We start from the raw sequence: 55,732 nt of genomic DNA, 5'->3' as shown, positions 1-55,732 counted from the left end.
GTGGCGCAGGCTCGCCAAGGAACATCATCCGGATCTGAAGCCCGGCGATAGCGCAGCCTATGTCAAATTCCAGACGATACAGGCTGCATTTGAAGTGATGAAACGCTGGGAAGAACGTCGCCTTGCGCTTGGGAAGAGCAGCCCCGGCGGAAAGGCCGGTAAAAAGCGGCAGAGCGTATGATGCGCGGGCTGTTTGCCAAAAAAATCAAGTCCGATTGGGACTATAGCCTGATGGTGTGCCGCAAATGCACCAAGCGGCAAAAGGGCGGCTTTGGCAAGAAGGGCAAAAGCTCGCTCGCCAAAATGTTGCGCAAGGCTTTGGGCGCGAAAAAGGGGCGTAAATCCAACATCGGCGTGGTCGAAGTCGGCTGCCTTGGCGTCTGTCCGCGCCATGCAGTAGTAATGATCGACAGCCGCGCGCCACAAGAATGGATGCTCGTCACGCCGGGTGCAGATGTTGACGCTTTGGCGCGCGAGATTAGCGGCGGGGCCTGACCGCCAAAGGGGCATTGAGGCGCGGTGCTAAGGCGCGCTATTTCCCGTCAAATATGCGGCCAGTTTCTGGCTTTCTTCGACCGAACCGACACCGATCTGAATTTTGCGGCCATAAATCATCTCCCGCAAATAGGGGCGAATGATCGGCTTTGTGTCGACGCTGATTTCGATCATGCGGCCGACCCGGCCCCACTGCGCGCAGAGAAAGCGCATTTGCCCTTGATCGGTAAAGACCACATCGACGGTTGGCCGATTGGCCGTATCGACACCGGTGCGTGCAGACTGAATATCGGCGCGTGTGAACGGTGCGCCGCCAATCCATAAACCTTGGCCCGCAGGTTCAATGGGCGTGTCGAGCGGCGCATTAAAGCCCGGATCATCCGCAACATTGCTTGCTTGCGTGCCGGTGCCAATATCTCTTGCAAGCGGAGACTGGCGCGTATCGGGCGGGCATTGCCGCACATCGAACGCCGCTTGCGTTTGGGGCTTAGCGCCTTGCTCATGCCGGGTTTGGCAACCGCTTGCGGCCAGTGCAAACGCCACCACAATCCCTGCTTTCCAAACATTAGCGCGCATAGCGATCCGCCGTCTGTTTGATGAGTGCGATCATGTTCGGGATTCCTTGGGTGCGGTTCGAGGAAAGCTGGTTTTTCAAATCAAAGCGCGCAAGTGCGCCCGCTATATCCATGTCCGCCACTGCTTGCGCGGGCTGGTCCTGCACCGCTGACAGGACAAGCGCGATAATGCCTTTGGTAATCGCCGCATTGCTGTCCGCGAGGAAATGGAGCGTGCCATCCTGTTCGGTCGGATAGACCCATACACTTGCCGAACAGCCGCGCACCAAAGTCGCGTCGGTCTTGAGCGCATCGGGCATATCTTCAAGCGCGCGGCCAAGATCGATAAGCAACCGGTAACGGTCATCGCTATCGAGAAAATCATATTCTTCGAAAATATCGTCGAGCGAACGGGGCGGGTGCGCGGTGTCTGTCATGGCCCATGCCTATAAGCGAGCCGCGCATTGTAATCAAACCATCGCCTGTGCATAAGCTTGGGAAAGCGGGGATGCCATGCAGGAGATTGAAATGATTGACCATATGGGGATTGGCGTTAGCGATCTGGACGCGGGCGCGCGTTTCTATTCCGCCTGTCTTACGCCGCTCGGCTATGGGCAAATAACCGAAGTGACGCCCGAACAGACCGGCCATTACCATGGCATCGGCTATGGGCGGGACGGTAAGCCGGACTTCTGGATCGGCAATTCAACGCCGGTAACGCGCGCCATCCATATCGCCTTTACCGCGCCCGACCGCGCGAGCGTGGATGCTTTTTATGAAGCAGCACTGGCGCAAGGCGGCCGCGATAATGGCCCGCCGGCTATCCGCGCCCATTATCATCACGATTATTATGGGGCTTTCATTATCGACCCTGACGGCAATAATGTCGAAGCGGTGTGCCACGCGCCTGAATGAGCAGGCGGGGCGGTTGCATGGCGGTCGCGGGGGCTATTGCTAGGGTAAGCTGGTTTAGCTTGCATACCTGCCGGTCGGATTAAAGATCCACCCCGGCGGCAATCGCTTCCAGCTTGCGCACCCGTTCCTTAAGGTCCGCCACTTCAATCCGCGCAAAGGCGGTGGGAGCGGCGGGTTCTGTTGTCGCAGCGGCGCTTTGGCCATAATGCTGCAATTCTTCGCGTTTGAGTGCGATCCACTCGCGCCAGCCTTTAAGGCCAACCACGCTCAAAATGACGATTGCGGCGAGCGCGGCGGCGCTCATACTGGTGTAGAAAACAGGGTCGGTCATTGTTGCACTCCCGATAATGTCCCTTGGGTTTGTCTTTTGCGGTTCAGACCTTGCGGGAATCGCGCAATTGGGCGATTTCGCGGTCCAGTTCGATGCTGCGCTGGTCATCGGTCGCCAGCCGTTCCAGCACCGCAATACGGTCCTTCAACGTCTTGACCTCGTCCTGAAGCCGCGCATTTTCGGCGTCATTGCCCTTATGCACGAACACATCATTGCCATGCTTGTCTTCGACCACGCCATAGCGCGCCTTCAAAACACTCGCGATGGCGCACACGACGACGATCACCACTACCATTTCAAACGGGTTCATTTGCTTTCACTCCCTTTCGCCAATCGTCAGCCAAGCTGCTTGGCGATATCTGTTTTGGAAGGTTCGACGGTCTGGATGTCGCGCAATGCTTCGATTTGCGCGGCGGTATCGAACCCTTTATCTGTTATAATACGTTCAAGTACGCGGACCCGTTGTTCCAGCCTTTCGGTGTGTGCGGCATATTGCGCACTTTTTTCGGCGGTCATCTCGGTCTGGATTGCAAGCTGCTTTTCTTTGAACTTCAACCAGTTACGGAACATGGCGGACGCAATAGCGATAATCGGGATCATCAATGCGATGATGGGAATGAGCATACGCATGGGCTAAGCTCCTCAATTCTTGCTCGAAATGCGCAAGGCTTCGATGTCCTGCACCAAGCGGTGACTGTCATCGGTGACGATGCGTTCGACATTGGCCAGCCGATCCTTGATCGAACCAAGTTCGGCCTGAAGCTGTGCATTTTCCTGACTGAGCAGTTTGATGCGCTCCATTTCCTGGGTGGAGGTTTTGGGGTGGAGCGATTGGCCCCACATGCCTTCCAGCGGATAGCCGTTCTTGACCTTCATCCAGGTCGTCACGACCCAGCCCAGCACCCCTGCGACCGAAATCATCGTCACCGGCACCGCAATGGTGGTCAAAATCTGGATAGCGTTTTGCGCGTTGCTCATTGTCTCTAAAATCCTTCCGGGCGCCTATTTAAGCTTCGGGTATTTAAGCTTCGGCTTTCTTTGTTATTTTATCCTGTCAGCGCAGGGCTTCAATCGAGTCCGCCAGCCTTTTGGGACTATCGGTCGCGATGCGCTCCAGCACCTGTTTCGTTCTTCCAGCCGCCCGATCTGGCCTTGCTGGCGTTCATTTTCCGAAGCGAGCAGCGCAACGCGCCGTTCTTCCGCTTCCGCTTGGGGGACGGCGGGCATTGCACTTCCCAACGCCTTCTTCACCTTGCGACGGCCATAGGCCTGGATGAGCAAGGTCATCACTACGCCCAGAAACATGCCCGTGAACAACATCAAGGTAAATTCTTCGTCCATAAAAATCGCTCCTCCCCGTAATCCTGTCTCTTAACGTAGCGCGTCAATCTCGTCGGATAGGCGACGGTTGGAGCTGACATAATGGGCTTCGATATCGGCGATGCGGCGGTCAATATCGCGCAGTTTCGAGCGCACATCCTTGGCCGTGCGCGAACTGTTCGAGCGCACCCCTTGCCAGAATTTGGCGTCGGCCGCGTCGCTGTAAAGCCCGACCGGGCGCACCGGTGCGAGGAGGGCGATGAGCGGATAGAGCAGCAGGGTGAAGCCGCTGGTGACGAACACCGATGCGATCATCCCCAAGCGGATCCACAGCACATCAATGCCGGTATAATCCGCAATGCCTGCGCACACGCCCCACAGCTTGCCCTTAATCTTATCGCGATAAAAGCGGGTGCGGCTGGGCGGCTGGGTGCTGTTATAGCTTGATTGCGTATCGGTCAGCGTCACGCTGCGTTCATAGGCCTGCTCCAACCGGTCCTCGCGCTGCAAGCGGGCTTCAAGTTCGGCAATGGCTTGGGCATGGTCGTCAATCTGGTCTTTGATGCTGGTCATGGCTTCGAAGTCCTCTGGCTTTGGTCGGTAAGGCGGTCAGCCGCCACAATGCGTTCAATCGTGTTGAGTCGTTCATCAAGGCGGCGCGCGGTATCGTGCAGATCGTCGAGCAGGCTTTCATCCTCGCTGGTCAGCGTTTTCGCCTGCCGCCATTTGGTGACATAATGGAGGATGAGCCAGCTCATCAGCACGAATACGATGCAGATGACGGGAACCACCACCATCGGCACAGCCGCAGCGGTAATTTCGGCGGCCTGACGCATCGCCTCCAAATCTTCGGGCGACACATTGCCCGCCTGAATGGCAATATCGGGTGCGGGAGGGACGGGCATGGCTTAGCTCCCTTTCTTCGCAAGCGCCGCTTTCATCGCGGCCAATTCTTCATCAATCTCGTCGGTCGGACGCAGTGCGGAAATTTCATCCTCAAGGCTCAACGGGCCGTTCATGCCCAACGCTTCGGCATGGCCTTCGGCATAATCGACTTGACGTTCAAGGTCGTCAAAGCGCGAGAAAGCATCCTTGGTGCGCTCGCCACCATACATGGTGCGCAGCTTGATGCGGTTTTCCGCGCCTTCAAGGCGGGCCGCGATGCTGTTCTGGCGGGTGCGGGCTTCGCGCAGCTTGGCCTGCAGCTTGGCGATGTCATCTTCGCTGGCGCGCAAGGCATCGTCCAAGACCTGCACTTCGGCCTTGAGTTCGCCGCTCATATCGCCTGCTTTCTTGCGCTCCATCAGCGCGGCCTTGGCCAGATCCTCGCGGTCTTTGGACAGTGCCAGCTCGGCCTTTTCGGTCCAGCTTTCCTGAAGCGCTTCCAGCTTCATGATGTGGCGGCGCATTTCCTTCTGGTCGGCAATATTGCGCGCAGCCGATGCCCGCACTTCCACCAGCGTTTCTTCCATTTCAAGGATGATGACGCGGATCATACGGGCCGGGTCGTCCGACCGGTCCAATATGTCGGTGAAGTTAGCGGCAATGATGTCGCGGGTTCGAGAAAAAATTCCCATCAACATAGTCTCCAGAGTGCGGGCGAGTTCAGCGAGATCAAGGCTGCTCGTCCGGTAAAAATTCGAGGACGCCGAAGCGCGGTCCCGGGACGGATTAGGACCGGTGCGCTCCGGCGTCACGGGGCCGACAAGAACCAGTTCAGCGGACATATCGGACCTCGTTAGCGTGGATAAGAAACATGAAACTGCTCTTTCATTATGGTTCACTGTCAATATTGCACAAGCCGTGCCAAAATTTGCGCAGCCTGAAAAAAGGCCGGAATCCGTCGCTTTTAGAAGGAGGTGGGGAGGCTTCGGTATTTTTCACTTGCCATAAATTGGTAAATATGACCAATGATTGGCGTGCAGCGCGAAACCCAATTTGTCGGCCAATCGCTGGCCTTTCTCGACAGTGTCGAGCGCGCCAGCCGCGCCGCGCCGTTGAACCGTCCGGTGCTGGTGATAGGCGAGCGCGGCACGGGTAAAGAGCTTATCGCCGAGCGCCTCCACCACTTGTCGAACCGCTGGTCGGGGCCGCTGGTTACGATGAACTGCGCGGCGCTCCCCGAAACCTTGATCGAGGCCGAATTATTCGGTCATGAAGCGGGCGCGTTCACCGGCGCGACCAAGGCGCGGGCAGGGCGGTTTGAAGAGGCTGATGGCGGCACCTTATTCCTCGACGAACTCGGCACCTTGTCGATGGGCGCGCAAGAACGATTGTTGCGCGCGGTCGAATATGGCGAAGTCGCGCGCATCGGATCGTCGCGGCCCCTGCGCGTCGATTGCCGTATTGTCGCGGCGACAAACGAAGATTTGCCCGCACGCGCGGAGGCCGGAACGTTCCGTGCGGACTTGCTCGACCGGCTTTCCTTCGAAGTGATTACGCTGCCGCCGCTCCGCGAGCGCGACGGGGATATTCCGGTCCTCGCCGAATATTTCGGGCGGCGCATGGCGACCGAGCTGGAATGGGACGAATGGCCGGGCTTTACCCCACGCGCGATGGCCGCCTTGGAAGGCTATGCCTGGCCCGGCAATGTGCGCGAGCTGCGCAATGTCATCGAACGCGCGGTCTATCGCGCCGACGATTTCCGCGACGCGATTGAAACCATTGTGTTCGATCCCTTTGCCAGCCCGTGGAAGCCGCGGCTCACGACCTCCGCCGCAAGCCTTGCGGCCCCGGCTTCACCGTCCGCGCCGCCCAGTGCCGCGCCCGCGCTCGATCAACCGCAAACCCGGCCCCAAACCCAGCCGCAGCATGTCACCGATTTGCGCGCGGCGGTCGACGGCTATGAAAAAGCCATCCTTGAAAGCGCAATGGCGCGCTGCCGCTTTAACCAGAAGCAAACGGCAGAAACGCTGGGCCTCACCTATGACCAGTTGCGCCATAGTTTGAAGAAACACGGGCTATTGTGAGGGGAGGGGCGCGGACTTTTCCATATAAATTTCGTCATTCCCGCGAAAGCGGGAATCCATCTCCTGACCGCGACATTAACGCACCCAAAGAGGATTTTCGTAATTTCCGGTTTAGGAGATGGATCCCCGGTCAAGCCGGGGATGACGAAATGTGTGTGGGGTGGGGGCCTGTGCGGAATGACACGGCTTGTGCGTATGAGGAGGGTAGTGCGGAACGACGAAGCTAGTGAAAAGATGTTTACACCCCCCATCCCCCCTTCATTCACCCGCTCACTCACACCTTTGCAAAAATTTCATGCGTGTGAGGCCTTTTCTTGGCTTGCGCGTTGGGGCTATGAACCTGCTCGCTTGGGTACTCCCCTCATCAAAGACAAAAAACGGAGGATAACATGGCTTTCACACTTCCCGATCTCCCCTATGCCAAGGACGCATTTGGCGATCTTATCTCGGCAGAAACATTCGATTATCACCATGGCAAGCATCATCTTGCTTATGTGAACAAAGCGAATGAACTGGTCGCCGCCGATGAATCGCTTCAGGGCAAATCGCTTGTCGAGCTCATCAAATCGTCGAAGGGCGGGCTGTTCAATCAGGTCGGCCAGATCTGGAACCACAGCTTTTACTGGCAATGCCTGTCGCCCGAAAAGCAGGAGCCGAGCGGCAAACTTAAGGAATTGATCGATGCGCAATATGGCTCAACCGATGCGCTGGTTGATAAATTGAAAGCTGAAGCCGTCGGCCATTTCGCCAGCGGCTGGGCTGCGCTCAACCTTGATGGCGATAAGTTGGTCGTGACCTCCTATCATGACGCCGATTGCCCGGTCGCGCATGACGCCAAGCCGTTGCTCATTTTCGATGTGTGGGAACATGCCTATTATATCGACTATCGCAACGCGCGCCCCAACTATGCGGAAGAAGTGTTGCGCAACGCGATCAATTGGGATTTCGTGGCCCAGAACCTCGACGGCGAAGGCGCAAGCCGCGCCGATCAGGCTGGCTAACCAACCTTGAAATCTGAAGAAAAGAGGCGGTGCCGGACCATCCGGCGCCGCCTTTTTTATCGTTAAATTGCTATTCGGTTTCAAAATGCTATAAAGAGCAACGCTAACGTCGCACTTGACGCGAAACTCGACGCTCCTTCTTCGGCAAGAAGCTGCCTTTTTCTCTTCTACGCTACCTGGCTTGATTGTGGGCACGCGGTCCGCAATTTTATTATTGCCACTTATAAGGAGCTTCAATCATGGCTACCGGCACCGTTAAATTCTTCAATGCAGACAAAGGCTATGGCTTCATCACCAATGATGATGGCGGCCCCGATGCTTTCGTCCACATCACCGCGGTAGAAGCCGCTGGCCTGCGCGGTTTGGACAAGGACCAGAAGGTCACATATGAATTGCAGCAGGATCAGCGCGGCAAAACTTCGGCGTGCAATCTGCAAGTCGACTGAGCTTCATGCTACAAGATGAAAAAAGGGGCTTTGGGGTCCTTTTTTTGTGGCCGGATGGGCCGGAAACCTTCTCCCTTGGTGGGGGAAGGAGCGAGAATTTGCCTTAAGCTTTTTCTTCCGGCTCCGCGCCTAGCCCGTGGCGCATGAGCATCGGCACGTTGACCAGCACGAACAGGAAGGACACAGCGGTTACGCCCCATACTTTGACGGTGAGCCAAGTGTCGAAGGTCAGCACCGCGCGCATCACTTCGTTGGCGAGCGCGAGGGCCAAGAAGAAAAGGCCCCAATTGCGCGAAATTTTTAGCCAGCCGGCTTCGTCCAGCCCGTCAAAGGCGGCTTCGAACACATATTTGAGCAACGCCTTGCCCTTCATCCACCCGCCAATCAGCAGCGCGGCAAAGAAGGCGTAGATGATGGTTGGCTTTAACTGGATGAATTTGGCGTCATGAAAATAGACGGTAAGCGCGCCGAAACCGATCACCAGCACCGCCGACAGCCATTGCATCGGTGACACTTTGCCAAGTTTCCACTTGGAAATGACGATGGCGATGACAATCGCGACCATGAACGCAATCGTCCCCTGGATCATCGCGGCAGTCTGGCCGAACCCGTCACCGCTGCCTTTGGGCGCGGCATATTTATAGGTCAAGAAAAACACCAGAAGCGGTCCGAAATCGAGCAAGAAGGGCAAGAACCCGCCTTGCTTATGCACAGGCTTTTCCTGATGCGCGGCCTCTTCGGCAAAGACGCTGGGGTCAGGTATTTCTTCGGACATATTAACCTCATACTGCTCCCCTCCCGTTTACGGGAGGGGCAATGAAGCCTTATTGCTGCAAGCAATTAGGCGAGTGGGGTGGGCATAGGTTTGCGCTTAGGCCGACAGACCCACCCCCAACCCCTCCCGCAAGCGGGCGGGGCTTTAGATTCTAAAAATTCCCCGCAATCGCATTGGCGACCAGTTGCGGATGGAAGGGGCGCAGATCATCCAGACCTTCGCCAATCCCGATAGCATGAATCGGAAGGCCGTATTTCTCTGCCGCCGATACCAGTACGCCGCCGCGCGCTGTGCCGTCCAGCTTGGTCATTACCAATCCCGTCACGCCCGCCATTTCCTTGAATACATCAATTTGGGAGAGCGCATTTTGCCCGTTGGTCGCGTCCAGCACCAGCACAATATCGTGCGGGCTTTCGGGGTTGATCTTGCCGAGGACACGCTTGACCTTGGCCAGTTCCTCCATCAGCTCGCGTCGGTTCTGTAAGCGTCCGGCGGTGTCGACAATGAGGACATCACTGCCCGCGCTTTGCGCTTGCTTATAGGCGTCGAATACGACGCTTGCCGCATCGCCGCCTTCGGGACCGGAGACGATGGGAACGCCCAAGCGTTCGGCCCAGATTTTAAGCTGGCCGATGGCCGCCGCGCGGAAGGTATCGCCCCCCGCGAGCATCACAGAATAGTCCATTTCCTGAAACAGATGCGCAAGCTTGGCGATGGTAGTAGTCTTGCCCGACCCGTTGACGCCGATCACAAGGATGACGTGCGGACGCGGGAAGGCTTCGATTTCGAGCGGCACAGCCACGGGGGCGAGCACCTTGGCTACCTCGTCGGCAACCACCGCGCGAATATCTTTTTCTTCGAGGTCACGGTCGAGGCGCTGGCTTGCCAGCCGGTCGCGGATGCGCGCGGCCATGCTAGGCCCCAAATCCGACATGATAAGCGCATCTTCAATTTCGTCGAGCATCGCATCATCGACGCCGCGCCCGAACAGGCCGGAGATATTCTCGCCCAGCCGCTCCGAGGTGCGCTTCAAGCCGCCAAAAACCCGGTCCTGCCAGGAAAGTCCAGTCATGCGATCAAAAAGCCTTTTTCAACCCGTTTGATAGTTACCGGCGCGATATGGCCGGGGGGGAGGGGATTTTCCAGTCTTATGCCGGCAAAATTTTCTGCGTGGCCCGTCAGGCCGTCGCGCTCGACCAGCAGATTTTGTTCTGTGCCGACAAGGCTTTCAAGGAAGGCGGCCTTGTTGGCAGCGCAGGCATCGCGCAACCTGCCTGCGCGCTCCTTGATGAGCGGAACGGCAAGCTGCGGCATCCGCGCGGCGGGTGTGCCTTCGCGCGGCGAATAAGGGAAAATATGGCCGTAAACGATGGAACAGTCCGTAATTAACTTCAGACTATTTGCGAACATCGCCTCGCTTTCCGTTGGAAAACCGGCAATAATATCCGCGCCAATGGCGATATCGCTGCGCGCGGTCAACAGGCGCTCCACCACCGCAATGGCCTGCTCGCGGCTATGGCGGCGCTTCATCCGCTTGAGGATCATATTGTCGCCCGCCTGCAGGCTCAGATGAAGGTGCGGCATCACCCGGCGTTCCCCGGTCACCAGCGTAAACATGCGCTCGTCAATCTCGATACTGTCGAGCGAGGATAAACGCAGCCGCTCCAGCCCACGCACATGCACCAAGAGCCGCTCGATCAAATGGCCGAGCGTCGGCTGACCCGGTAGGTCATGGCCATAGCTGGTCACATCAACACCGGTGAGGACAATCTCCTTATGGCCTTCATCGACCAGTTGCTGCACCTGATCGACCACCACGCCTGCGGGCACCGACCGGCTATTGCCGCGCCCGTAAGGGATGATGCAGAAAGTGCAGCGATGGTCACAGCCATTTTGCACCTCCACGAACGCGCGGGCATGGTCGGCAAAAGCGGCGGCGAGTTGCGGCGCGGTATCGGTTACCGCCATAATATCCGTCACATGAATTTTGGGCGCGGGTGCGACGCGCAGGGGTGACAGATATTGCGAGGGGTCGGCTTTTTCGCGATTGCCAAGGACAAGATCGACTTCCGCCATCCCGCCGAAACTGGCCGGATCGATTTGCGCGGCGCAGCCTGTCACCACCAGCCGCGCGTCGGGATTGTCGCGCTTGGCCCTGCGGATCGCGCGGCGGGTCGAACGCACCGCTTCCTGCGTCACCGCGCAGCTATTGACGACGATCAGCGGTTCATCATGGCCTGCCTGCGCGAGTTGCAAGCGAATGGCTTCGCTTTCAGCGATATTGAGGCGGCAGCCGAGCGTGATGGTGGTGACGTCAGACGGCGGCGATGCGGGGGGCTTCACAGGCACGTTCACGGGAAATGCGCCCAATCAATCTCGCCTTCAAATACGAAGGTTGCGGGGCCTTGCATCAGGATAGGCTCGCCCGGAGCCCAGCTTATGACCAGATCGCCGCCGGGGAGGCTCACCGTGACCGGCGATTGCACCTTGCCTTGGCGGATCGCGGCAACAGCGGTCGCGCACGCACCCGTGCCGCACGCCTGGGTCAAGCCCGCCCCGCGCTCCCAAACCGCAAGATTGAGCGTATTAGGTCCGGTTACTTGCGCGACATTCACATTGACCCGCTCGGGAAAGAGCGGGTCATGTTCGATGAGCGGCCCCACCGCGCCCAAGGCAATTGCGTCCAGATCTTTCACAAAGAAAACCACATGGGGGTTACCGACATTGACCGCCATCGGGGCGCTAAGACCATCCCACGCAACCGGCATGGCGGCGGTGTCCATAGCATAGCCGAGCGGAATATCCTCCCATGCAAAGCGGGGGGTGCCCATATCCACGGTCGCATCCTGCCCGTCAGTTGTCGCCTCAAGCAGTCCGGCGGCGGTTTCGATACGGCTTTCGGCCAAGCCTTCGCGCCCCAAAATCGCCGCGACACAGCGTGTGGCATTGCCGCACGCCGCGACCTCGCTGCCATCCGCGTTGAAGATGCGCATTTTGACCGTCGCCCGTGCTGATGGTTCCAGCAGGATAAGCTGGTCGCAGCCAATTCCGCTATGCCGGTTGGCCAGCGCGGCGGCGCGCGTGGCGGTCATTGCGACCGGCTGCGCGCGCGCGTCGAGAATGACAAAATCATTGCCCAGCCCGTGCATTTTTTTAAAAGCGGTGCGCGTCATGCGCGCGCATTTACGCGCAACACAGGGCCAAGTCCAGCTGAACGCGCTTGACTTGAAAGGGGAAGGGAAGGCTTGGGCGCCTTCCGCTTACACCGCCTTGCTCAGCGGGGTGACATTGGCCTCCATATGGAGGGCGTTGCCTTCTTCGCCGGGCAACCCCGGATAAAGATTGCGGTCGAGCAGCAAGGCGCGGGTCTGCGCATTGGACATCGGACGGCCAAAATACCAGCCTTGCCCCTTGGCACAGCCCAGTTCGATGAGCTTGCGCTCAATATCCTCGTCCTCAATGCCTTCTGCCGTTACCGGCATCCCCAGACTTTCGCCAAGGCGCGCAATGGCGGCGACAATCGCGGCGCTATCCTTGCTGGTGAGCATCGAGGACACAAAGCTGCGGTCCACCTTGATGCGGTCGAAAGGCAACGCGCGCAAATGCGCCAGCGACGAATAGCCGGTGCCGAAATCATCCAGCGCAATCTGGATGCCCTGATTTTTAAGGCTGCCGATGATCGATTGCGCAAGGCTCAAATTATCGAACAGCGAGCTTTCGGTAATTTCGATTTCCAGCCGATCGGCAGGGAAGCCGGTTTCGACCAGGAGCTTGACGATTTTTTGCGCAAGCCAAGGGTCTTTAAGCTGGGTCGGTGAAATATTGACCGACAGGGTAAGCGAGGGATCCCACAGCTTGGCATCCTCCATCGCCTGACGGATGAGGTAGAAGCTCAAATCGGTGATGAGGCCACATTCTTCCGCAATCGGAATGAATATCTCGGGCGAGATCATCCCGTGCGTCGGAGATTCCCAACGCGCGAGCATCTCGAAGCCTTTGAGGCGGCCCGTCGCCAGTTCGACCTGCTGTTCGTAAAAGGGCATGAAATGGCCGAGCGGAATACCTTCGCGGATGCCCGCTTCGATATTGTTGCGCGCGCGCAATTCGCGCTCCATCGACGCATCAAACCAGCAAAAGCGGTTCCGTCCGCGCTTTTTGGCATCATACATGGCGATGTCGGCGCGGCGCATCATCGCCTCGACCGTATCCGCGCCCGGCTCGATGCGCGCTAGGCCCATCGAGGTCGAGATAGTGATATGGATGCGGTCCGATACAATCGGCTGGGCAAGGGCTGCAACCAGCTTTTCGGCGAGCCGGTTGACGAGGTCGGGGTTGCCGGGGTCAAATGCGAAGGCGCAGACAAATTCATCGCCGCCCAGCCGCGACATCAAGGTCGATGCGGGCAATATCTGCTCCAGCCTTTTGGCGGTTTCTTTCAACACCATATCGCCAATCGCATGGCCGTGCACATCATTGACATTTTTGAAATGGTCGAGGTCGAGCATGAAGAAAGTGACCGACTTACCGCGCCGCATGGCGGCCGTAATCAGCTTGGCGCCTTCTTCGGAAATCGAACGGCGGTTCAAAAGACCGGTGAGCGGATCGGTCGCGGCCAAGGTTTGCGCGCGCTCTTCGGCAGCAGTGCGGTCGGAAATTTCGGCATTAAGGTCGCGGTAACGCCGCCAGGCAAACAGGATGAGCGCAATATTGAGGATGAGCGTTGTATTCAACAGACTGCTTTGTCCGCCGCCATAGCCTGCCAAGCGGTTGACAATGCCGCTCATTGCCTGCCCGCCGGTGCCGATAAACAACAGGATGGCGATGACCATGATGCCGCCCGTCAGCACATCCTGCCGCGCGCTTCCCATTCTGCCATCTGTGCCAATCGCGCCATCGGTCCGTATTTTGCCCACCAGACTGTTCATTGCGAATCCCTGTTCTTTGCCCCGGAGCGCCCGATTTCATGTGTCCGGACACCCAAGTCCTTAAAAATGGGGCAAAATAGTGTAGATGTTATTAATGCCCTACGGGTTTTGCTTGCGAAACAAGGGGAAGACGGCTACAGGCCGCAGCGAAACGCGTCTTTCGGGGCGCATATATTTACATCCGCGACAAAATTGTCTGTCCAAGGATGGCCGCTGGTTGGCGAGGTTTCGCCCACCGGCGCGTTTTGCGTTGTAACGATTTGGCTGCATTTTGCCATGCAGTGCGGATCGGAAAGGTGAGTTGGTATGTTCGATAGTTTAAGCCAGAGGCTGGGTACGGTATTTGACCGGCTCAAGGGCCGTGGTGCGCTGAACGAACAGGATGTGCGCGACGCGATGCGCGAAGTGCGGATCGCGCTGCTGGAAGCCGATGTCGCGCTTCCCGTTGTGCGCAGCTTCATCGAACAGGTCACCGAACTGGCTATCGGCCAGGATGTGCTGCGCTCGGTCACGCCGGGGCAGATGGTCATCAAGATTGTCTCTGACGGACTCACCGAAATGCTCGGCTCGACCGCGAGCGAGTTGAACCTCAATGTCACCCCGCCTGCGATCATCATGATGGTGGGTTTGCAAGGGTCGGGTAAAACCACGACCACCGCCAAAATCGCCAAGCGTCTCAAGGAAAAAGAGCGCAAGAAAGTTTTGATGGCCTCGCTCGACGTCAACCGTCCGGCGGCGCAGGAACAGCTTGCAACGCTCGGCAAGCAGGTTGATGTGGCAACGCTCCCGATTGTTGCGGGGCAACAGCCGGTCGATATTGCCGCCCGCGCCTTGCAGGCCGCAAAACTGCAAGGCTTTGACGTGCTGATGCTCGATACCGCGGGCCGTCTCCATGTCGATCAAGGCTTGATGGACGAAATGCAGGCGGTGGCGAAAGCGACCAGCCCCACCGAAACGCTGCTCGTCGTTGACTCGCTCTCGGGTCAGGATGCGGTGCAGGTCGCCAAAAGCTTTTCCGAACAGGTGGACCTGTCGGGCGTCGTCCTCACTCGCATGGATGGTGATGCGCGCGGCGGTGCGGCGCTGTCGATGCGCGCGGTTACGGGCAAGCCTATCAAATTTGCCGGCACGGGCGAAAAGATGGATGCGATTGAACCCTTCCATCCGCAGCGCGTCGCACAGCGTATCCTTGGTATGGGCGATGTGGTCAGCTTGGTCGAAAAGGCCGCTGAATCCATCCGCGCCGAAGATGCCGAAGCGATGGTCCGGAAAATGGCGCAGGGCAAGTTCGACATGAACGACCTGCGCGCCCAGTTGCAGCAAATGAGCCGTATGGGCGGTCTTGGCGCGCTTGCGGGCATGATGCCCGGAATGAAGAAGGCACAAGCCGCGATGGCATCGGGCGCGGTCAATGACAAAACGCTCGTCCATCTGGATGCGATCATCAGTTCGATGACGCTCAAGGAGCGCAAAAAGCCTGACGTCATTAACGCCAAGCGTAAGATCCGCATCGCCAATGGCTCCGGCACTACCGTGCAGGAAGTCAATAAGCTCCTCAAAATGCATCTCGAAATGGCCAATGCCATGAAGAAGATCAAGAAAATGGGCGGTATGAAGGGCCTGATGGGGATGCTCGGTGGCATGGGCGGCAAAGGCGCCGGGGGGTTAGGCGGCCTGCTCGGCGGCATGGGTGGCGGTGCTGCCGGTGGCAGTGATGCGATGCCCGACCTTAAGGATATTGAAGAACAGCTTGGCAAGCTGGGTGGTCCCGGTGGAGCGGGTGGTCTCGGTGGCGGGGCAGGCGGTTTGCCCGGCCTTGGCAGCCCCAAATTACCGCCGGGCTTTCAAAATTTCATGAAGAAGAAATAAGTCGATTTTGTTTTACGTTTAATTTTTAGATATTTGTTTTTGAAAGGGAAAATATAATGGCAACTGCAATTCGCTTGTCGCGTGGCGGCTCGAAAAAGCGTCCTTACTACCGCATCGTCGTCACGGATTCGCGCAGTCCGCGCGATGGCCGTTTCATCGAACGTCTTGGCAGCTACAACCCGCTGCTCGCCAAGGATGACGAAAAGCGCGTGGTGCTGGACGTTGAACGCGCCAAGCATTGGGTTTCGGTAGGTGCGCAGCCGACCGACCGCGTCGCCCGTATGCTCGATGCCGCCGGCATCAAGGAACGCGCCGCCAAGAACAACCCGCAAAAGGGTGAACTGGGCGCGAAGGCCAAGGAACGCATCGAAGAAAAGGCCCAGAAGGCCGCTGAAGCCGAGGAAGCCAAGAAGGCTGCCGAGGAAGAAGCCAAGGCTGCTGCTGAAGCTCCGGCTGAAGAAGCGGCTGCCGAAGAAGCGGCTGAAACCGTTGAAGTTGTTACCGAAGAACTCAACGAAGCAACCCCCGACGAGGCGGCCGAGGGTTAATGCCACAATCCTCGCAATCCGTCACGCTGGCCGTCATCATCGGCGCGCATGGCGTGACGGGCGAGGTGCGCTTGAAGCTGTTCGGCGACGGGCCGGACAGCCTCAAACGCTTCAAATCCCTGAACGCGGGCGCCCGTGCGCTCACGCTCAATCAATTGCGTCCCGGCAATAATGGCGCGATTGCGCGCTTCGCCGAGATTAGTGATCGTAACAGCGCAGAGGCCCTGAAGGGCACGGAACTGACCGTCGCGCGTGACGCGCTTCCCCCGCTCGAAGAGGGTGAATATTATCATGCCGACCTGATCGGCCTTGCCTGTGTGACGCCCGATGGCGCGCCCATAGGCACAATCGTCACGGTCGAAAATTTCGGCGCGGGCGACATTATCGAAATCGAAAAACCGGCAGAAGAAGGCAAAAAGCCTAAGCGCGTTATGGTACCCTTGCGCGTTGAAGCCGTGCCCGAATGGGATGCGACCCGCGCGATCATCCATCCCGACTGGCTGGAATAAGCCGCGCCCACAAAAGCCTTGCCATTCATCTTCTATGTATATACATAATGTATATACAGGAGGCGAATATGGCCAAAGAATATAAAGCCAAAATTTTCAAGTCGGGCAATTCGCTCGCGCTGCGCCTGCCCAAGGCGCTCGGCCTTCAAGAAGGCGTGGAAATGGTCGTGCGCGAAGAACATTCCAAATTTGTTTTTGAACCGGCTGACAAGCCCAAGCGCAGGATCGACGTCAGCAAATTTTGGGGCAAGGCGCCCGATCTGGAGCCGCTGACCAATGATGATCGTGGCTTCGATCCCAGCCCGCGTCCGTGGGATGATCCCGACTGGAAAGGGTGGGGGAACAAGGCGGGATGAAATATTTGCTCGACGCAAATATTATCATCTACGCACTCACCGGCACGGGCGACAGGTTACGGTACAATCTGGCGCGCTGTTCGGAAGGCGATTTGGCAATATCCGCCATCGCTTTTGCGGAAGTCGCCAAGGGCATCGGGCTAGGCAAGCCGCCACCGCTGGCTGCGCTCGATGCCTTTATGGAGGAAGTGACCTTGCTCCCGTTCGACGCTGCGGCGGCGCAAGCCTATGCGCGCCTGCCCTTCCGGCGGGGCAGCTTTGACCGGCTTATCGCCGCCCATGCGCTCGCGACCGGACTCACCTTGGTGACGAGCAATGAAGTGGATTTCGCGGATATTCCGGGTCTCAAAGTAGAAAACTGGATGGTTTAGAAGCACGCGGTTAAGAGCGCAGGCGCTGCGCGTATCGAAAAGGAACAGCAACAGGCATTGCAAATGCGCGCTCCCCCCGACGACGCGCTTTGAAATCTGCGCACTTGTGCCTAAGAGCAACCCCTATGACTTTCGCCGCGCAAATTATCACGCTTTATCCCGATATGTTTCCAGGACCTTTGGGGCATAGCCTTGCGGGTCGTGCGCGTGAGGAGGGGCGGTGGAGCCTCGATACCATCCAGTTGCGCGACTTTGCCACTGACAAGCATCGCACGGTCGATGATACACCGGCAGGCGGCGGGGCAGGGATGGTGTTGAAATGCGATGTGCTGGCTGCGGCGGTCGATGCGGCGGATGCGCAGATGCGGGCTACGTTGGGGGATGCGGATGCTGGCGGCGGTGTCTCGACTTCTCTCGTCACGAACGGGGGTGATGAAGGCGGACGTGGAAGCAATACCCCCATCCTCGCCATGACGCCGCGCGGGCGCCCGATTACGCAACAGCGCGTGCGCGAACTGGCAGGCGGGGCGGGCGTCACCATTTTGTGCGGTCGTTTTGAAGGCTTTGACGAACGCCTGTTCGACGCGCGCCCGCATATCGAACAGGTCAGCATGGGCGACATCATCCTGTCAGGAGGGGAGATGGGCGCGCTCATGTTGATGGATGCGATTATCCGACTGCTGCCCGGCGTGATGGGGTCGGATATGAGCGGCGAGGAGGAAAGCTTTGAAAGCGGTCTCCTCGAATATCCTCATTATACACGGCCCGCGACATGGGAGGGGCTTACTATCCCCGATGTGCTACGCTCCGGCGACCATGCCAAAATCGAACGCTGGCGGCGCGAACAGGCCGAAGCCGACACCAAAACGCGCCGCCCCGATCTGTGGCAACGCCACCGTGCAAAGCAGGGCGGGGACTTATAAAAACCGGCCAATTAGCATTTGCAATTTCGCGCCAATTTGCTAAGGGCCGCGCTTCGCTGGAAAGCTTCGCCTTTCAGCCGGTGCGTTTCTGAACCGTTGTGATCGGGAAACGATGCCGTAACCAATCGGTTATGCAACCGGATTTTGACAGAATCCCATATCGGGGTTCGGATCCGTTTTGCCTCTGACGCGCAACGAAAAACACAGGAGCGAAGAGGCCATGAACCTCATCCAGCAGATCGAAGCCGAGCAGATCAAAAAGCTCGACAAAGCTATTCCCGAATTCCGTCCCGGAGACACGCTGCGCGTTGGTGTGCGCGTTGTCGAGGGTGAACGCACCCGCGTCCAGAATTATGAAGGCGTGTGCATCGCGCGTTCGAACAAGGGCATGGGATCGAACTTCACGGTTCGCAAAATTTCTTTCGGTGAAGGTGTGGAACGTGTTTTCCCGCTTTATTCGCCGAACATCGACAGCATCACCGTCGTGCGTCGCGGTGTCGTGCGTCGTGCCAAGCTCTACTATCTGCGCGGTCGCACCGGCAAGCGCGCGCGTATCGCGGAACGCCGCGATGTGCGCACCGAAGCCACCGCTTCGGCAGAATAAACTTCGTTTCGTTAAGCGAAACACAAAAAGAGGCGCTCCGGTGAAAACCGGGGCGCTTTTTTTGTTAAACGTTAGGGTTTTGGATTATCCATATCCCGCCGCGCAATTTCCATTTTCCCCGCCTTGTTATCCAGAAACCAAGTCATTTTATTGCTGGTTGTGATGACCGCAAGCGGCATCGCCATACTTAGCATTTCAAAACTGTGGATTTCGGTGGGGTAGGGGTCGAGGACGTGCGAGACAATCATCATCTGCGCTTTGGCGCCTTTCGGTCCTGCTTGCGCCGTATCGATAGTCAGGCAACTATTGGCAAATTTGCGTTCGCCCACTTTGACACCGTCGCGATAATCGAACCGGTAATGGCCGCCGAACGGAAAGGCGGTCGTGCTGGTCTGCGGGGTCAATATATAGATGCTGTCAATCTTGCCGGGCCCCGAGCGCGGCAGAATCACTATATTGAGGTTCGCCTTTGTGCAACGCTCAATACCGTCCAGCGAAGGCAGCGTGCGCAAGGCGACAAGGCGCAATTCTTCGGCAGATAATATTTGTTCGGCAGGGTTGGAGAGCGTCTTGCCGCTAATCTGCCGGTCATTCCACAGACTTTGGTAAAAGCCGCGCGCGCTACCATCGTCCAGCATTTCATAAAAAGTGGTGCGCAGCCCTTCGGCTGTGTTCACCGTCACCCATCCGGCAGCTTTTGCCGGGATTTTATTTTGGGGAATATCGCGCAACATCGCATCCGTCGCCTCCCACGCTGCGCGGTCATAACGGTACAGCTGCAACCCTCGATCTGCCAAGGCTTGCGCCAGCCGCATTTCGGTTTGCAGCGTATCAGCCTGTTTGGCGGGAGATGTGGCAGGAGAGGCAGGTGCGGTTTGTGCCAAAAGAGGCGCGCCCGCCATCAAGGCTGAAGCTACGCCAGCCGTCATGATACGTCCTATAAAGCTGTTCATCGATTCGCCCCTCTCCCTGATATCCCCATGCGTACAGGTGAGAGCGTATAGGATTTTGCCCGCGTCACCAACCAAAGAGATTCAAGGCTAATGCGCCCTCTCGCTCGCGCGTTGCGGTAAAAAAGCGATGAGGACGATGATGGCGGCGGCCAGCACGCGCGAGGTGTATTCCGGTTCCGCGCGCGCCATATTGTTGTGATGCTAAGGAAATAACGGGCAAGAAAGGGAGGGGCTTTCCTTCCAATCACCCTTGCTCCGGCCCGCCGCAGCATTTACCCCTGTTGCGTAATATGATTCAGGGAGAGACAGGAATGTCAGCATGGTTGAAAAGCGGGGTTGCCTTGGCCGCATTGATCGGGATGCAGCCGCTAGCAGCAAAGCCAATGGAAGCGACTGTGGACAGGGCGCACTCTGCCGGACAGGAGAATAGCATGGCCACCGCTTCATCCGACCATGAAGATGCGCGCGATGCGACGCGCAAGGGCAGACCCAAGGCGCAATCTGCCAAGCGCAAGGATGGCGCCACTTCGCCCGCGCCGGTGCAGGATGGCCGCCTCACGCTGGAGCGGATCGAAGAAGGCGGGTCGCTTGCCGGATCGACGCCGACCATGCTCATGTTCTCGCCCGACGGGACACAGCTTACCTATCTCAAACCGCGCGCCGATGAACGCGAGCGCAGTGATTTGTGGAGCATTGACCCCGCAACCGGTCAGGAGCGGATGCTCATCGACACCAAGGCGATTGGCGGTGGCGGCGAATTGAGCGAAGCAGAGAAAATGCAGCGCGAACGGCTGCGGCTCGGTGGCTCCAAAGGCCTTATCAGCTATCAATGGACGCCGGATGGCCGCGCGATTTTAGCCCCGCTCAACGGCGAATTGCTGTTGGTCGCGGTCGGCGGCAATGAAGATGGCAAGGTCACGCGCTTGCCCGCCAGCGCTAATGGCGCCCTCAACCCGACCGTCAGCCGCCGCGGCACGGCCTTGAGCTTTGTCAAGGATGGCGCGCTCTTTGTTGCACCGCTGGGGAGCGCAGCAGGCGCGCCGCGCCAGATTACAGACAAAGGCACCGAAACGGTGAGTTGGGGCGTGGCCGAATTTGTCGCGCAGGAAGAAATGCACCGCATGACCGGCCATTGGTGGTCGCCCGATGACAGCTTGATCGCGGTGGCGCGGGTCGATGACAGTCCTGTGGGCATTGTTAGTCGCGCGGCTATCGGCGCGGATGGCACTAAGGTTTTCAACCAACGCTATCCCAAGGCCGGGACGCCCAACGCCCTTGTCGACCTTTATGTCATGCGCCCCGACGGATCGGGCAAGGTCAAGGTTGACCTTGGCCCCAACCGCGATATTTACCTCGCGCGTGTCAACTGGTCGCGCGACGGCAAAACGCTCTATGTTCAGCGGCAGGACCGTCTGCAAAAACATATCGACCTGCTCGCCGCCGACCCGCTGACCGGCAAGACACGGTTGGTCTTTTCCGACACGCAGAAAAATTTCACCAACCTGTCAGACGATTTCCAATCGCTGGCTGATGGGAGCCTCCTATGGACGTCTGAAAAGTCGGGGTTCCGCCACATCTACCATATCAAAAACGGCAAATGGCGCGCGCTCACCAGCGGCAAATGGGAAGTCAATAAAATCGCCGCCCTCGATGAAGCGGGCGACCGCATCTATTTCATCGGCAATCGCGAGACCCCGCTGGAACCGCAGCTTTACTGGACGTCTTTGAGCAAGGGTGCAGGAGCCAAAGGCGCAGGCATGACCCGCGTTACCGAACCCGGCTTCAGCAACAGCGCCACCTTGCCCAAAGCGGCGAACAGCATGATTGTGACGCGGTCCTCCACCAGCCAGCCGCCGCAAGTCTATCTGGCCGACCGCGATGGCAAGCTTGTCAAATGGATTGCCGAAAATAAGGTGGCGGGGGACCATCCCTATGCGCCCTATATGGCGCGCCACCTGCCGACCGAATTCGGCACGATCAAAGCCAAGGACGGCACCCCGCTTTATTATTCAATGATCAAGCCCGCGATTATGCAGGCCGGACAGCGTTATCCCGTCTATATCCACCATTATGGAGGCCCCGGATCACGGCAGGTCGGTAATAAATGGGGCTCGGCACTCCACCAATATTATGCGCAGCAGGGCTGGGTCGTATTCACCCTCGACAATCGCGGCTCGCCCGACCGGGGCAAGGCGTTTGAAGACCAAATTTACCGCAAAATGGGCGGGGTCGAGGTCGAAGACCAGATGGCGGGCGCGGCCTGGCTTAAAAAACAGCCCTTTGTCGATCCCGACCGCATGGCGATTTATGGTTGGTCCTATGGCGGCTATATGACGCTGAAGCTGCTCGAAGCCGCGCCCAAAGGCTTTTATGCGGCTGGCGTATCGGGTGCGCCGGTGACGCAATGGGAGCTTTATGACACCCATTATACCGAACGCTATATGGGCCTGCCCACCGGCAAGGACGGCAAGGCCGCCTATGACAAAGCGAGCGCGCTGCCCGATGCGGGTAAGATCAATACGCCGATGCTACTCATCCACGGCATGGCCGATGATAATGTCGTGTTCGACAATGCAACCGCGCTCATGGCCAAACTCCAACGCGCCAGCGTGCCGTTCGAAACCATGCTCTATCCCGGTCAAACCCACCGCGTCGGCGGCCCGGGCGTGGGCTTGCATATGCAGCGCACGATCGAAGCATTTTTGAACCGGACGGTGAAGGACCGGAAGTAGGGGCTAAAGTAGGAAGCGGCGCGGTAGGAAAGTGGGACTCATTAAATCCCTCTCCCCTTGCGGGAGAGGGTTGCGAAGACCTGCGAACTTGTTCGTTAGTCGTAGCTGGGTGAGGGGTAAGCGATTGCCCTAGGTAATCGCGCGAGCCTTTGCCTCGCACCCCTCATCCAAGTCCGCATAATCGCTGCGCGATAAGGCTCCCTATCCTTCTCCCACAAGGGGAGAAGGTTTTTTCGCTCCCGCCGTAGTGGGAGCGGCAAAGGAAGAAAGGCTGATAAGGATAACCGCTATGCTGACCCGTCGCCATTTTATCGCAGGCACCACCGCCTTCTTCATCGCGGCGTGCGGCGAGGACAAAATAACAGCGCAAACACCTGCGCAATCCGCCCCCGTCTCACCCGCGCGACGCTCGGCCAATGAAGCCGCCGCCAAACTTATCGCCGCCGCACGCCAGCAGATTGGCGTTACGCTTCATTATGATCCGGCCTACACCAGTTTGGCTTTCCCTAATGGCGATGTGCCGCGTGAAAAAGGTGTATGCACCGATGTTGTCATCCGCGCCTACCGCGATGCGTTCGGCATTGACCTGCAAAGCCTCGTCAATGCCGATATGCGCACCGCCTTTGCAGCCTATCCCAAACGCTGGGGCCTCGCGCGTCCCGACCGCAATATCGACCATCGCCGCGTGCCGAACCTTGAAACCTATCTTGCGCGCCAATCGGCCAAGTTGCCGCTCACGACGGACCCGCAAAGCTGGCGCCCCGGCGATATTTTCACTGCAATGATCGGCAATAAACTCTCCCATATCGGCATCATCTCCGACCGCGTGACGCCTTCGGGCGACCCGCTCATCATCCACAATATCGGCAACGGCACCCAAGAAGAAGCCGCCCTGTTCGACCATAAACTCACCGGTCATTTCCGCTGGCGCGTGTGAATCGCGCTCGCGCTCCTGTGCGGGAAACTAAACCTAAATCAATATGATTTGCGGGAACGGGTGACGGGGCTTGTCGGTTGGTGGTGCATCTGCAACCGACATAGGAGACGAACGATGGACTGGAACCGCGTTGAAGGAAACTGGAAACAGTTCAAGGGCAAGGTGAAGGAAAAATGGGGCGAGCTTACCGATGACGAGCTTGACCAGATTAACGGCAATCGCGAGCAGCTCGAAGGCCGGATTCAGGAACGCTATGGCCTTGCCAAAGATCAAGTCAAACGAGATGTGGACGATTGGTATAACGATAATTCTGGCTGAGACACGTCAGATTAACAATTTTACCGCATAGACAACCGCCTGTCCCGCATATCGCAGGGCAGGCGGTTTTCTGTGAATAATAGTATCGGTAACAACAGGGATCTTATTGCGCGAGCAAGGTTAAGGCTTCAATCTTGTTGCCATCGGGGTCATGCACGAAAGCGGCGTAATAATGCGCGTCATAGGCTGGTCGCATCCCGGGCGGGCCATCCGCCGTGCCGCCATGCGCTAAGGCAATACGGTAAAAAGCATCCACATCCGCGCGCTTTTCAACTTCAAAGGCGATATGCACTCCATTGCCCGGCGTTGCCTTTTCCCCGTTTGTTGGAAGGTTGAGGCTAAACACAGTAATGCCCGCGCCATAGCCAATCGCGTCCGGAACATCAAAAGTGTTGCGCAGGCCGAGCGCCGCCATCACGGGGTCGTAAAAGCGGCGGGACCGGTCAAGATCGGAACTGCCAAGCGAGACATGGTGTAGCATAAGCCTGTCTTAAACCTTCCCCGCGACGCTGTCGATATTGTATGGAAATGCACCATTCCCCATATTGGTATCGGCCCATATTGGTATCGGAAGGATGATGGCCGATGGTGTTCGATCTGCGCGCGATGTTGCTGCGTAAGGGCGAGTTTGAAAGCGCGCGGCTGGATGATTTCGAATTTCGCCAGCGGGTCCGCAATGTCCGCTTATTTGCCGCACGGCGCGGGGTGGATGCGGCACCCTTGCTCGCGAAAATCGCCCTAGGCGACGATGAAAAACTTCTGGCAGGTCTGCTGGAAGGGCTGAGTGAAGGGGAGGCCGATGTGCTCACCCGCGACTGGTTCGCGGCGCGTGCGGACGCCTATCGCGAGCTGGTCGAAGAGTTAGGCGACCCGACGCCGATCCGCATGGCGTGATACCCGCCCAAGAATAAGTTTATACCGCACCGCAACATTGTTTTTGCGCGCGCGGCTGCAATCCGCTAAAGCCCCACTTTCAGGGAATGGGGCCAAGGATCGCAAATCCACTCTTGCCCACAGGAGAAGCTGAATTGGGTTATCGTGTCGTTGTAGTCGGTGCGACCGGGAATGTCGGTCGTGAAATGTTGAATATCCTTGCCGAACGCGAGTTTCCGATCGAGGAACTGGCGGCGGTCGCTTCGGCGCGATCGACCGGCAATATTATTGATTTCGGCGACACCGGCAAAACCCTCACGGTCAAAAATATCGAACATTTCGATTTTAGCGGCTGGGATATTGCGTTGTTCGCGGCTGGCTCCGGCCCGACCAAAGAATATGCGCCGAAGGCGGCAGCGGCGGGCTGCGTGGTTATCGACAATAGCTCGCTTTACCGCATGGACCCCGATGTGCCGCTCATCGTGCCGGAAGTGAATCCGGATGCGATTGACGGCTATACGAAGAAGAATATCATCGCCAATCCCAATTGTTCGACCGCGCAAATGGTGGTGGCGCTAAAACCCCTCCATGATGCAGCGACGATCAAGCGCGTGGTGGTGTCGACCTACCAGTCGGTATCGGGCGCGGGTAAGGAAGGGATGGACGAACTGTTCGAACAGACGCGCGCCATCTTCGTCGGCGACCCCAAAGAAAATAAAAAATTCACCAAGCAGATCGCGTTCAACGTGATCCCGCATATCGATGTTTTCCTTGAAGATGGTTCGACCAAGGAAGAATGGAAGATGGTCGCGGAAACCAAGAAAATCCTCGACCCCAAGATTAAGGTCACCGCAACCTGCGTGCGCGTGCCGGTCTTTGTCGGCCATTCGGAATCGATCAATATCGAGATGGAAAAAGAGCTTCCGGCGGAAGAAGCGCAAGCTATCCTGCGCGAAGCCCCCGGCGTGATGCTGGTCGATAAGCGCGAAGATGGCGGCTATGTGACGCCGATCGAAGCGGTCGGCGATTATGCGACCTTTGTGAGCCGTGTGCGCGATGATTCCACCGTCGACAACGGGCTTAACCTGTGGTGCGTGTCGGACAATCTACGCAAAGGCGCGGCCTTGAATGCGGTGCAAATCGCCGAATTGCTCGGCCGCCGCCATTTGAAGAAGGGCTAAGGAAAAGGGGAAGGGAGCGGTTAGCGCCGCTCCACCACCCGCAAATTGTCGAGCAAATGTTCAAGATGGGCGCGGCCCAATTTGCTCCACACATTATACATGCATTTCTGCCCGCCAACGCGCAGATAGGCGAGACTGTCCATGCCGGTGCCATCCGGATTAGCGGCGGGATAGGGCTTCGCGCCTTGGAGCCCATAGCCTGCAAAGGCCGGAGCAGGAAGGCCCGCAATCTCGCGGAAATAGGGCCATTGCTTTTGCAACTCCTGACGTTTTTGCGCGGTGCTGTCATTGTCGCTGTTGAGGAGGCCGACGCCCGCAACCCCATAGGCGCTGCGCGTGCCGGGCAGGTCAAAGGCAATCGCCCAGCCGCCTGCAAAATCCGCTGCGCGCACGCTGCCGCCTTTGCCGCCATCGCTCGCCAGCGCAAGCGGTGCGCAGCTTTCACGATTATCCGCGCCGCGCCATTCGAGGAGCGCGCGCTCTTCGCCAATCAGCGTGACCGGCTGCGATGGTGCTGGCGGCGGGGGCGGATTTTCGGGGCGAAGCGGCTCTTGCCTGCAGGCGGCAAGTGCGAGAAAACCGAGGCAAACGGTTGAAACAAGATGGGCTTTTTTCATGGCTCCATAGTGTCGCGCGGCGCATGTGCAGTCAAGACGGGTGAGGGGCGTAAGCAGCACTTTCATCCGCTTTCCCCTGTCATTCGGCGTGAATAACCTCCATCTTGCCCTTGGGTGTTTTGAGGAGGAAAACCAGCGGAATGGCAAGCAGCGAAATCCCCGCCATCAAGTAAAAATCATTGAGATAGGCAATCATATAGGCCTGTTTCGTGACCTCGGCATTGACCATCGCAATGACCGACTGGCCGGGCGCTCCGAAGCGGGTAATGTCATAGACGTTGAGGCTGGAAATGGTCTGCTGCGTCACATTCGCGCCGATTTTCTCGTGCGCGGTCTGGGCATTTTGGGCGAGCAAAGTGGTGGCAATCGAGATGCCGACCGCGCCGCCCAAGCTGCGCAACAGATTCATCAGGCTCGCGCCATCGGTGCGGAATTTCTGGGGCAATGTCGCAAAGGCCAGCGCATTGACCGGCATGAATACCAGTCCCATGCCAAGGCCTTGGAGGAAACCGGTCATGATGATCTGCTCTTGGCTGATCTCCAGATTCCAATGCGCCATCAAATACATGGACAGCGCCGATAGGAGGATGCCCGACACAATCGTCCAACGCGTATCGACCTTGCCCATCAGATAGCCGGACAGCGCCATGGTTACGAAGGTGCCAACCCCGCGTGGGGCAAGGACTAGGCCGGTGTCGATTACCGGATAGTTGAACAAAGTTTGCAGCATCGCGGGTAACAGCGCCATTGGCGTCATCACTGTCATGCCGATGATGGCCATCAAAATGCCCGCCATCACCAGATTGCGGTCCTTGAACAAAGTGCGTTCAAACAAGGGCTGTTTGGCGGTGGCGAAATGGATGGTGACCATCCACAGCATCGCGATAGCGACCGCGCCTTCGATGAGGATTTCGGCAGATTGCCACCAATCCTCACTCTGCCCGCGGTCAAGCATGAGCTGGAAGGCGGCAAGGCCCAGCGCGAGCATGGAAAAGCCGACGCCATCAAAGCTGCGCTCTGTCTTGGGGCGCGAGGGCAGCAGCGCCCAAAGGATCGCAAAGGTGATTACACCCACCGGCACATTGACATAGAAAACCCAGCGCCAATTATAATTTTCGGTCAGCCAGCCACCGAGCAACGGTCCTGCGACCGGTCCGATCATGATGCCCATGCCCCAGATCGACATGGCTTTTCCTTGCTGTGACGGCTTGTTGATGTCCATCATCACGGTTTGCGATAGCGGCCCCAAAAAGGCACCGAATATGCCTTGCGCGACGCGGAACAGGACCATTTCGGTCAAGCCGAACGACATGCCGCACAGCATCGAAGCGATGACAAATCCGCCAGTCGCTATGAGGAAAAGGTTGCGCGAACCGAGCCGTTCGGCCAGCCAACCGGTCACCGGCGTCGCAATTGCGGCGGCCACAATATAGCTGGTCAGCACCCAGGTCACGGTTTCCGACGTGGCGCCAAGGCTGGTCTGCATATGCGGGAGTGCGACATTGGCGATGGTCGCGTCGAGGATTTGCATCAGCACCGCCGCCATCACCCCAATGGTGAGCAGCCAGCGATTGTCGACCGGCAGCGCTGGCACATCGCGGAACGGCGCAGGTGTTGCCGCGCTCGCGACTACCTTGGACGGACTGCCGGACGGGGAGGAGGCTGCGCTTGCCATTATTTGCGCGGCTGCGCTTCCAGATCGACTTCAATGTCGGCGCTCAGCCCCGCGATAAGCTGGCGCGGTGATTTTTCATCAATCGCGATGCGCACCGGAACACGCTGCGTCACTTTGACCCAGTTGCCATTGGCATTTTGCGCCGGCAGGATCGAAAATTCGCTACCCGTGCCAGCACCGATGCTTTCGACATGGCCTTTCAAAACCACGCCGGGATAGGCGTCAATACGGATGGTCGCGGGCAAGCCGGGGACCATTTTCTTAAGGTCGGTTTCCTTGAAATTGGCCTCGATCCATGATCCGCCATTGGCGACGATAGTGAGCATTGGAAGCCCCGCGGCGGCCATCTGCCCGACCTGCAAATTGCCGGTTTGGGTGACGACGCCGTCAAAGGGCGCGACAATGGTGGTGCGGGCAATGGCCAGCTTTGCGGTCGCAATTTGCGCGCGCGCTGCGGCAATGTCGGGAGCAACGCCGCCGACTTCGGCGGGGGCGGCAAGCTTGGCGCGGTCCACCGCTGCCGAAGCTTGTGCGGTCTGCAACTGCGCCTTGGCCTGCATAAGCTGGTTATAGGCGGTGTCCATATTGGCGCGCGTGTTAAAACCCCGCGCCATCAAGGCGGCGTGGCGGTCGTAATTTTGCTGGGCATATTTGACCGCCGATTGCGCGGCAGCAATCGCGCCCGCATTGCTGTCCACGGTCGCGCCCAAAGTCTGTACATTCACCTCGGCATTGGCGAGGCTGGCGGTCGCTTGCTGCAATTGCAACTGATAGGTGGACGGGTCGATATGGAACAGGATCTGGCCCTTTTTGACCTGCTGGTTTTCATGCACCAGCACGTCAAGGATTTTGCCGCCGACTTCAGACGTCACGGCGACGCGGTTTTGCCGGATATAGGCATTGTCGGTCGATGCAGTTTTGCCGCTGGTGAGCCAATAATATACGCCGCCCGCGATGAGGATAAGCGGGACAATCGCCATCATCGCATAGCGCGCCCAAGCGGTACTGCGCTTGGGCTCGGGAGCCAAGGCGCTGTCACTTCCCGTAGGTGCGGGCGTTTCCGGTGCGGGCTTCTCTGCAGGTTTGGCCGGAGGATTTCCAGGCTCTACCGGCGTTCTTTCGATGACGGTTTCACCATCAGCCATTGTCTTTATCCTTCATATCTTTTTTCCGGCTGTCGGGGAGGCGAGCGATGTTGGCGCGGATCATTTCCATGACCTCGCGCACCTGATCGAGCGCGGCGGGGTCAATGCCGGTCACGACTTCGGCAAACATCGTATCGGAAATATGGCGTAAATCCGCGACAATCGACCACGCTTTGGGAGTGAGGTAAAGCAGCCAAGCGCGGCGGTCGGAAGGGTCGGCGCGGCGCTCGACAAGGCCCGCATCCTGCAATCGGTCGACCATGCGGGCAAGGGTGATCGGCTCGACTTCGAGGAGGTCGGCGATGCAGCCTTGGTTGGCGCCTTCGTTGCGCGACAGGATGGTGAGGGTGCGCCATTGCGGACGAGTGACGCCAATGTCGCGGGCGCGTTCGTTAAACTTGCGGCGCATCTGCCGGGACACGTCGGACAGCAAAAATCCTAGGCTATCACTCATATTTTCCCCAATTGGCGCTTTGGTGGAGCGCCGGTCATCAGCATCCTCAATGCTGTTTGTAAGCGGCGATATAATAGCCATGCTTATAATTGGCAAGCACGCTATTGGCGGAAGGGGAAAAGGATGTAATGTTCAGCCCGCATCATCCGGTGATGCCCACAGAGAGGCATCCTCAAGCAGGCGTCCGTGAGTAGGTGTCCGCGAACGGGCATCCTCAAGCAAGCATCCCCAAGCAAGAATCCCTAAGCACGCATCCGCAATCGCGCTTTACCTTCTTGGCCGCCAAAGTCGGGCAAGCGGGCATCGCATCGCTCGCCGCGCCTTCATTCGTCTACCACGCTCTTTCGCATTGACCTTCCACGCCAAAAGCGCAAATTTGGTGGTGAGGGTTCGACTCCCTCTTTGCGGCGGGGACGCAGCGCGGCCTCGTGCCGCGCGCATAAAGCGAAATCGCCAAAGCTGATAGGTAGCAAGTGACTGGTAATCACTCATGATAAAGCGCCCGTCAGTGCCAGCCGGTTAAGGGAAACCTTGCCCGGCAACCGCTGACAGGCTTTGCGAACTTCGGGTTCCCGCCGGTCGGCTGCGGTGCTGACGGGCGCGAGAGTGACGGCATATAAAATGATGACGTAATAAAGAGGCGGAACACGACATGGAGCAACTGGGATTTATCGCACTGGTGCTGATAGCGATATTGCTCTTGGGGTGGAGCGTGACGCGGCGGCAGCGGTTCGTCGTGCCGTTCGGCGCGGCAGGCTTGCTCTATAAGAATGGCGTATTTGTGCGCGCGCTTGAACCCGGGGTGCATCGCGTGACGGACTGGACCGGCACGCTGCAGGCGGTTGCGGTGCCCGTCATGACAACGGCCCTTTATGCTGCGGACATCACTGTTCTCACTAAGGATCAATTCTCGTTCCGCCTGAGTTTCAACGCGCTGGTGCGGGTGACAGATGCGCGGGACTGGTATGAAAATCGTGCGCCCGAAGCGAGCTTTAGCCCGCCGGGCGCAAGCGGGCAGGTGGCGTTGGTGAACATCGATCTTCCGACCTATCACGCGCTGCTCAATGCCGCGATTGTCGAATGGGCAGGAACCCGCAGCCTCGATGAATTTCTCGCCGAACCGCGCGCCGGACTGGAGGATATAAAGGCGGCGATTTCCACCCATTTTCCGGGCGTGACTTTTGAAGAATTATTATTGACGCAAATCACCTTGCCGCCCGAAGTCCGCAAAATGTTCACCGAGGTCGAGCGCGCCAAACGCGAAGGTCAAGCCGCGCTGGAACGCGCCCGCGCCGAACAAGCGAGCCTGCGCGCATTGGCCAATGCTGCGCGGGCGCTTCAGGCCAATCCGCAACTCGCCCAGCTTCGGATGCTGCAAGCGATGGAAACCGCGCGTGGTGCGAAAACCTTCATTCTCGGGCCTACCGGTGAAACTGGCATACCGGTCACGGAAAAAGGCAAATGAGCGACGCGAATCTTATCGAAAAGACCGGTGGCTGCCAATGCGGCCATGTGCGTTATCGCGTGCGCCTTGCGAATGAAGAAGCCTATTTATGCCATTGCCGGATGTGCCAGCGCGCAACCGGCGGTTTTGCGGCGAGTTTCTTCAATGTGCCGCAAGCGCAGCTTATCTGGGAGAGCGGGCCGGACTGGTATCAATCCTCCGCGATTGCACGCCGCCCCTTTTGCCGCGCGTGCGGAACTCCGCTTGGCTTTCAATATGTGGAAGGACCGAATTGCGACTTGACCGTGGGAAGCCTTGATGACCCGCAAGGGATGCGCCCGACAAGCCATTTCGGAATTGAACATCTGATCCACGAAGATTGGCTCGATACGCATAATCTCCCCAAAAACCGGCTTGATGAATATCAGCCTTTGCTCGATCGTTGGGCTATGGCGGGGATAGAAACGCCTTGAGCTGTGCGCACCGCATTTGCATCGCGGCTGATCGAAAGCTAAGCCTGAAACTATGACAGAAGCACAATATTTCACCGCCTCGGACGGCACCCGTCTTGCTTATCACATCATGGGGGAGGGGAATGATCGCGACATTCTGCTCATCCACGGCCTGTTTTCCAGCGCGACGATGAACTGGATCAAATTCGGTCATGCGCAAAAGCTGGTCGATGCGGGCTTTCGTGTCATCATGCCGGACTTGCGCGCGCATGGCGACAGCGCCGCGCCGCATGGCAAGGAATTTTATCCCGACGATATTCTCGCCCGCGATATGGAGGAGTTGATCGCGCATCTTGGCCTGACCGATTATGATCTGGGCGGTTTTTCGCTGGGCGCGCGCACGACCGTGCGGCTTATCGTGCGCGGCGCAACCCCGCGCAAAGTCGTGCTGGGCGGCATGGGGCTGGAGGGGCTGGCCGGATGGAGCCGACGCAAGGATTTCTTCTTGGAAGCGATTGCGCAATTCGACACCGCCAAGCGCGGCGATCCGCATTGGCTCTCAATCCAGTTTATGAAAACGATGAAGGTGGACCGCGAGGCGACCGCATTATTGCTCGGCACTTTTACCGATACCGATCCGGATGCGCTTGCGGTCATTACCCAGCCGGTGCTGGTGGTGTGCGGGACCGAAGACCGCGATAATGGATCGGCGGAAAAGCTGGTCGCGGCTTTGCCCGACGCGACCTACGCGCCTGTCCCCGGCACCCATATGTCGAGCGTCACCGAAGGCGCGATGGGTGATGCGATTGTCGCTTTCCTGAAATAGTCCGGCTTCTTATCGGGCTTTGCTTAGCGGGATTTTTCGTAGCGGGATTTTACCGTGCCGTCCGGCGGCGCACCCTTGACCCGACTCTGCGCACTCGTCACAACCGCAACTATAGTAAAAGCTCAGGGAGGTTTATCATGAAATCCAGACTGTTTTTAACGTCCGCGCTCGGCGCTGTTGCGGTGATGGCAACGCCTGCTGTCGCGCAGGAAAAAGCCCCGGCGCAACCAGCGCAGGCGACATCGCCGACGGCCGCGCCCACGGTTGCCGACGCCGAAGCCTTTATCAAGGCGGCGGAAAAGGATTTATATGATTTTTCGATCGAGGGCGGAAAGGCCGCTTGGGTCAATGCCAATTTCGTGACCGACGACACCGACGCATTGGTTGCCGCTTATGGCACCAAGGGCACCGAAATGGCGGTCAAATATGCGCTGGAAGCGGCGAAATATCAAAATGTTGCAGGGCTTTCGGCGGAAACCAAACGCAAGCTCGACATTTTGCGCGGTGGTCTGGTCCTTCCTGCGCCGACCAAAGCGGGCGCAGCGGCTGAACTTAATGATATCGCCACACGGCTGTCCTCCACTTATGCCAAGGGCAAGGCGACGCTGAACGGCCAGCCGATCAGCGGCTCGGATGTGGAAGCCGAAATGGGCACCAACCGCGATCCTGCCAAGCTCAAGGAAATGTGGACGAGCTGGAACGACAATGTCGGCAAGCCGATGAAACAAGACTATGCGCGTATGGTCGCCATCGCCAATGAAGGCGCGAAGGAATTGGGCTATTCCGATACCGGCGCGATGTGGCGTTCCAACTATGACATGCCGCCCGCCCAATTTGCGCAGACTATGGACCGTTTGTGGGGGCAGGTGAAGCCGCTTTATGACGATCTCCATTGCTATACGCGCGCCAAATTGAACGAAAAATATGGCGATAGCGTCCAGCCCAAAACCGGCCCGATCCGCGCCGACCTGCTCGGCAATATGTGGGCGCAGGAATGGGGCAATATTTATGACATCGTTGCGCCCGCAGGCGCAGGCGACATCGGTTATGACATTACCGATCTGTTGCACGCCAAGGGGCTGAATGACCCCGCGCCGACCGAGATTGACCAAGCCAAGCGCGAAGCACCTGCCCGCGAAATGGTCAAGATTGGCGAAAATTTCTATTCGTCGCTGGGCCTGAAGCCGCTGCCGCAAACCTTCTGGGACCGCTCGCTGTTTATCAAGCCGCGTGACCGCGAAGTGCAATGCCATGCGTCGGCTTGGGATATGGACAATAAGGATGATGTCCGCATCAAAATGTGCACCAAGGTGAATGGGGATGATTTTGTCACCATCCACCATGAACTCGGTCATAATTATTACCAGCGTGCTTATCAGAACCAGAGCTATCTGCATCTGAACGGCGCCAATGACGGCTTCCATGAAGCGATTGGCGATTTTGTCGCTTTGTCGATTACGCCGGAATATCTGGTGCAGATCGGTATGCTCGACAAATCCAAAGTGCCGGGCGCGGACAAGGATATTGGCCTGCTCTTGCGTCAGGCGATGGACAAGGTGGCGTTCCTGCCCTTTGGTCTGATGGTCGATAAATGGCGCTGGGGCGTGTTTGACGGCACGACGCAGCCTGCCGATTATAACAAAAGCTGGACTGCACTCCGCCAGCAATATCAGGGCATCATGCCGCCATCCGATCGCGGGGCGGACGCCTTTGATCCGGGCGGTAAATATCATGTGCCGGGCAACACGCCCTATGCCCGCTATTTCCTCGCGCGCATCCTGCAATTCCAATTCTATCAGGCTGCGTGCAAACAGGCCGGATGGAAGGGGCCGCTCCATCGTTGCTCTTTCTATGGCAATAAGGAAGTCGGCACCCGCCTCAACAATATGCTCGAAATGGGCGCGTCAAAGCCTTGGCCCGACGCATTGCAGGCCTTCACCGGCAGCCGCGAAATGGACGGCAAAGCGATGATCGCTTATTTTGCGCCGCTCCAGAAATGGTTGAAGGAGCAGAATAAGGGTAAGACCTGCGGCTGGTAAGACACGCAAGGGTAAGGGCGTCGCTGCGAAAAAATGGCGACGCCCGCCTGTCTTTCTTCCCCTTCTTGCGCCCTGCCTCTGGGCTATCTTTCTCCCGCCACAATATGCTGCTATGAGCGCGGGGCATGAAGAAAACAGAAGAAATAATCGATCAGCTTGAAGCTGAATTTTCCGCCTCGGTCCATCGTCTCCAGGACGCGATCCGCACTTATACCACCACCGGCACTCCGCCCGACCCGCTGATGCGCAAGGATGGCAGTTTCGCCTATCCCGAACTGGTCGTGCGGTATGAAGGGGTGGAGCTGAAATCAAGCGCCAACCAAGCCTTTGCGCGCTTTGATGCGCCGGGCGAATATCGCACCACCGTCACCCGCCCGAAAATGTTCCGCGACTATCTGCGCGAACAGTTGAACCTGTTGTTCGAACAATATGAGGTCGAGGTCGAAGTCCGTCGCAGCCGTCAGGAAATTCCTTTCCCTTATGTGCTCGACCCTTCGGGCGAGATGGTGTCGGGGACCACGACGCCGCTGGAACTGGCGCGCTATTTCCCCGCGACCGAGCTTGCCGATATTGGCGACGAGATTGCCGATGGCCTGTTCGACTTTGCCGATGATATCCACCCGTTGACCCTGTTCGACGGGTTGCGCACCGATTTCAGCCTTGCGCGGCTGCGCCACTATACGGGGACGCCGCCCGAACATACCCAGCGTTATATCCTCTTCACCAATTATCACCGCTATGTCGACGAATTTGTCCAATGGGCGTGCCAGCAAATCGGGAAGGGCCGCTATGTCGCGCTGTCAGGGGCGGGCGGGCTTTATACCGATAAGCCCGATAGCGACCCCAACCAGTTGGTCGCGGACAGCGCATGGCGGCGGCACCAGATGCCCGCCTATCACCTTATCGCCGAAGACGGTCATGGCATCACGCTCGTCAATATCGGCGTCGGGCCGTCCAACGCCAAGACGATTACCGACCATTTGGCGGTCTTGCGTCCCGAAGCCTGGCTGATGATCGGCCATTGCGGCGGGCTGCGCTCGACCCAGCGGATCGGCGATTATGTGCTCGCCCACGCCTATCTGCGCGATGACCATATTCTCGACAATGTCCTCCCGCCAGAAATCCCGATCCCGCCGATTGCCGAGGTGCAATTGGCGCTCGCGGCGGCGGCGGAAGATGTGTCGGGGTCTAGCGGCGCTGACCTTAAGCGACGGATGCGCACCGGCACGGTTGTGACCACCGATGACCGCAACTGGGAGCTGCGCTATTCGACCAGCGCGCTGCGTTTTTCGCAATCGCGCGCGATCGGCATCGACATGGAATCGGCAACCATTGCCGCGCAAGGCTATCGCTTCCGCGTGCCTTACGGAACGTTGCTGTGCGTGTCGGACAAGCCGCTCCACGGCGAATTGAAGCTCCCCGGCCAAGCCAATCGTTTCTATGAACAGGCGATTGCCGCACATATGCAGATCGGCATCAAAACCTGCGAGTTGATGCGCGACGAGGGCGCGAAACTCCACAGTCGCAAATTGCGCGCGTTTAACGAACCGCCGTTCAGATAAGGCGCGCGTCCGTTTTGCAGGAAATTGGCGCTGCAGACCATATTCTATAGCGAGGGCTGTTCCCCCGCGCAGGCGGGGGGCCAGTGAGAGGTCGCGCTAGCTAACCCTAGACCCCCGCCTGCGCGGGGGAACGGGTGGGTTGAAAATATCCTCCCCGCGTAGGGGAGGAATTTCTTTAGAGCTGTTCGAGCATATGCTCTGCGCTGGAGACTTTATAGTCGCCGGGCGCTTCGACGTTCAGTTGCTCGACCACGCCGTCATTGACGATCATCGAGAAACGCTGGCCGCGCTTGCCCATGCCGAATTTCGAACCGTCCATGGTGAGGCCGACACTTTCGGCAAAATCGCCATTGCCGTCTGCGAGCATGGTCACATCTTCGGAACCCGAAGCTTTGCCCCATGCGCCCATGACGAAGGCGTCATTGACCGCAGTGCACGCGATTTCGTCAATGCCCTTGGACTTCAAATCAGCCGCTTTTTCAACAAAACCGGGGAGGTGCTTGGCCGAGCAGGTCGGCGTGAATGCACCGGGAACGGAGAAGAGCGCAACCTTGCGGCCCTTGAAATAATCGCCGGTGGAAACCTGTTCGGGGCCTTCAGGGCCCGCTTTGGTCAGGGTTGCGTCGGGGATACGGTCGCCAACTTTCAATGTCATCATTCTTCTCCTTTTAAGGGGTGTGCGAAACGGTGAGTGCCGCCAAGATGGGGGCTTGTCCAGTATGAACAAGGCCTATGCAGCCGAAATGTTCGGTTCGCGCGCCGGACCCTTTTGCACATTGCGCCGCGATGGCTTAGGAGGCGGACCCATGAACATCTTCGCGCCTTATTATCCCGGCCAATATTTGCTGGCGCTGCCCGGCATGGGCGACCCGCGTTTTGAAAAGGCGGTCATTGCGATTTGCACCCATGACGAAGAAGGCGCGCTCGGCATCGGCATTGGCCAGCTTTTCGGCGATATGCGGATGGGTGAATTGTTCGACCAGCTTGGCATCGAAGGCGATGCGGGCCGCGATGTGCCGGTCCATTATGGCGGGCCGGTGGACCAGTCGCGCGGCTTTGTGCTGCACAGCCTTGATTGGGGCGGGCAGGACAGCGTCGATGTTGCGGGCAAATGGGCGCTGTCCAATTCGCTCGACATTTTGCGCGCGATTGCCGACGGGACGGGGCCGAGCCGCTGGATTGTGTCGCTGGGCTATGCCGGATGGAGCGCAGGGCAGCTTGAGGCCGAATTACACCATCATGCCTGGCATGTGACACAAGGGTCGGACGCTTTGCTGTTCGACACCAAAGCCGATGATCGCTGGGCGAAAGCCTATGCCGATGATGGCGTCGATGTGCGGTTATTAAGCGCGCAGGGCGGGCGGGCTTGAGGTCTGTTGCCTGCCCGTAATGGCATGAATAGTAAAGAAAATAGCGTGGTGGAGCGCCGGGAGGGTAGCGGCTTTGAAAAAAGCGGGGAGGGCGGTTGCGCCCGCGCGGCCGGGCTGACGTATATATGACATAAAGCTTTCTTTATATCCTTCTTGCGCAGTGGCCTGCGCGGCGCTATAGGCGCACCCAACCAAAGCTTTCAAATTGGAGAAACTTTCGTGGCTGAAGCCCAGAATGATTATGTGATTGCCGATATCGGTCTTGCCGATTTTGGCCGCAAGGAAATCGCAATTGCCGAAACCGAAATGCCGGGCCTTATGGCATTGCGCGCGGAATATGGCGCATCGAAGCCCTTGAAGGGCGCACGCATCACCGGCTCGCTCCACATGACGATCCAGACCGCTGTGCTCATCGAAACGCTGGCCGAACTCGGCGCGGATCTGCGCTGGGCGACCTGCAATATTTTCTCGACGCAAGACCATGCGGCGGCTGCGATTGCGGCGGCGGGCATCCCCGTTTTCGCCATCAAGGGCGAAAGCCTTGCCGACTATTGGGACTATGTTGGCCGCATCTTCGATTGGGGCGATGAGCCTTGCAACATGATCCTCGACGATGGCGGCGATGCCACTATGTTCGCGCTGTGGGGCGCACGCTTGGAAGCCGGAGAGACGTTCTCGGCCCCTGAAAATGACGAGGAAATCGAATTCCAGCGCGCGGTGAAGGAGTTTATCGCCAAGAAGCCGGGCTATCTCACCGCGACTGTCAAGGCGATCAAGGGCGTTTCGGAAGAAACCACCACGGGCGTAATGCGCCTTTATCAGCTCGCCAAGGAAGGCAAGCTGCCGTTCCCCGCGATCAACGTCAATGACTCGGTCACCAAGTCGAAATTCGACAATCTTTATGGCTGTAAAGAGTCGCTGGTCGACGCGATCCGTCGCGCGACCGACGTGATGCTGGCTGGTAAGGTTGCGTGCGTTGCCGGTTTCGGTGACGTGGGCAAAGGCTCGGCCCAATCGCTCCGCAATGGCGGTGCGCGCGTGCTTGTGACCGAAATTGACCCCATCTGCGCGCTTCAGGCCGCGATGGAAGGTTTTGAAGTCGTGACGATGGACGAAGCCGTCCAGCGCGCCGACATTTTCTGCACCGCAACCGGCAACGCCGACGTTATCACCGCTGACCATATGAAGGCGATGAAACCGATGGCGATCGTGTGCAATATCGGCCACTTCGACAGCGAAATCCAGATTGCGCAGCTAGCCAATTATAAATGGGACGAAGTGAAGCCGGGCACCGACCTCGTTGAATTCCCTGATGGCAAGCAGATCATCGTGCTCGCCAAGGGCCGCCTTGTGAACCTTGGCTGCGCGACCGGCCACCCGTCCTTCGTGATGTCGTCAAGCTTCACCAACCAGGTGCTGGCGCAGATCGAACTGTTTACCAAGGGCGAAGACTATAAGGACGAAGTCTATGTCCTTCCCAAGCATCTCGACGAAAAGGTGGCCGCGCTCCACCTCGAAAAGCTCGGCGTCAAGCTTTCGACCCTGACCCAAAAGCAGGCCGATTATATCGGCGTGCCGGTCGAAGGCCCATTCAAGCCGGACCATTATCGTTATTGATTTGGGTAACCGTCCATCAGGACACTTTGATTTCAAAAAAATGGCCCGTCTTTTGCGACGGGCCATTTTTTTATGTACCAATGAGGCGGTAAGGCCGTTTAACTATAGCCCAGCATGGCGCGTAAGCCGGGCGCTGCATAATTTACCAACGCGCGATGTTTTTCGGGGAGTTGATCCGGAAACTCCATATCGGGAAGATTGAGCCGTTCGCGCGCAGTCGCGCTATGCTCTCTGGCTGACCCGATTTTCACCCGCTCCAGCCAGTCCTGCGGTTTTTCAATGCCGCAAGCATCGAGCAGCGTGCTGAAATATTGCGCGCTTTCGTCGGACTCCAGCTTTTTCAAAGCGCCGACCAATTCCTCATAGCGCACAAGATGGATTGCCGAACCAAGCCAGGCAACGGCGTTCAGGGTGAAAATATCCTCCATCGGCGGGGCCGAATTGGGGAGGCCGAAAATCATGATGCTCAGAAGATCGTCAACCGACAGCGAACCTGACCGGAGATGCTCGACGTTCCCGCGAAATTCGGACGATACAAAAAAGCGCGCCCGTGCCAGCACCCAGTCATAAGGGTCGCGCACAAGCAGGATTTTTCGCGCTTGGGCGGTTTCGATAACGGAAGCATCCGAAAAGAATAAATGGCCCCAACTCAGCATAGGTTTGCGCGCGTCGATAGCATGGGCATGTTCGCTCAAATTTCCATATTGGATGAACTGTTTGGTATAATGTTGTTCATTGGCGACAAACATGCGGATGATATTCCGCAGAAGATGGCTGCCCGATTTCGGAACACTGTTCAGAAAAACAGGTTGTTTAAGCGGGGCTTGTTCGAAACGGTCCACTTCTTTCCATAATGTGTCCGGCTTCATATGAATTTCTGGCACGCGGGGCTCCTCCCTTTTTTTGGCCATTATGCGGATAGCCGCACATGCATGTTAAAAAAAGGGCGGCACCGTGATGCCGCCCGAATTTTATTGCTGTGCCGGATTATCAGAATCTGGCGCGCGCATTCACAAAGAAGCGCCGACCGATATAGTCATATTGTGAATCGAACAGTGCATTACCGACCGTCGTCTGGTTACCGGCGATAGACCCAGCAGTTACGCGCGGGGGTTTGCTGTTAAACAGGTTCGACACGCCCAGTGTGAAATCAAACTTGTCGAGCTTTACCGTTCCGGAAAGGCTATGGTAAAATTTGGCCTTTGTCGCAGTCACGGCGCAATATGTTCCGCGCGCGATAGTCGTGCGACACATATCTTCGTTTGACCCAATATAGTCTGCATCGTCCGCAGTCGCTCCGATCACCTGGAGCCCGTAATAGAGCATGAAACGTTCCGACGGTTCATAAGACAGGCTGAAATCGCCAACCCAACGCGGTTCGCCATGTTCACCGGTATCGTCGATCACCGTGCCTTCAAAAAGGGCGGTTTCATCCATTATCTGCCAGTTCATCTGTGCAGTGAAGTTTAGATTACCCAATTTTCCAAGGTCTTGCCGCACATTGCCGGTAACATCGATACCTTTGCTGCGCTGGTGGTTGATGTTGATAAAGGTCGCCGTGACGCCCTCAATATTGTTTGCGCCCGCTTCACCGGCAGGAACGCGGGAGAAAAGCGAGCATAAGGGATCGTCCGGGAAGAAATCGGACGTATAGCATCCGGCGACGATATTAGCGGCGCTCAGCGTCGCAATTTCACCCTTGATTTTGATGTCGAAATAATCAACGGCGAGGCTAACCCGCGTATTGGGCAGGAACGCAAAACGCGGTGTCAGGATGACAGAGGCGGATTTGGCAGTCGATGTTTCGGGCTTCAGCACGCCCAAGCCACCGCCTTGTGTAACCATGACCGAGTTACCGGCACCGGAATGGTCCCCGGGAACACCGGCAATCGCCCCTGTCCCTGCCGCACAATTATCCGCGAGCCGCTGACTGATTTGCTGTGCTTCAAGCTTTTGCGCCCAACCGATACATGGGTCGATATTGCGCTGTGCTTGGAAGCCGGTCTGGTTTGCCAGGAACTGCTCGTACAGCGCCGGAGCGCGGAATGACGTGCCATAACGGCCTCTGAAGCGCAGCCAGTCCGTCACTTCCCAATTGGCCCCGACACTATAAGTCCAGTTGCCTTTGGTGGAATGTTTCGCTCCGTCGATGCGTGTCGCGTCAACATTCGTCACACGGCCCGATGCTGACAGTGTGAGGTTACGTATGAGAGGGGTATTATAAATGAGCGGAAGCTCGATTTCCCCGAACGCTTCTTTCGTCACGGTCTTGCCCGCCGTGATGCCCGAACTGGTCAGGCCCCAACTATTATTGGCCAAGGTTTGCGGTCCGGGCGTATCGTTGATCTTGTCGTTTCGGATCGTTCCGCCAAGTGCGACACTGACCTGTCCTGCAGGCAGTTTGAACAGAGGACCGGAGGCCGAGGCTTCGAACGTATTCTGTTTGTAAAGAGTGCGCCCCGTATCTTCCCCGAACAGGAAGCTACGCTCTTCTTGCGTTAAATCACCGCGCAAGAAGCGGGGGTCGAGCCAATTAACGTCAATACAGGGTTTGCCATTGTGAGCGGTTGTTGTGCCAACGCATGACCCGGTGCGATAGGCGTTGGCATCCATCGAATCCTTGAAAATAATATCCTGCGTATAGCGGCCATCGGAGCGGCTATATTGATAATGGGCATCCCAGTTCCAGCCTTTGCCGATCTCGCCCTTGGCCCAGACCAGACCACGGAAATAATCGACCTTCTGCGATGAATTGAAGTGATCCGTGATCGCCACCGGGTTAAGAACATAATCTCCGCCCCAACCTTGGCTTATCGGGTCATAATCACCGGTATAAAAATAATTCCAGAATTGGCGATAGCTGGCCGAACGCGTGGTGCGGCGGTTGCGCAATGCTTCAACTCCAAGCTCGAAGGCATCGCTAAATTCATAGGAGGCATCAAGATAGGCCGTGTAGCGGTCGGTCTGGGGGATAAGGGATTCCCGGCCGAAGAAGGGATGATAAGCATTATCTACCGCAACAGCGGCGCCCGGATTGGGCAAATTCGCGTTGGCATAGCCGACCTGATAGAAATTGCCGGGGGTGATAAAGCCGGGGAGCGGAGAAGCGGGGTTTCTCGGCGGGATATATTGGCCAAGATTTTCGCCATAATCCGCCTGCCAGCGTCCAACGCTTGCGAAATTGAAGTCATAGGCCCAAACATGGCCCCACACCGTGTCGTTGCACCGGTAATTGCCGGTGCGTGGGTCCACCAAATCCGCGCGCGAGCCATCCGGCCGGAACGTATATTCTTCGGGGCAGCTCAGATATTTACGGTCATTGCGTTGCAACATATTGCGCCGGTTATAGTCCAACGACAGCGTGATATGGCCTCGGTCAAATGTTTTGCCCCATGTGCCGCTGACGCGATATTGCTCGCCGCCACCGCCGTCGGAAACCGAAGAGAAGGCCGAAACATCAAAGCCGTCGACTTTTTTGTTGGTGATGATATTCACAACACCGGCGATTGCATCGGAACCATAAACCGATGAAGCGCCTGTCTTCAGAATATCGACGGACTGGATAACCGATTGCGGGAGGACGTTAAGGTCGAACGCGCTCACTGCACCGCGCGTGCCGGCAGGCCCTGCACGACGCCCGTTGACCAAGACCAGCGTGCGGTTGGCACCAAGGCCACGAAGCGAGACAGTCTCAGCCCCCGGACCGCCATTGGTTACGAACGCGCTGGAAATTGCGGAGGTGATTTGCGACGAACCCGCAGCGACAATCGACGATTGCAGCATTTCCGAAGTGTTCATCTGGCCGCGCGCCTGTGAAATGGCCGGGTCAATCACCGTCACCGGATCGGGGCTGTTATAGGGGCTTTTGCGGATGCGCGAGCCGGTTACGATAATCGCGTCCTGGCTGCTTTCGGATGTGCTTTCGGCTTCTTGCTTATCTTCGGTTGTTTCCGAAGCCGTTGCAGTGTCCGTTTCCTGCGCGACAGCAGGCGATGACAACATGACCGCCAAAGCCGAAACGGTCGCCAATGCAATACCACGTTGGCGCAATGCGCCTGCACTATGGTTCTCGAAATTCATTTTCGCTTCCTCTGTTGATAGGCTTCAGTTTACCTGCTTGCCTTGCCCTCAGTTCTGCGCCTCACAGATTTAACCGGAGACACAAACTATCGTTTCAGACTTTCAAAGTGGGAACGCTCTGTCAACAACGACAGGCAATAAGTCGACATTGGATTAAACCTGTTGCTGAAATGTCGCATCATTGTAAACATCTTCTTTGATATCTTAAATGCGACTGAAATCATTAGAGATATTGCTTAAAAATTGATGTTGGAAAAATATTTTACACTAGGTTTACATATAATCTGGACGATATGGTAGCGGAGGACATAAGGTAGTCTTTATTGTAATGGACATATGTAATTTCAATGTCTTACACAAAGGGTGTGATTGGAGGAAGGTCGGCGTTATTGCCAAGCCTCCTTAAACTGCCAGTTGTGCGGTCTCCCAAGGGGACATGCCCCCTGACCATATAAAAAAGAGTTGCTTTGCGTGGGGCGCTGCTTGCGCTACGGGCTTGGCGATGATGGGCATGAGAGCATTCCGGGCATGATTCTGACGGCAGGAAGCTGGCCGGTCATGGCGATCGGTTTTGTTGTGACCTTGTGGATGCTGCTCGCCATTTGGGCGCTGTTGCGCGGTGTGGGGATGCAGCGCAAGGCGGCCTTTGTCGATACGCAAGCCTCGCGGCTTTCGATGCTACTCGATTCCGCGCCCGCGCTCCCCATGCTGGTCAAGCCCGACCTCAAAATCGAAGCGCCGGAACGCTTGGCGCAATGGCTGGGCCTGCCCGAACTGCCGCGCTATTTTGACGATCTTGCGCCTGCAGCAGTGGAAACTACGCGGCGCGGCGGGCTGTCCGACGACCAGTTTGCGACCTTGCGCAAGGATTTGCTCGCGGCGCAAAAGGGCGGCAAATCCTTTACGCGGCCTTTGCGTCCGGCAGGGTCTAGCCGCACCTTGCTTATCAAAGGCGGGCAGGCCCCGGCCAAGCTTGGCCCGACCGGTTCGGTTATCCTGTGGATTTTCGATGCGACGGAGGGCGAGGCGGAACTCGCCCAACTGCGCGACGAACGTAACGAGGCGGTCGATGCCTTTGTCGCGCTGGCCGGGCTGATCGAGGCTGCGCCCTTCCCGATGTGGTTTCGCGGCGCCAATATGCAGTTGCAACTGGTCAACCAAGCCTATGTCCATGCGACTGGCGCGGCCAATGCCGAACGGATTGTCGCGGAGGCGATTGAACTGGTCGAGCCGATTGCAGGGCAAAGCGCGATGCAGACCGCCCAGCTTGCCGCCAATCGCGGCGAAATTACCAGCCGCGCCATACCCGTCACCATGCATGGCGAGCGCCGCATGACGCGCGTGGTCGATGTGCCGCTCGGTGATGCGGGCGTCGCGGGCTATGCAATCGACATTCAGGAACTGGAAAATGGCCGCGCCGAACATCGCCGCTTCGTCGATGCGCAGCGCGATATGCTCGACCGCGTATCGGCGGCGGTCGCGCAATTCGGCCCCGACCGGCAGTTGCGCTTCACCAACCAGCCGTTCCGCCGCATCTTCGGACTGGAGCGGCAATGGCTCGCGGATAATGGCGAATTTGACCGCATCCTCGAAAAATTGCGCGAGACCGAAAAAACGCCCGCCGTGCGCGATTATCCCGCCTGGCGCGACGAGCGGCGCGGCTGGTTTTCAGCGACCGATACCAATGAGGAAATGTGGTTGCTGTTGGACGGCACCCATTTGCGCGTGGTCGCCCAGCCGACGCCCGATGGCGGCCTGCTCCTGCTTATCGAGGACAGAACCGAGCAGGCGCAACTGGCCAGCTCGCGCGACACCTTACTGCGCGTACGCACCGCGACATTCGACAATTTGTTCGAAGCGATTGGCGTGTTCCAGGCCGACGGGCGGCTTCATTTATGGAACCGGCGTTTCCGCGAGATTTGGGAGCTTAACAATGAAGATCTCGCCAGGCATCCGCGCATAGACGAGCTGCTCAACGCCACCGCGCATCTCCTGCTAAAACCCGAACAGATTTCGGTCATTCAGGAGCTTGTGCGCGCCGCGACCATCGACCGGCGCCAGCGCGCGGGGCGCGTGCGCTTTGCCGACGGGCGGCATTTCGAATTTGCGGCCCTCCCGCTTCCCGACGGCAATGCGCTGTTCACCATGCTCGACGTGACCGACAGCCGCCGCATGGAAATTGCGCTTAAAGAACGTAATCAGGCGCTCGAAGATGCCGACCAGATCAAGAGCGATTTCCTCTCTAAAATGAGTTATGAGCTGCGCACGCCGCTCACCTCGATTGGCGGTTTTGCGGAGATGCTGGCGGGCGGTTATGCGGGCGAGTTGCCCGAACAGGCGCGGCCCTATGTCGCCGCTATCCTTGATAGCGTGCAGCATCTGGGCGACCATATCGACAATGTGCTGGACCTGTCGCAAAGCGAGGCGGGCAATTTGCCGCTGGAAAAAACCAGTGTCAGTCTGGTGCGGCTGGTGCGCGATGCGGTCGGCAAGGCGAGCCGCTCGACGAACGGGCAGGGCATTGATATTGCGCTGCAACTGGAACGCAGCCTTGGCAGCATAGATGGTGACGAGCGCCGCTTGATGCAGGTGCTGGACCATCTGGTCGGCAATGCCATCCGCTATACCAGCGCGACGCGGCGCAACGATGCGCGCGTGCTTGTTCATGCCGATGGCGATGACCGTATTGCGCGCATTGTCGTGTCGGACAATGGCCCCGGCATAGAAGCCGAGCGGCAGCAACGCCTGTTCGATTTGCGCGCGCGCCGGACCAATGATGCACCGGAAAGCGGCAAGGGGCTGGGCCTACCGCTTGCGCGCCAACTGGTCGAAATGCATGGCGGGACGCTGGAACTGGTGTCGGAGCCGGGGGCGGGCACGATGGTCACTGTGATATTGCCGCGCTGATGGTGGACTATGCACTTGACGAGGCCGACCGGATCGGGGCGGCGATAGCCAAGGCGCTGCGCCCCGGCGATGTAGTGGCGCTGTCGGGCGAACTGGGCGCGGGCAAAACCACGCTCGCGCGCGCCATCTTGGCGGCGTTGGGATTAGAGGGCGAAGCGCCCAGCCCGACCTTTGCGATTGTCCAGCCTTATGAGCCGCCCGAAACCGCTTTTCCGGTGCTGCATATCGACCTTTACCGCCTCGACGAGCCGGAAGAAGTGGCCGAACTCGGGCTTGATGATGCGCGTTATGACCATGCGCTGCTGATCGAATGGCCGGAGCGGCTGGGGCCTTATGGCTGGCCCGATATGCTGCAATTGCGGATAGAAATAGTGGCGGAAACAGGCGCTAATGACGCTCGGCGCTTGACAGCCAGAGTGCCAGCCGCTTGGGAAGGGCGATGGCCATTTCCATGATTCCGCCCGAAGGGGCCGCCGCTTTCATTTCTGCCGCCGGGTGGGACAATGCCGAAATTGTTCCGCTGGCAGGCGATGCGTCCTTCCGCCGCTATTTCCGCGTGGTGCGCGGCGAACATAGCGCGGTCCTGATGGATGCGCCGCCGCCGCATGAAGACCCGCGCCCGTTCATCAATATTGCCGAACATTTGACCGCGCAGGGCTTTTCCGCGCCGGAAATATTGGCGCGCGATCTGGAACAGGGCCTTGTCCTTATCGAAGATTTCGGCTCCGAACGGATGCGCGAGGTTATCGAGCAATTTCCGGGGCAGGAGCGCGCCATTTATGAAGGCGTGGTCGATTTGCTGGTGGACCTCCACACCAAACCGGCCGCCCCCATCCGCCTTTATGACCGCAACGAATATCAACGCGAAACCGGCTTGTTGACCGAATGGTATTGCCCCGAAGTCGGGCTTGATGATGTCGATAGCCAAGGCTTTATTGCGGCATGGGACGCGGTGCTGGCACCAGTGCTGGAACAGCAAAACCCGCCGGTCACGGTGCTGCGTGATTATCATGCGGAAAATATCATGCTGGTAGGCGAACGCAGCGGCCATGCGCGCTGGGGCCTGCTTGATTTTCAGGACGCGCTGGCGGGCCATCCGGCTTATGATCTGGTGTCGGTCCTCGAAGATGCGCGGCGCGATGTGCCCGAAGCATTGGAAGCGGCGATGCTCGACCGCTATTGCGCGGCAAGTGGTGCAGGGCAAGCGTTCCGCGATGCCTATTGGGTGCTGGGTGCGCAGCGCAACACCAAGATTTTGGGCATTTTCACCCGCCTAGCGCGGCGTGATGGTAAGACCCATTATCTGGGCTATCAGCCGCGTATGTGGGGCTTGTTGGAACGCGACCTCTCCCATGCGGCTTTGGGGCCGGTGAAGGACTGGTTCGACGCGAATATTCCGGCGGATAAACGCGCCGCTTTTTGGGAAGCCTCCGCCGCATGACCGGTAAATCGCAACGCACCCCGCTCAGCCTTGAAGACGGTATAGACCCGCCCGCAACCGCGATGGTGATGGCCGCGGGCCTTGGCAAAAGGATGCGCCCGCTCACCGTGACGCGGCCCAAGCCCTTGGTGGAAGTGGCGGGTGCGACCTTGCTCGACCGCACGCTCGACCATTTGAAGGCGGCGGGGGTCAAGCGGGTGGTGGTCAATGTCCATTATCTTGCCGATGTGCTGGAAGAATATCTCAAAAACCATGTCAAAGGCCTGGAAATTGTGATTTCGGACGAGCGCGACCAGTTGCTCGAAACCGGGGGCGGGTTGATGAAGGCCAAGCCGCTCATACCCGATGATCCGTTCCTGTGCGTCAATGGCGATAATTTCTGGGTCAATGGCCCATTGGACAGCATCCGCCAGCTTGCGGCGCGTTGGGACGGGGATAAGATGGATGCGCTGCTCCTGCTTGTGCCGCACGCGCGCGCTTATAATCATGGCGGCATGGGCGATTTCCATATGGACGCGCAAGGACGGCTCACCCGCCGCAAGACCGCCAAGGTCGCGCCGTTCGTCTATATCGGCATCCAGCTTATCTCCAAACGCCTGCTGGTCGATGCGCCAGAAGGGCCGTTTTCGACCAACCTGTTCTGGAACCGCGCGATTGAAACGGGGCGCTGTTATGGGATGGTGCATACCGGCACATGGTTCGATGTCGGCACGCCTGCGGCCATTCCGGTCATCGAGGCGATGCTCGACGGTGGCTGAGCGCCCCCCAACCCCCACGCTTTTTTCGATGCCCGCCAACCGGGCCTTTAGTGACGCGCTGGCGAGCGGATTGCTGCGCCGATTTGGCGGTAAGGACCGGGTGACGGGGCTTGCGCGCGGGATTGTGCTGCTCCCCAATAACCGCGCGGTGCAGGCGTTGCAGGAAGCTTTTGTGCGGCAATCGGGCGGCGGCTTGCTGCTCCCGCGCATGGTGCCGATAGGCGATCTGGACCTTGGCGAGCGCATTGGCGGCGCGCTTGACCCGATTGGCAGCGATACGCCGCTCGCGCCCGTGGTCGATCCGTTGCAGCGCCAGCTTATCCTGTCGCGCCTTGTGGCGGCAGCCTATCACGCGGAAGCGCGCGCGATAGACGGGGCCGAAGCGATGCGGCTGGCCGATGCGTTGGGCCGCACACTCGACCAGTTGCAGGTGGAAGATATTGCCCCCTCTGCGCTCGCCGATGAAGGGCTGGCCGGTGAATTGTCGAGCCATTGGGAAGCCTCGCTCAAATTGTTCCGGATTGTCACCGAACAATGGCCGGTCGAACTGGCGCGCATCGGCGCGATGGACGTTGCCGACCGCCGCAACCGGCTCTTGCGCGGCGTGGCGGACCGCTGGGCGCGCGACGGTTGCGAGGCCGATTTCATCATCGCCGCCGGTATCGGCAGCGGATCGCCCGCAGTCGCCGCCTTTCTCGCCAGTGTCGCCAAACTGCCGCAAGGGATGGTGGTGTTCTCCGACCTCGATCTTGCCATGCCTGAGGAAGAATGGGCGGCGCTCGGCCATGACCCCAAAGCAACGCGCGACCATGATGCGGGCGATAAAGGCCCGATAAGGATCGAAAGCCATCCGCAATATCATCTGAAATTGCTGCTCGACCGCATGGGCTTTGCGCGCGCCGAGGTGGAGGAATGGCCGCACCGCAGCGAACGCGACAGTCCGGCCAAGCGCGGGCGGCTGGTCGGCAATGCGTTCGCACCTGCTGCGTTCACAGGCAAATGGCAGGAATTGCCCGCGCCCGAACGGTCGCTCGGCGGAATTACCGCCTATGCGCTTGCCACGCCCGCCGATGAAGCCCAGCTTATCGCGCTCGCTCTGCGCGAGGCGTTGGAGAGCGAAGGGCGGACCGCCGCGCTGGTGACGCCCGACCGCAATCTTGCAACGCGCGTGGCCGCGCATCTGCAACGCTGGGGCATTAGCGCGGATGATTCCGCAGGCCGTCCGCTTTCGACCACGGTGGCGGGCACCTTGCCGGTGCAGATGGCCGAGGCCGCCGCGCGCGGCTTTGCGCCGGTTGAACTGCTGACTTTGCTCAAACATCCGTTGATTGCGGCGGGCGAGCAGCGCACGAGCTGGCTCAAACAGGTGCGTGAACTCGACCTCATCCTGCGCGGCCCGCGTCCCGGTGCCGGATTGGACGCGATTAGGCTCCATATCGAACAATTGCGTGAGGATAGCGACAAGGCTTGGCGCAAGGATGAGCTAACTGTGCTACTCAACTGGTGGGCAGGAGTGGACGCAATGCTGCAACCGCTTGCCGCCATTTTTGCGGCTGAGGAAACGCCGATTGCGCCCGCCATAGCGGCGCTGCAACAGGCGATGACCGTTTTTGCCGGAGATGCGGCCTGGCGCGGGCAAGAGGGCCGCGCGGTTGCCGACCTGTTTGAACGGCTGGGCCGGTTCGCGCCCGATGGTCCGGCGCTCGTCCGCACCGATGCGCTCGGCACGATGCTCGATGCGATGCTGCGCACCGTCGCTATCCGGCCTGCGCAAGGCGGTCATCCGCGCATTTTTATCTGGGGCTTGATCGAAGCGCAGTTGCAGCGCGCCGACCTGATGATTTTAGGCGGGCTTAACGAAGGAAGCTGGCCGGGCTTGCCGTCACCCGACCCGTGGCTTGCCCCCGGCATCCGGCGCAGGCTCGGCCTTCCGGGGCTGGAAACGCGCATCGGCTTGGCGGCGCATGATTTTGCGGGCGCACTTGCGGCCAAGGATGTGATCCTGACGCGCGCCGAACGCGATGGCGGCGCGCCGACCATTGCCTCGCGCTTCTGGCTCAGGCTTGCGGCGTTGAGCGGCAAGGATATGGGCGCAAAAGCGGGCGGCTTGGCGAGCCTTGCCCGCGCGCTCGACCATGCGGCGACGCGCATAACGGTGGGCCAGCCTTCGCCCGTCCCCAGCCCGGAGCAGCGCCCGCAAGAGATTAGCGTGACGGCGGTGGACCGGTTAAAGGCCGACCCCTTCGCCTTTTATGCGCGCGCGGTTCTCAACCTGTCGGCGCTCGATACGATTGACGCCGAACCGACCGCCGCTTGGCGCGGCACAGCGGTCCATGCGATTTTGCAGGACTGGTCCCAACAGGATAAGCATGACCCAGACAAGCTCCGCGCGCGTGCCGAAGCGTTGATGCGATCGCCCGCCTCGCACGCGATTATCCGTGCGATGTGGCAACCGCGCTTGCTCGCCGCGATTGACTGGCTTGCCGACCATATGCGCGGGCTGATTGCGACGGGGCGCACGCCTTTCCTGTTTGAAGAGGAAGGCAAGGCGCAACTGGGCGGGGTTCGCTTGCGCGGCATTGCCGACCGCGTCGACCGCAACAGCGACGGCAGCCTTGCGATTGTCGATTATAAAACCGGCAAACCGCCGAGCGCCGCAATGGTCGCGGAAGGCTTTGCGATGCAGTTGGGATTGCTCGGCGCCATCGCCGAAGCGGGCGGCTTTACGGACGCCGATGAGCGCGTCACCGATTTCGAATATTGGTCACTCTCCAAAGCGCCCAATGGCGATTTCGGCTATGTCGGCTCGCCGTTCAGCAAAAAATATATGGACCAAAGCAATCCGGACAATTTTGTCGCGCGCGCGCGTGTCGATTTCATCAAAGCGGCGGAACGCTGGCTCACCGGCACGGAAGGCTTCACCGCAAAGCTCAACCCCGATTATGCGGGCTACACCGATTATGACCAGCTTATGCGGCTCGAAGAATGGTATGGCCGTGAGCAACGGGGCAGGGGTGATAGCTGATGGCGGGCGAACTCCATCCGTTAAAAGAAGAACAGAAAGCCGCCGTCCGGCCGGACGATCTGGTATGGCTGTCGGCATCGGCGGGGACCGGCAAGACACAGGTTTTGACCGCGCGCGTGTTCCGCTTGCTGATGCGGCCCGACGTGCGCCCCGAAAATATCCTGTGCCTGACCTTCACCAAAGCGGGCGCGGCAGAAATGGCGGCACGGATTCAGGAGCGGCTGGCGGCGTGGGTGCAGATGCCCGACAAGCTGCTGCGCAAGGAATTATTCGCGATTGGCGAAGATAATAGCGAGGCCGCCATCGCCCGTGCGCGTACGCTTTTCGCTGAAGTGATTGATGCGCCGGGTGGCGGCATCCGCATCCAGACGATCCATAGTTTCTGCCAAACCGTGCTGGCGGGATTTCCGGTGGAAGCAGGGCTTATTCCCGGTTTCCGGCCCTTGGAAGAACGCGAACAGGCGACATTACGCCGCGAAGCCTTGGCCGATATGCTGGCAGAAGCGGAAAAGGACGGCAGGCTTGCGATTGTTGGCTATGTCCAGGATTTGTCGCTGAGGCTGGGCGAGGAAAAGGCCACGCAATTCCTCTATCGCTGCGGCCAATATCAGGAGAAATTGGCGCGTATTACCGGCGCATTTGCCCCGGCGCTACGCCAATATTTCGAACTGCCGGTGGGGGATGCGGAAAGCTGGCTCCTCGCCAATGTGGAGGATGCGCGCGTGGATGTGGCGGGCCTTCAGGCCATCGCTGCCGCCAATGCCGCGTGGGGCACCAAGACGGGCCTCGGCCATGCCGACACGATTGCGGCTTGGATCGCAGCAGGACCGCAAGCGCGCGTCGATACGCTCCAGGATGTGGTGCGCACTTTGGTGACGGCTGCGGGGAGTTTGCAGGCGATTTACAGCAAGCAGCTTGCCGGTGTTGGCGACCTTGCGACGCGATTGGCGGATGCGCTCGGCACTATATTGGCGACGCCGCAGCATATGGCGCTGTCCGACGCGATTGCGGGCGCGCTTGAAGCGGGGCGCGATTATGCGCGCACCTATGGCAGCTTGAAGCGCGCGCGCGGCCTTGTTGATTTCGATGACCTGATCGAACGCACGGTGGCCTTGCTGTTTGAAGGGCGGTTATCGGAATGGGTGCGCTTCAAGCTTGACCAGCGCACCGACCATATATTGATCGACGAATCGCAGGATACCAACACAAACCAATGGGCGATTGCCAATGCGCTCACCGCCGAACTGTTCGAACAGGATGGCGCGGAGGAACAACCCGAACGGGTGCGCACGCTCTTTACGGTGGGCGATTTCAAGCAGGCGATTTTCGGTTTCCAAGGGACCAGCCCCATCGCCTATCGCGCTGCGCGGGACTTTTTTGAAGCCAAAGCCGCGCGCGCCAACCGCCAGTTACAGCTTTACGCGCTCGCCGACAATTTCCGCTCGACCCCGCCGATTTTGGAGATGGTCGATGCGGTGTTCGAAACTTTGGGCGCGGGCGTCATGGGGATTGACGAGACAGTGGTGCGCCACAGGAGCGCGCGCGAGGATTTGCCGGGCCGGGTGACCTTGTGGAAACCGGTCGCCGCTGGCCCTGACACGGTGGAAGGCGACAGCGGGGAAGGGGATGCAGGCGGCGAGGAAGACTGGATTGACGAGCCGACCCGCACCTTTGCCAACCGGCTCGCCGCACAAATCGCTGACTGGATAGCGCATGGCATAGACGGGCGGTCCGTCGAGCCGGGCGACATGATGGTGCTGGTGCGCAAGCGCAGCGATTTGGCTGCGCTCATCGTTGCGCGGCTTTATGCGATGAAAGTGCCGGTTGCGGGGGTGGACCGTTTGCGACTGAATGCGCCGCTTGCAGTGCAGGATTTGCTCGCGACCATCCGCTTTGCGCTCCAGCCGCATGATGATTTGAACCTTGCCAGCCTGCTTGTCTCGCCGCTGATGGGCTGGACGCAGGAGGATTTGCTGCGTTGGGGCTATCGGGGGAAGGGCGTGCCTTTATGGCGGCATTTGCGTGCGCTTACAGGCGAGCCGGACGGGCCGGATATTGCGCCTTTGCGCGAAATTTTGGCGCGCGCGGATTTATCGACGCCTTACCGTTTTCTGGAAGCGATCCTGTCCGGCCCGATTCAGGGCCGCGCCAAATTGCTTGCGCGACTCGGCAATGAAGCGCGCGATCCGATTGAAGAATTGTTGAATGCAGCGATTGCATTCGAGCAGGGCAATAGCCCGTCGCTCCAGCTTTTCCTGCGCTGGTTTGACCTGGGCGATGTTGACATCAAGCGCGAAACCGGTGCGCGCGCCAATGAAGTGCGGGTGATGACGGTGCATGGCTCCAAAGGCCTGCAAGCGCCGATTGTCGTGCTGGCGGACGCGACCGTCAATCCCGACCAGTCGCCAACCGGCGGAATTACGCTCGACATTCCGGTGGGCGATGAGGTGTTGGGCCTCCCCATATTCCCCGTCTCTGCCAAGGCTGCTTTCGGACCGATTGCCGACGCGATTGCCGCGCAAAAGGAAGCCGAGCGCGCCGAACATTGGCGGCTTTTCTATGTCGCGATGACGCGCGCGGAGGAAATGTTGTTTGTTGGCGGCGCGCTAGGTCCGCGCGCCAACGGCGTGCCGCCCGAAGCGAGTTGGTATGCCGCGCTTGACCGCACGATGGATAGTCGCGGGGTGGAATGGGATGCGGATGCGCATTGGGGCGCGGCGCGTTGCTATGCTCCGCCTGCAACCAAAGGCTGGCCGGTGCGCGAGACAGAAAGCGTGGCAGGCGAGGGGGCAAGCACGGCGCTTCCCGCTTGGGCCACCGCGCCCGCTCCGCAGGAAGCGCGCCCGCCGCGTCCGCTCGCGCCCTCGTCGCTGGGCGAGGATGATGTGAGCGATCCGCCGCCCGATGCCGCGCTTGCCGCCGCGCGCGCGATGGCCGCCGAACGCGGGCGCTTGCTCCATGCGTTGTTCGAACGCTTGCCTGCTGTCATGCAATCCGATCGCGCGGCGGCGGGTGCGCGTTGGCTCGCCGCACAGGTGCCGCATTGGGAGGAGCCTGCGCGCGCCGCCTTGCTGGCCGATGCGCTTGCGATCCTTGATGACCCCGCCCATGCCGCTTTGTTCGGACCGGATTCGCTTGCCGAAGCGCCGATTGCGGCGGTGCTGGAGGACGGTCTGGTGGTCGCGGGCACGGTTGACCGGCTCATCATCCGCGATGATGTCATTGAAGTGGTCGATTTCAAAACCGGAAGGCGGGTGCCGGATGATATTGACGCGATCCCCTTGGGCTACCGGCGACAGATGGCGGCCTATGTCGCGGCTTTGCGGGTGGTTTTCCCGGGGCGCCCTGTGCGCGCGTCGTTGCTTTATACGGCGGGGCCGCGCTGGTTTGCGTTTGACGAGGCGGAGCTTGACCGCGACAAGCCGGGCTTTACCGCACAACAGCAAAGCTGACCGCGTAGAGGCCTTGAGCATCCGCGCGCGACACCCTACCTATTTGTGCAACCAACTATTTCAGGAGTCGTTTCATGCCCACCAAAGCCGTCACCGATGCGAGCTTTTCCGCCGATGTTATCAATAGCGACAAGCCCGTCCTCGTCGATTTCTGGGCCGAATGGTGCGGTCCGTGCAAGATGATCGGCCCGGCTTTGGAAGAAATGTCCGACGAACTGGGCGAAAAAGTCACCATCGCCAAGCTTAACATTGACGAAAATCCCGACGCGCCGACCCAATATGGCGTACGCGGCATCCCGACCATGATCCTGTTCAAAGGCGGCCAACCGGTCGCCACCAAAGTCGGCGCCGCCCCCAAAAGCGCGCTCAAAGGCTGGCTAGAAGGCGAATTATAAGCCGGTTTAGCCGCTAGCACCGTGTCAGAAAAAGGGGAGCGAGGCTCCCCTTTTTTATGACGATTATTGGATGATTACGCCCTTTTGCACCGATGCCGGTGTGGTCGTGACCGGCGTTGCCGGAGCGACCACGGGTGTGAGCGGCACCGGGGCAACCGGTGTGATCTCGGTGCGGGCGGGCGCGGCAATCGTCAAATCTTCGTCCAGAAAGGCTTTGACGGGCGTTCCCACCGGAATACGTGCGCTGGTGCCGGTCATGAAGAAGCCTGCAACCGGAAGGAGCGCGACCGCGCCGACTACGCCCGCGGTGCCGGTGACGCCCTTGTCGTCAATCTGGCCGCTGAGGCGGATCTGGCGGTCGCCGACGCGGACATAAAGGATGCGCGCGTTGATCTTGCCCGATTTGCCCCACATGCCCTTGTTGCGCACATCGGTGACTTCACCGACCGCCGGGCTGCCCGCCGGGATAACGGTCATGCCGTTCAGCGTAATCGCTTCGGCGGTTTCAAGGTTGAACCGTGCGCCCGCGCGCAATTTCTTGCCTTCGGTGGTGAGTCCTTCGCTCACC

At 58.8% G+C, this 55,732-nt stretch carries 57 protein-coding genes (2 of these 57 cut by a window edge); 32 read left to right on the top strand and 25 right to left on the bottom strand.

The window, feature by feature from the left end; all coding sequences use genetic code 11:
• Positions 1-181, top strand: the 3' portion of a protein-coding gene (locus DMP17_RS05055) for a J domain-containing protein (protein ID WP_337827973.1). It extends 398 nt beyond the left edge of the window; 181 of the gene's 579 nt are visible here — the last part of the coding sequence; its start codon lies beyond the left edge, outside the window; its stop codon occupies positions 179-181.
• On the top strand, positions 178-495 hold the full coding sequence (locus tag DMP17_RS05050; RefSeq protein WP_337827972.1) for a hypothetical protein: 318 nt from the start codon (positions 178-180) through the stop codon (positions 493-495). Before DMP17_RS05055 ends, DMP17_RS05050 begins: the two co-directional genes overlap by 4 nt.
• 27 nt (positions 496-522) lie before the next feature.
• On the opposite strand, the gene DMP17_RS05045 is transcribed toward DMP17_RS05050, so the two are convergent.
• Both DMP17_RS05045 and DMP17_RS05040 read right to left on the bottom strand, forming a co-directional pair.
• Positions 523-1,038 (bottom strand): SecDF P1 head subdomain-containing protein, encoded by a 516-nt coding sequence (locus tag DMP17_RS05045; protein ID WP_337827971.1) that lies wholly within the window; start codon positions 1,036-1,038, stop codon positions 523-525.
• Positions 1,039-1,060: 22 nt separating this feature from the next.
• Positions 1,061-1,486 (bottom strand): SufE family protein, encoded by a 426-nt coding sequence (locus DMP17_RS05040; protein ID WP_337827970.1) that lies wholly within the window; start codon positions 1,484-1,486, stop codon positions 1,061-1,063.
• A gap of 76 nt (positions 1,487-1,562) precedes the next feature.
• On the opposite strand from DMP17_RS05040, the gene DMP17_RS05035 reads away from it, so the two are divergent.
• Positions 1,563-1,964, top strand: a complete 402-nt coding sequence (locus DMP17_RS05035) for a VOC family protein (protein ID WP_337827969.1) — start codon at positions 1,563-1,565, stop codon at positions 1,962-1,964.
• Between the two features lie 79 nt (positions 1,965-2,043).
• Here DMP17_RS05035 and DMP17_RS05030 read toward each other — a convergent pair whose 3' ends face one another.
• The 8 genes from DMP17_RS05030 to pspA form a co-directional block, all read right to left on the bottom strand.
• Positions 2,044-2,295, bottom strand: coding sequence for a hypothetical protein (locus DMP17_RS05030; RefSeq protein WP_337827968.1), 252 nt, complete (start codon positions 2,293-2,295; stop codon positions 2,044-2,046).
• 43 nt (positions 2,296-2,338) lie between these two features.
• Complete coding sequence (locus DMP17_RS05025) at positions 2,339-2,605, bottom strand: hypothetical protein (protein WP_337827967.1); 267 nt, start codon at positions 2,603-2,605, stop codon at positions 2,339-2,341.
• A 26-nt stretch (positions 2,606-2,631) separates the two neighbouring features.
• On the bottom strand, positions 2,632-2,925 hold the full coding sequence (locus tag DMP17_RS05020) for a hypothetical protein (protein WP_337827966.1): 294 nt from the start codon (positions 2,923-2,925) through the stop codon (positions 2,632-2,634).
• 12 nt (positions 2,926-2,937) lie between these two features.
• Entirely contained in the window at positions 2,938-3,273 is a 336-nt protein-coding gene (locus DMP17_RS05015; protein WP_337827965.1) for a hypothetical protein, read from the bottom strand.
• A gap of 63 nt (positions 3,274-3,336) precedes the next feature.
• A complete protein-coding gene (locus DMP17_RS05010; RefSeq protein WP_337827964.1) occupies positions 3,337-3,636 on the bottom strand; it encodes a hypothetical protein in 300 nt (99 codons plus the stop codon).
• Between the two features lie 30 nt (positions 3,637-3,666).
• Positions 3,667-4,188 (bottom strand): envelope stress response membrane protein PspC, encoded by a 522-nt coding sequence (gene pspC, locus DMP17_RS05005; protein ID WP_337827963.1) that lies wholly within the window; start codon positions 4,186-4,188, stop codon positions 3,667-3,669.
• Entirely contained in the window at positions 4,185-4,520 is a 336-nt protein-coding gene (gene pspB / locus DMP17_RS05000) for an envelope stress response membrane protein PspB (protein ID WP_337827962.1), read from the bottom strand. The genes pspC and pspB overlap by 4 nt, the downstream gene beginning before the upstream one ends.
• Before the next feature lie 3 nt (positions 4,521-4,523).
• The gene (gene pspA / locus DMP17_RS04995) at positions 4,524-5,342 is read right to left on the bottom strand and encodes a phage shock protein PspA (protein WP_337827961.1); all 819 of its coding nucleotides are present in this window, start codon (positions 5,340-5,342) and stop codon (positions 4,524-4,526) included.
• Between the two features lie 192 nt (positions 5,343-5,534).
• Between pspA and pspF the strand changes: the two genes are divergently transcribed.
• The 3 genes from pspF to DMP17_RS04980 all read left to right on the top strand — a co-directional run bounded on the left by pspF (position 5,535) and on the right by DMP17_RS04980 (position 8,031).
• Positions 5,535-6,584, top strand: a complete 1,050-nt coding sequence (gene pspF / locus DMP17_RS04990; RefSeq protein ID WP_337827960.1) for a phage shock protein operon transcriptional activator — start codon at positions 5,535-5,537, stop codon at positions 6,582-6,584.
• A gap of 389 nt (positions 6,585-6,973) precedes the next feature.
• A complete protein-coding gene (locus DMP17_RS04985) occupies positions 6,974-7,585 on the top strand; it encodes a superoxide dismutase (protein WP_337827959.1) in 612 nt (203 codons plus the stop codon).
• A 239-nt stretch (positions 7,586-7,824) separates the two neighbouring features.
• A complete protein-coding gene (locus DMP17_RS04980) occupies positions 7,825-8,031 on the top strand; it encodes a cold-shock protein (protein ID WP_337827958.1) in 207 nt (68 codons plus the stop codon).
• A gap of 103 nt (positions 8,032-8,134) precedes the next feature.
• On the opposite strand, the gene ispZ is transcribed toward DMP17_RS04980, so the two are convergent.
• From ispZ to DMP17_RS04955, 5 genes are all read right to left on the bottom strand, one after another.
• The gene (gene ispZ / locus DMP17_RS04975; protein WP_337827957.1) at positions 8,135-8,806 is read right to left on the bottom strand and encodes a septation protein IspZ; all 672 of its coding nucleotides are present in this window, start codon (positions 8,804-8,806) and stop codon (positions 8,135-8,137) included.
• 151 nt (positions 8,807-8,957) lie between these two features.
• A complete protein-coding gene (gene ftsY, locus DMP17_RS04970) occupies positions 8,958-9,878 on the bottom strand; it encodes a signal recognition particle-docking protein FtsY (protein WP_337827956.1) in 921 nt (306 codons plus the stop codon).
• Positions 9,875-11,161 (bottom strand): tRNA (N(6)-L-threonylcarbamoyladenosine(37)-C(2))-methylthiotransferase MtaB, encoded by a 1,287-nt coding sequence (gene mtaB / locus DMP17_RS04965; protein WP_337827955.1) that lies wholly within the window; start codon positions 11,159-11,161, stop codon positions 9,875-9,877. The genes ftsY and mtaB overlap by 4 nt, the downstream gene beginning before the upstream one ends.
• The gene (gene dapF, locus DMP17_RS04960) at positions 11,158-11,979 is read right to left on the bottom strand and encodes a diaminopimelate epimerase (RefSeq protein ID WP_337827954.1); all 822 of its coding nucleotides are present in this window, start codon (positions 11,977-11,979) and stop codon (positions 11,158-11,160) included. Before dapF ends, mtaB begins: the two co-directional genes overlap by 4 nt.
• A gap of 87 nt (positions 11,980-12,066) precedes the next feature.
• Entirely contained in the window at positions 12,067-13,731 is a 1,665-nt protein-coding gene (locus tag DMP17_RS04955; RefSeq protein ID WP_337827953.1) for a putative bifunctional diguanylate cyclase/phosphodiesterase, read from the bottom strand.
• Positions 13,732-14,037: 306 nt separating this feature from the next.
• On the opposite strand from DMP17_RS04955, the gene ffh reads away from it, so the two are divergent.
• From ffh to rplS, 7 genes are all read left to right on the top strand, one after another.
• A complete protein-coding gene (gene ffh, locus DMP17_RS04950) occupies positions 14,038-15,600 on the top strand; it encodes a signal recognition particle protein (protein ID WP_337827952.1) in 1,563 nt (520 codons plus the stop codon).
• 56 nt (positions 15,601-15,656) lie between these two features.
• A complete protein-coding gene (rpsP, locus tag DMP17_RS04945; protein ID WP_337827951.1) occupies positions 15,657-16,148 on the top strand; it encodes a 30S ribosomal protein S16 in 492 nt (163 codons plus the stop codon).
• Positions 16,148-16,657 carry a ribosome maturation factor RimM gene (gene rimM, locus DMP17_RS04940; protein WP_337827950.1) on the top strand — a complete coding sequence of 170 codons (510 nt, stop codon included), beginning with the start codon at positions 16,148-16,150 and terminating at the stop codon, positions 16,655-16,657. Before rpsP ends, rimM begins: the two co-directional genes overlap by 1 nt.
• Before the next feature lie 68 nt (positions 16,658-16,725).
• On the top strand, positions 16,726-17,013 hold the full coding sequence (locus DMP17_RS04935; protein ID WP_337827949.1) for an AbrB/MazE/SpoVT family DNA-binding domain-containing protein: 288 nt from the start codon (positions 16,726-16,728) through the stop codon (positions 17,011-17,013).
• A complete protein-coding gene (locus tag DMP17_RS04930) occupies positions 17,010-17,384 on the top strand; it encodes a type II toxin-antitoxin system VapC family toxin (protein WP_337827948.1) in 375 nt (124 codons plus the stop codon). Before DMP17_RS04935 ends, DMP17_RS04930 begins: the two co-directional genes overlap by 4 nt.
• Positions 17,385-17,509: 125 nt before the next feature.
• The gene (trmD, locus tag DMP17_RS04925) at positions 17,510-18,307 is read left to right on the top strand and encodes a tRNA (guanosine(37)-N1)-methyltransferase TrmD (protein WP_337827947.1); all 798 of its coding nucleotides are present in this window, start codon (positions 17,510-17,512) and stop codon (positions 18,305-18,307) included.
• Positions 18,308-18,527: 220 nt separating this feature from the next.
• Positions 18,528-18,911: a 50S ribosomal protein L19 gene (gene rplS / locus DMP17_RS04920; RefSeq protein WP_337827946.1), complete on the top strand. Its 384-nt coding sequence runs from the start codon at positions 18,528-18,530 to the stop codon at positions 18,909-18,911.
• Between the two features lie 71 nt (positions 18,912-18,982).
• Here rplS and DMP17_RS04915 read toward each other — a convergent pair whose 3' ends face one another.
• Positions 18,983-19,864, bottom strand: coding sequence for a hypothetical protein (locus DMP17_RS04915; protein WP_337827945.1), 882 nt, complete (start codon positions 19,862-19,864; stop codon positions 18,983-18,985).
• A 431-nt stretch (positions 19,865-20,295) separates the two neighbouring features.
• Here DMP17_RS04915 and DMP17_RS04910 point away from each other — a divergent pair, with 431 nt between their 5' ends.
• The 3 genes from DMP17_RS04910 to DMP17_RS04900 all read left to right on the top strand — a co-directional run bounded on the left by DMP17_RS04910 (position 20,296) and on the right by DMP17_RS04900 (position 23,851).
• A complete protein-coding gene (locus DMP17_RS04910) occupies positions 20,296-22,596 on the top strand; it encodes a S9 family peptidase (RefSeq protein ID WP_337827944.1) in 2,301 nt (766 codons plus the stop codon).
• A gap of 289 nt (positions 22,597-22,885) precedes the next feature.
• Complete coding sequence (locus DMP17_RS04905) at positions 22,886-23,533, top strand: DUF1287 domain-containing protein (RefSeq protein ID WP_337827943.1); 648 nt, start codon at positions 22,886-22,888, stop codon at positions 23,531-23,533.
• Positions 23,534-23,647: 114 nt separating this feature from the next.
• Positions 23,648-23,851, top strand: a complete 204-nt coding sequence (locus DMP17_RS04900) for a CsbD family protein (protein WP_337827942.1) — start codon at positions 23,648-23,650, stop codon at positions 23,849-23,851.
• A gap of 103 nt (positions 23,852-23,954) precedes the next feature.
• Here the strand turns inward: DMP17_RS04900 and DMP17_RS04895 are convergent, their stop codons facing one another.
• Positions 23,955-24,332 carry a VOC family protein gene (locus DMP17_RS04895; protein WP_337827941.1) on the bottom strand — a complete coding sequence of 126 codons (378 nt, stop codon included), beginning with the start codon at positions 24,330-24,332 and terminating at the stop codon, positions 23,955-23,957.
• 104 nt (positions 24,333-24,436) lie between these two features.
• Here DMP17_RS04895 and DMP17_RS04890 point away from each other — a divergent pair, with 104 nt between their 5' ends.
• Entirely contained in the window at positions 24,437-24,745 is a 309-nt protein-coding gene (locus DMP17_RS04890) for a hypothetical protein (protein ID WP_337827940.1), read from the top strand.
• A gap of 134 nt (positions 24,746-24,879) precedes the next feature.
• Entirely contained in the window at positions 24,880-25,905 is a 1,026-nt protein-coding gene (locus DMP17_RS04885) for an aspartate-semialdehyde dehydrogenase (RefSeq protein WP_337827939.1), read from the top strand.
• Positions 25,906-25,925: 20 nt separating this feature from the next.
• Here DMP17_RS04885 and DMP17_RS04880 read toward each other — a convergent pair whose 3' ends face one another.
• The 4 genes from DMP17_RS04880 to DMP17_RS04865 form a co-directional block, all read right to left on the bottom strand.
• Positions 25,926-26,522: a hypothetical protein gene (locus DMP17_RS04880; RefSeq protein WP_337827938.1), complete on the bottom strand. Its 597-nt coding sequence runs from the start codon at positions 26,520-26,522 to the stop codon at positions 25,926-25,928.
• A 79-nt stretch (positions 26,523-26,601) separates the two neighbouring features.
• The gene (locus tag DMP17_RS04875) at positions 26,602-28,197 is read right to left on the bottom strand and encodes a DHA2 family efflux MFS transporter permease subunit (RefSeq protein ID WP_337827937.1); all 1,596 of its coding nucleotides are present in this window, start codon (positions 28,195-28,197) and stop codon (positions 26,602-26,604) included.
• Entirely contained in the window at positions 28,197-29,342 is a 1,146-nt protein-coding gene (locus DMP17_RS04870; RefSeq protein ID WP_337827936.1) for an HlyD family secretion protein, read from the bottom strand. The genes DMP17_RS04875 and DMP17_RS04870 overlap by 1 nt, the downstream gene beginning before the upstream one ends.
• A complete protein-coding gene (locus tag DMP17_RS04865; RefSeq protein ID WP_337827935.1) occupies positions 29,335-29,775 on the bottom strand; it encodes a MarR family winged helix-turn-helix transcriptional regulator in 441 nt (146 codons plus the stop codon). The genes DMP17_RS04870 and DMP17_RS04865 overlap by 8 nt, the downstream gene beginning before the upstream one ends.
• 673 nt (positions 29,776-30,448) lie before the next feature.
• Here DMP17_RS04865 and DMP17_RS04860 point away from each other — a divergent pair.
• From DMP17_RS04860 to DMP17_RS04840, 5 genes are all read left to right on the top strand, one after another.
• Positions 30,449-31,261: an SPFH domain-containing protein gene (locus DMP17_RS04860; protein ID WP_337827934.1), complete on the top strand. Its 813-nt coding sequence runs from the start codon at positions 30,449-30,451 to the stop codon at positions 31,259-31,261.
• Complete coding sequence (locus tag DMP17_RS04855) at positions 31,258-31,713, top strand: GFA family protein (protein WP_337827933.1); 456 nt, start codon at positions 31,258-31,260, stop codon at positions 31,711-31,713. Before DMP17_RS04860 ends, DMP17_RS04855 begins: the two co-directional genes overlap by 4 nt.
• Positions 31,714-31,765: 52 nt before the next feature.
• Positions 31,766-32,518 (top strand): alpha/beta fold hydrolase, encoded by a 753-nt coding sequence (locus DMP17_RS04850; protein WP_337827932.1) that lies wholly within the window; start codon positions 31,766-31,768, stop codon positions 32,516-32,518.
• A 137-nt stretch (positions 32,519-32,655) separates the two neighbouring features.
• Positions 32,656-34,557 carry a M2 family metallopeptidase gene (locus DMP17_RS04845; RefSeq protein ID WP_337827931.1) on the top strand — a complete coding sequence of 634 codons (1,902 nt, stop codon included), beginning with the start codon at positions 32,656-32,658 and terminating at the stop codon, positions 34,555-34,557.
• 125 nt (positions 34,558-34,682) lie between these two features.
• Positions 34,683-36,119, top strand: a complete 1,437-nt coding sequence (locus DMP17_RS04840) for an AMP nucleosidase (RefSeq protein WP_337827930.1) — start codon at positions 34,683-34,685, stop codon at positions 36,117-36,119.
• 175 nt (positions 36,120-36,294) lie between these two features.
• On the opposite strand, the gene DMP17_RS04835 is transcribed toward DMP17_RS04840, so the two are convergent.
• The gene (locus DMP17_RS04835) at positions 36,295-36,777 is read right to left on the bottom strand and encodes a peroxiredoxin (protein ID WP_337827929.1); all 483 of its coding nucleotides are present in this window, start codon (positions 36,775-36,777) and stop codon (positions 36,295-36,297) included.
• Between the two features lie 148 nt (positions 36,778-36,925).
• Between DMP17_RS04835 and DMP17_RS04830 the strand changes: the two genes are divergently transcribed.
• Positions 36,926-37,489 (top strand): YqgE/AlgH family protein, encoded by a 564-nt coding sequence (locus DMP17_RS04830; protein WP_337827928.1) that lies wholly within the window; start codon positions 36,926-36,928, stop codon positions 37,487-37,489.
• A 219-nt stretch (positions 37,490-37,708) separates the two neighbouring features.
• Positions 37,709-39,106, top strand: a complete 1,398-nt coding sequence (gene ahcY / locus DMP17_RS04825) for an adenosylhomocysteinase (protein ID WP_337827927.1) — start codon at positions 37,709-37,711, stop codon at positions 39,104-39,106.
• 98 nt (positions 39,107-39,204) lie between these two features.
• On the opposite strand, the gene DMP17_RS04820 is transcribed toward ahcY, so the two are convergent.
• Together DMP17_RS04820 and DMP17_RS04815 are read right to left on the bottom strand one after the other, a co-directional pair.
• Positions 39,205-39,990 carry a hypothetical protein gene (locus tag DMP17_RS04820; RefSeq protein WP_337827926.1) on the bottom strand — a complete coding sequence of 262 codons (786 nt, stop codon included), beginning with the start codon at positions 39,988-39,990 and terminating at the stop codon, positions 39,205-39,207.
• A gap of 106 nt (positions 39,991-40,096) precedes the next feature.
• A complete protein-coding gene (locus tag DMP17_RS04815) occupies positions 40,097-43,186 on the bottom strand; it encodes a TonB-dependent receptor plug domain-containing protein (protein WP_337827925.1) in 3,090 nt (1,029 codons plus the stop codon).
• Positions 43,187-43,714: 528 nt separating this feature from the next.
• On the opposite strand from DMP17_RS04815, the gene DMP17_RS04810 reads away from it, so the two are divergent.
• The 7 genes from DMP17_RS04810 (at position 43,715) to trxA (ending at position 55,164) form a co-directional block, all read left to right on the top strand.
• Entirely contained in the window at positions 43,715-46,093 is a 2,379-nt protein-coding gene (locus DMP17_RS04810; protein WP_337827924.1) for a sensor histidine kinase, read from the top strand.
• A complete protein-coding gene (gene tsaE, locus DMP17_RS04805; protein WP_337827923.1) occupies positions 46,093-46,548 on the top strand; it encodes a tRNA (adenosine(37)-N6)-threonylcarbamoyltransferase complex ATPase subunit type 1 TsaE in 456 nt (151 codons plus the stop codon). Before DMP17_RS04810 ends, tsaE begins: the two co-directional genes overlap by 1 nt.
• Complete coding sequence (locus tag DMP17_RS04800; protein WP_337827922.1) at positions 46,533-47,534, top strand: aminoglycoside phosphotransferase family protein; 1,002 nt, start codon at positions 46,533-46,535, stop codon at positions 47,532-47,534. The genes tsaE and DMP17_RS04800 overlap by 16 nt, the downstream gene beginning before the upstream one ends.
• Entirely contained in the window at positions 47,531-48,292 is a 762-nt protein-coding gene (locus tag DMP17_RS04795) for a nucleotidyltransferase family protein (RefSeq protein WP_337827921.1), read from the top strand. Before DMP17_RS04800 ends, DMP17_RS04795 begins: the two co-directional genes overlap by 4 nt.
• A gap of 28 nt (positions 48,293-48,320) precedes the next feature.
• On the top strand, positions 48,321-51,317 hold the full coding sequence (gene addB, locus DMP17_RS04790; protein WP_337827920.1) for a double-strand break repair protein AddB: 2,997 nt from the start codon (positions 48,321-48,323) through the stop codon (positions 51,315-51,317).
• Entirely contained in the window at positions 51,317-54,769 is a 3,453-nt protein-coding gene (addA, locus tag DMP17_RS04785) for a double-strand break repair helicase AddA (protein ID WP_337827919.1), read from the top strand. Before addB ends, addA begins: the two co-directional genes overlap by 1 nt.
• 74 nt (positions 54,770-54,843) lie before the next feature.
• Positions 54,844-55,164 carry a thioredoxin gene (gene trxA / locus DMP17_RS04780; protein WP_337827918.1) on the top strand — a complete coding sequence of 107 codons (321 nt, stop codon included), beginning with the start codon at positions 54,844-54,846 and terminating at the stop codon, positions 55,162-55,164.
• A 63-nt stretch (positions 55,165-55,227) separates the two neighbouring features.
• Here the strand turns inward: trxA and DMP17_RS04775 are convergent, their stop codons facing one another.
• Positions 55,228-55,732 carry the 3' portion of a hypothetical protein gene (locus DMP17_RS04775; RefSeq protein WP_337827917.1) on the bottom strand. The gene runs 182 nt beyond the window's last position, so only the last 505 of its 687 coding nucleotides appear in the window; its start codon lies beyond the right edge, outside the window; its stop codon occupies positions 55,228-55,230.

Source organism: Pseudonocardia sp. TMWB2A (genome assembly GCF_017312135.1).
This window is presented reverse-complemented; position numbering and strand designations above follow the sequence as displayed.

What these genes read in the sequence shown, in the direction of transcription:
- DMP17_RS05050 (WP_337827972.1), top strand. Translation starts at nt 178, where the DNA reads ATGATGCGCGGGCTGTTTGCCAAAAAAATCAAGTCCGATTGGGACTAT.
- DMP17_RS05040 (WP_337827970.1), bottom strand. Translation starts at nt 1,486, where the DNA reads ATGACAGACACCGCGCACCCGCCCCGTTCGCTCGACGATATTTTCGAA.
- DMP17_RS05035 (WP_337827969.1), top strand. Translation starts at nt 1,563, where the DNA reads ATGCAGGAGATTGAAATGATTGACCATATGGGGATTGGCGTTAGCGAT.
- DMP17_RS05030 (WP_337827968.1), bottom strand. Translation starts at nt 2,295, where the DNA reads ATGACCGACCCTGTTTTCTACACCAGTATGAGCGCCGCCGCGCTCGCC.
- DMP17_RS05025 (WP_337827967.1), bottom strand. Translation starts at nt 2,605, where the DNA reads ATGAACCCGTTTGAAATGGTAGTGGTGATCGTCGTCGTGTGCGCCATC.
- DMP17_RS05020 (WP_337827966.1), bottom strand. Translation starts at nt 2,925, where the DNA reads ATGCGTATGCTCATTCCCATCATCGCATTGATGATCCCGATTATCGCT.
- DMP17_RS05015 (WP_337827965.1), bottom strand. Translation starts at nt 3,273, where the DNA reads ATGAGCAACGCGCAAAACGCTATCCAGATTTTGACCACCATTGCGGTG.
- DMP17_RS05010 (WP_337827964.1), bottom strand. Translation starts at nt 3,636, where the DNA reads ATGGACGAAGAATTTACCTTGATGTTGTTCACGGGCATGTTTCTGGGC.
- pspC (WP_337827963.1), bottom strand. Translation starts at nt 4,188, where the DNA reads ATGACCAGCATCAAAGACCAGATTGACGACCATGCCCAAGCCATTGCC.
- pspB (WP_337827962.1), bottom strand. Translation starts at nt 4,520, where the DNA reads ATGCCCGTCCCTCCCGCACCCGATATTGCCATTCAGGCGGGCAATGTG.
- pspA (WP_337827961.1), bottom strand. Translation starts at nt 5,342, where the DNA reads ATGTCCGCTGAACTGGTTCTTGTCGGCCCCGTGACGCCGGAGCGCACC.
- DMP17_RS04985 (WP_337827959.1), top strand. Translation starts at nt 6,974, where the DNA reads ATGGCTTTCACACTTCCCGATCTCCCCTATGCCAAGGACGCATTTGGC.
- DMP17_RS04980 (WP_337827958.1), top strand. Translation starts at nt 7,825, where the DNA reads ATGGCTACCGGCACCGTTAAATTCTTCAATGCAGACAAAGGCTATGGC.
- ispZ (WP_337827957.1), bottom strand. Translation starts at nt 8,806, where the DNA reads ATGTCCGAAGAAATACCTGACCCCAGCGTCTTTGCCGAAGAGGCCGCG.
- ftsY (WP_337827956.1), bottom strand. Translation starts at nt 9,878, where the DNA reads ATGACTGGACTTTCCTGGCAGGACCGGGTTTTTGGCGGCTTGAAGCGC.
- dapF (WP_337827954.1), bottom strand. Translation starts at nt 11,979, where the DNA reads ATGACGCGCACCGCTTTTAAAAAAATGCACGGGCTGGGCAATGATTTT.
- DMP17_RS04955 (WP_337827953.1), bottom strand. Translation starts at nt 13,731, where the DNA reads ATGAACAGTCTGGTGGGCAAAATACGGACCGATGGCGCGATTGGCACA.
- ffh (WP_337827952.1), top strand. Translation starts at nt 14,038, where the DNA reads ATGTTCGATAGTTTAAGCCAGAGGCTGGGTACGGTATTTGACCGGCTC.
- rpsP (WP_337827951.1), top strand. Translation starts at nt 15,657, where the DNA reads ATGGCAACTGCAATTCGCTTGTCGCGTGGCGGCTCGAAAAAGCGTCCT.
- rimM (WP_337827950.1), top strand. Translation starts at nt 16,148, where the DNA reads ATGCCACAATCCTCGCAATCCGTCACGCTGGCCGTCATCATCGGCGCG.
- DMP17_RS04935 (WP_337827949.1), top strand. Translation starts at nt 16,726, where the DNA reads ATGGCCAAAGAATATAAAGCCAAAATTTTCAAGTCGGGCAATTCGCTC.
- DMP17_RS04930 (WP_337827948.1), top strand. Translation starts at nt 17,010, where the DNA reads ATGAAATATTTGCTCGACGCAAATATTATCATCTACGCACTCACCGGC.
- trmD (WP_337827947.1), top strand. Translation starts at nt 17,510, where the DNA reads ATGACTTTCGCCGCGCAAATTATCACGCTTTATCCCGATATGTTTCCA.
- rplS (WP_337827946.1), top strand. Translation starts at nt 18,528, where the DNA reads ATGAACCTCATCCAGCAGATCGAAGCCGAGCAGATCAAAAAGCTCGAC.
- DMP17_RS04915 (WP_337827945.1), bottom strand. Translation starts at nt 19,864, where the DNA reads ATGAACAGCTTTATAGGACGTATCATGACGGCTGGCGTAGCTTCAGCC.
- DMP17_RS04910 (WP_337827944.1), top strand. Translation starts at nt 20,296, where the DNA reads ATGGCCACCGCTTCATCCGACCATGAAGATGCGCGCGATGCGACGCGC.
- DMP17_RS04905 (WP_337827943.1), top strand. Translation starts at nt 22,886, where the DNA reads ATGCTGACCCGTCGCCATTTTATCGCAGGCACCACCGCCTTCTTCATC.
- DMP17_RS04900 (WP_337827942.1), top strand. Translation starts at nt 23,648, where the DNA reads ATGGACTGGAACCGCGTTGAAGGAAACTGGAAACAGTTCAAGGGCAAG.
- DMP17_RS04895 (WP_337827941.1), bottom strand. Translation starts at nt 24,332, where the DNA reads ATGCTACACCATGTCTCGCTTGGCAGTTCCGATCTTGACCGGTCCCGC.
- DMP17_RS04890 (WP_337827940.1), top strand. Translation starts at nt 24,437, where the DNA reads ATGGTGTTCGATCTGCGCGCGATGTTGCTGCGTAAGGGCGAGTTTGAA.
- DMP17_RS04880 (WP_337827938.1), bottom strand. Translation starts at nt 26,522, where the DNA reads ATGAAAAAAGCCCATCTTGTTTCAACCGTTTGCCTCGGTTTTCTCGCA.
- DMP17_RS04875 (WP_337827937.1), bottom strand. Translation starts at nt 28,197, where the DNA reads ATGGCAAGCGCAGCCTCCTCCCCGTCCGGCAGTCCGTCCAAGGTAGTC.
- DMP17_RS04870 (WP_337827936.1), bottom strand. Translation starts at nt 29,342, where the DNA reads ATGGCTGATGGTGAAACCGTCATCGAAAGAACGCCGGTAGAGCCTGGA.
- DMP17_RS04860 (WP_337827934.1), top strand. Translation starts at nt 30,449, where the DNA reads ATGGAGCAACTGGGATTTATCGCACTGGTGCTGATAGCGATATTGCTC.
- DMP17_RS04855 (WP_337827933.1), top strand. Translation starts at nt 31,258, where the DNA reads ATGAGCGACGCGAATCTTATCGAAAAGACCGGTGGCTGCCAATGCGGC.
- DMP17_RS04850 (WP_337827932.1), top strand. Translation starts at nt 31,766, where the DNA reads ATGACAGAAGCACAATATTTCACCGCCTCGGACGGCACCCGTCTTGCT.
- DMP17_RS04845 (WP_337827931.1), top strand. Translation starts at nt 32,656, where the DNA reads ATGAAATCCAGACTGTTTTTAACGTCCGCGCTCGGCGCTGTTGCGGTG.
- DMP17_RS04840 (WP_337827930.1), top strand. Translation starts at nt 34,683, where the DNA reads ATGAAGAAAACAGAAGAAATAATCGATCAGCTTGAAGCTGAATTTTCC.
- DMP17_RS04835 (WP_337827929.1), bottom strand. Translation starts at nt 36,777, where the DNA reads ATGATGACATTGAAAGTTGGCGACCGTATCCCCGACGCAACCCTGACC.
- DMP17_RS04830 (WP_337827928.1), top strand. Translation starts at nt 36,926, where the DNA reads ATGAACATCTTCGCGCCTTATTATCCCGGCCAATATTTGCTGGCGCTG.
- DMP17_RS04815 (WP_337827925.1), bottom strand. Translation starts at nt 43,186, where the DNA reads ATGAATTTCGAGAACCATAGTGCAGGCGCATTGCGCCAACGTGGTATT.
- DMP17_RS04810 (WP_337827924.1), top strand. Translation starts at nt 43,715, where the DNA reads ATGATTCTGACGGCAGGAAGCTGGCCGGTCATGGCGATCGGTTTTGTT.
- tsaE (WP_337827923.1), top strand. Translation starts at nt 46,093, where the DNA reads ATGGTGGACTATGCACTTGACGAGGCCGACCGGATCGGGGCGGCGATA.
- DMP17_RS04800 (WP_337827922.1), top strand. Translation starts at nt 46,533, where the DNA reads ATGGCCATTTCCATGATTCCGCCCGAAGGGGCCGCCGCTTTCATTTCT.
- DMP17_RS04795 (WP_337827921.1), top strand. Translation starts at nt 47,531, where the DNA reads ATGACCGGTAAATCGCAACGCACCCCGCTCAGCCTTGAAGACGGTATA.
- addB (WP_337827920.1), top strand. Translation starts at nt 48,321, where the DNA reads ATGCCCGCCAACCGGGCCTTTAGTGACGCGCTGGCGAGCGGATTGCTG.
- addA (WP_337827919.1), top strand. Translation starts at nt 51,317, where the DNA reads ATGGCGGGCGAACTCCATCCGTTAAAAGAAGAACAGAAAGCCGCCGTC.
- trxA (WP_337827918.1), top strand. Translation starts at nt 54,844, where the DNA reads ATGCCCACCAAAGCCGTCACCGATGCGAGCTTTTCCGCCGATGTTATC.